This window comes from Lactiplantibacillus nangangensis (assembly GCF_005405065.1).
GTDB lineage: Bacteria > Bacillota > Bacilli > Lactobacillales > Lactobacillaceae > Lactiplantibacillus > Lactiplantibacillus nangangensis.
In genome coordinates this window covers 57672-115342 of the sequence record NZ_BJDI01000006.1, presented here as the reverse complement: position 1 = coordinate 115342, position 57671 = coordinate 57672, and the positions used below count along the sequence as shown (strand labels likewise).

Here is a 57671-nt window from a genome sequence, read left to right as displayed (position 1 = left end):
AACTGACTTCACGGCAGTTGGTTTGACAGTATCTGTGGTTAACCACCAGCTTACTGGATGAACCCAAGTAGCCACCTGACTATTGTCAACATATTTATTCAAGCCCGCCATATAAAAATGATCCGTATATTGCCACATGGCATACGGAATCTGTGGCGTTCTTGCCGTGTAATCAGCGATCCACTGCGCGTTGAATAGCTGCCGTGACGTATTTGCATAAGTCGTCGCAAACGACTGATAAGAGTAAAAGACTAATTTTTTAGTGGTCAGCGCCCGCATTTGTTGCTCCCAAGCAGCCACGGCGGCGTTGGTCGAACCAGATTTCACCGTATTGACTTCAAAATCCAAAACGTAGAAACGCGCAGCCTTATTCGACCGCGCATAAAAATCCCGCGCTTCCTGACGCGCACTCGCGACACTGGTAAATTGTGAAAAGTCATATTCACCAAATGGCACCCCATATTTTACATACAACGCCGTATTATTGGCCGCATCTTTATCCACATAATTTGCACCATACTGTCGCCGATTGATGACAAATGAAACATGTGGTTTCATTTGTTGCACCTGAGTTGCCGTTAAACGCCCCTGCCATTCCGAAATATCCGGAATCGCCAACGTTGCTGCTTGACCTTTCAGCGGCATCAATAATCCCAGTGCCGCAACCAGCCCAGCTAAGCCGATTAATCCCCAATTTGACTGTTTCATGTGAAGGCCCTCTCCCATACCGTACGCCATCAAACATCCGTCACAACGACTTAACAATCAATTCAATTTTTTTTAAACAACCTGCCTTAAATAGTCAACCGACATGAGTTATTTTACCATTTTTATATTGGAAAATAATAATGTTTTTCAACTGACCTCATCATAAGCGTTCTATCTTTAAAACCGGCGTCATTTTCGTTTCAATTCCGTTACAGATTATTAACGGTTACGGCTAATGCCCTAAAACAATGGAAACTTTTCAAATCACCGTTTCTGAACCACACACCAGATTGTTAAGTCACTTATCAATATGCCAAAAAAAGCTCACGATCAACAATCGCGAACTCCCATTACTATCCCTGCCGATAATTCCAAACGATGCTGTAAGTGACAACAGTTCCCCAGCCGCTGCTGTGATTTACTTAATCATGAAAAAAGTATTGTGTCGGGACACCAAAGTCATCGTGTAATTTTTGAACTTCCACGATGCTCCAACTAGAACGCCCATGTAGCTTATTCCAAACAGTATTTACGCTACGATCAATTGAATCTGCCAAATTCTTTTGGGTGATATGATTCTGCTTAAAATACGCCAGTAATAAGACATCATTATCAGGCTTCATGATAATTCCTCCTTTTCCCCATAAGGGAATATTACACCAGTTTATCGCTTTCATCAATAACTAACTGTGGCTTTTCACAAAAATATGGGTAAAATAGTTACCGAGGTGGAACTGGATGCTAGCAGAAAAGTTAAAGTGTGCACGCGCTCAGAAACACCTGACTCTGTCAGCGGTTTCTCGACAAATTGCGGCAACCTATCACGTTCGGATCTCAACTTCCATGTTGTCGCGCTATGAAAATGGCTACTCAATCTCAATCAACCATTTATTCGCCTTAGCTAGTTTTTTTGACCTGAGTTTAGATTCGCTCGTTAAAGAATTTGCCCAAACCGGTCAACGTTATAAGACTCGGTAACCTAAAAAAGCACCGTCAAGTTTTCATTAACTTGACGGTGCTTTTAAACTTAATTGGTTCTTTTAATGTTTCAGGGTTAAAACAACCGCTTGTTTGCCCATTTGATTATACGCAGCCTTGAAATCTGACCAATCCACAGCTTGTTGCTTATGCCCATAAGGATTGTTTAGATAGATGACTTTTTTAGCTCGGTTGAAGCCAACAATCACCACACTGTGCATATCATAAGTAATCTTAATTGTGCCTTGTGGCGTTTGCCAATCTTGCATGCTGCTGACCGGCGCAAAAGAAGCGGTCGTGATGGTCCAAACAGGGCGACCAGCTTCCAGTTGCGCAATCACTTGATCAAAAGACGATCCAGTCAAATCTTTAACATGACTGGTCTGCGTTTTGGCCAATGTCGTAATTGGACCGTGATAAACGCCCAACCCAGGATTCGCTCCGGTTACGTCACCGACGAAACCCACATTAGGATTACCGTGTTCCCCATTGTCATAAGTCAGTGGCACACTCGTGAGTTTGGCGGCCAGTGCATTTTTATCAATATTAATATGATAATAGTTAAGTAACATGGTTAATGAAGTGACCTCACAGCCATTATATAACCGTGGTTCGGCCATCTGTTCGACCAGTGGCACGTTCAATTTAACCTGATTAACCGTTTTCTTTTTTGACTTAGCCTTTTTGGCCTTCGCAGCTTGTTGCGTCGTTGTCGTAAATGACGCTTCAATCCAATCAGACACTTGGGTGGCTGAAAAAACGACAACTCCTAAAATAGCAGCAACAACAATTACTGTCGGCCATAAACGACGTCGCCGATAATGTCTTGGCATACTCCTACTCCTTATCTCCAACAAAATATGTATGATTTCCATCAATAACTATCTGGACCTGTGTAAACTGTTACAGTTCATCGCCAGTAATCATAACATTAAATAATTAATAAGGATACCGAAAATGTGGCCCTTCAGAAACTTCGCTTTAAGCTGCAACAACCGGCGTAAAATCAATTGCCAAATAATCATTTAAGCCCAATTGCCGCCGCGCTGGCACAGCGGTAATCCAGCTTTGACTAAGGGCACGATTATAGATCATCGTATCGGCCGCAGTTTGGCCTGCAATCAAAGTGAATTCCAATTTGCTCGTTTGTAGCAATTGTTCAACCGTCCGAATGGCTGCTAATTTTGTTCGTTGTTGACGCTGACGATACCACTTAACTGGTACCTGAGTCAGTGACAAAACACTGTCAGTCATCGTTACCACGAGCATTGTCGTCTTAGTCGCCGTCATCGCAACGCGCAATGATTGAGTTTGGGCAATCAAGGCATTAGAATCTAGTTGTGCCAAAACTAAATCTTGATCTAAAAGTGCTGCAGTGAGTCCAGCTTGATCGGTTAACTCACCCGCAATAAAGGTAATGGTCTCAGGCCAAAGTTGTCGCTCACTTGCTGGTGCATAGACCGTTAAGCGACTCGCAGGCGTCTGTTTGACGGCCGCTAGTACTGTTTTCAATTGGTTCACTGATAAGTGACCCGCCACTAAAATGTTTTGCATCTTTAATCCTCACCTTTTTGTTGATCTCAATAAGAAGAGGTTATCAGCTTCGAGTTACTAGAAGGCAAGCCTAAAACTGATTATTTTGTGTTTTTTGCAAAATTAATGGTAGCATCGGTTACAAAGTGTTTTATGATAATAAGGTGAACTAACTAACTAAAAAGTGTTTTAAAATCCAATTAATGAGGTGTTTAAATGGAAGCCTTGCTATACGCGCTCTCACTGCTTTCTGGGGGCTATGAAATGTTAATTATGATGATTGCCTTTCGTGAGTTTCTAACTTGGCGACTCTCAGCCGTTTGGGTAGCCCTCGTCATTTTCTTTGGCGTTTTCGGCCAAATTGCGACCGCCCAATGGCCACAAGTGCCACTAGTCTTTTTCTGGATCGTCCCAATTACGGTGGTCAATACCATCATGAGCGCCCGCTTGCTCTATACCAAGTGGATTCTAACGCTGCCTATTGCTATTTTTTTAAATGCTATTAAACGGCTCGTTGGTGGGATGGCCGGTAGCTTTTTAAAATGGATCATGTCCTCAAGCGCCCCGATGCAACTCCGCCAAGCCATCGATTTACATAATCTATCGGCTAATATTAACTTATTCGGCGCCGTAATTATTTGCTTACCCATCATGATTATCATCGGTTTGATTGCCCATAGTTTTATGGTCAAATCATCGGCCGCTGACTTTTTCCAACATGCCAAAATCGATCGCAGCGACTATCTCCTAGTCCTGCTCTGTTATGCACTTTACTTAGGCGCATATGCCTACGTTTTGGAGCTTTCCGTCATTTCACAAACCTACGTGGCCAGTGCCTCAAGCATTATTTTTGGCATTATCGTCTTCTACGTCGTGAATAATAAAAATAGTCGTTTAACTGACGCCCAGCTTTTGAGCGAAATGTCGAACTATAACGAACTACTCGGACACCGCAATCAACAACTACACCTATTTAAACATGACTATCAAAACATTCTTTTAAGCTTGTCCCAGTATATCCAGACCAAAGATATGGGTGGCTTAAAGGATTATTTTGAAACCGAAGTTATGGCGAGTGGTGAAAATCTGACGACTGACATTGGTCCCGAACAGCTTCGTCATCTACACGTACCAGCGCTGAGTGGGTTGATTTATTCCAAATACGAAGCTGCGGCCTCTCGCAACGTCCAATTGAAATTAACAGTGTTGCAACCAATCGACTTACCAGAAGCGGCCCATGTCAACATCGTCCGTATTCTGGGAAACTTGCTGGATAATGCCATCGATGCCGCCGCTCAAGTTGACCATCAAGTTTACTTGACCGTGACTCAGACACAGCAAGGCGACGTCACTTTCAACGTCAAAAACCAAGTTCCTGCTGGTGAGACCATTAATTTAGCCCGCATTAAGAAAAGTCGCTTTACAACTAAACCGGGCCATTTAGGCTATGGACTCAGTAGCATCTCACAATTGGCCAGCAAACACGTTCAAGTCGGCTACCAGATTCAAGATGGGACTTTCTTAGCCACCTTAACCATTCATAAGGCAAAATAGCCTTTAGAAAATCTTAATTTGCTAAAATTTATTTCTCTACTACAATTAAAGGTATACTTCGAGTGGTAGCGGTTACCCACTCTTTGGAAAGGACCTGAATCCATGTCACAATCCGAAGACGAAATGGACAAACATTTACAATCAGCCATGTTCGGGACACCAGTTTTACATCCAGATGAACAACACCGAAATCTTGGCACTTTTCATGAACGTATCGATCTCGGCATTACTTTTACACAAGCGCTCTTACGTGATTACTCTGCGGAGTTACAAACGGAGATTACTGCCCATCCAAACTACCAGTTGCTTCTACATGGCTTACTGGATCAAGATATTTTGGACCGATACATCAAACTTGCTAATCAAGCTAACCTAAAATTTGCAATTCGTAACGACTTGCTCTACCAACACGAACCAGATAGTTTAGCGATTGCGTTGGCTGCACCAATGGCCATCTCACCAGCCACCATCAACATTGATGACCGGTTCCCGTTGGCACCTTTGCCGACCACGTCCGCGTTACCGAAACAATTACTATTGGATCGGATTCATCAGCACCTTGAACGCAATCGGCGTGAATTCCGCCAACGCCATCATCTCAACTAAAAATAAAGCTGACCACCTTTTTGCGGGTAGTCAGCTTTTTTATGTTGTCTTTTTCGCCTACGGTCGCCACTGATTACATGCGGTCCTGGGACCGGGTCAAGCCTGAGAAACGTCTTGACCCTCGCCCGGAACCCTTGCCAAAACCGCAAGTGTCCCGGCCGGTCCGTGGCGTAAGGCCGGCAGCACACCGACCAAACGCCACCTTCACGACCGATGCAATCAGTGGCAACTTCCGGCTAGACAGCAGCGTCTAAATAAATAAGTAATTTTTCTTAAAGTCCATCCAAACAATCCAAAATATGATTACATTGTTCATCAAAATATAAACTGACTAGTTATCGCCAAGCTCAGAATTGACGATTTAATCGCTCTCAAAGTTTAGTGGAATAGCTGTAAAATGCTAATAACGATTGGTGGCACAATTAATGCTGGTAATAAATTCAGCGTGTTGATTTTCTTGATGTTTAATAGCCCTAGACCAGAGCCAAGAATCAAAATTCCCCCAACAATCGTAATTTCCGTCAAAATCGTCGTACTCAGCGCGCCTTTTAAAACTAATGCCAAAACATAGAGTGAGCCTTGCCACGCAAATAGCACCCCGGCCGCAATCGCAATCCCGAAGCCAAACGTCGAGGCTAACACAATTGACGTAATCCCATCCAACATGCCATTCGTGAACAAGAACGTGTAATCGTGCTTTAAGGCCGCCTCAATTGGTCCCAAAATCGACAACGACCCAATACAATAGAGCAAAATGGCCGTGGCGAGCCCTTCCGCCAAATTACCACCTGAGAATTTACCAACCAACTTATCGAAATGCCCTTGCAGATCCAAGGCTTGGCCAATCAGCCCACCGAGCGCAAGACTCACAATAAATAGCACCGGATATTTACTTTGAGGCATCCGCTGCACGACTGCATTAATCCCAATCAACATCGCCGCGAGTCCCAATGCTTGCATCAAAATATCGTGATAAGCAGGCTTAATGCCCTTTTTAAATAAACTGCCAATCGTACAACCGACTAAAATCATCCCAACGTTAAAAAATGTGCCAATCATCACTTACCTCCAACCCATTAAAAAAGGACTGATTTAGTCAGTCCTTTTTAATGAAACTTAGTTTTTTACTTTGAAATTGCTGCAGCATGATGTCCAGCCTTGATTTCAGCTAAATAATCATCCGCCATTTTTGGATCAAATTCGTGTTCAGATTTACCGATAATGACTGCGGCTAGTGAATTACCAACCACATTGACTACGGTTCGACCCATATCAACTAATCGGTCAATTCCGGCAATGAAGGCCAAGCCTTGCACTGGAACACCAATGGACGAAATCGTCGCCAGTAAAACTACGAACGACGCGCCGGGGACGCCGGCAATCCCTTTGGACGTAATCATCAACACAATTAGTAACGTGATTTGCTGGCTCAGCGACAAATGAATCCCATACGCTTGCGCCAAAAACAGTGCCGCTAATGATTGATAAATGGCCGAACCATCAAGATTAAACGTGTAGCCCGTCGGCACAACGAAGGAAACAATCCCTTGGCTGACACCATATTTCCCCATTTTATCAATAATTTTTGGCAAGGCCGCTTCGGAACTCGCGGTCGAGAAACCGAGAATCATTTCATCGCGGATCACCCGTAGCAAGTGCCAAATATTAAGGCCAAACAGCCGCGCGACCACGCCCATGACGACGACAATAAAAATTGCCATCGTGGCATACGCCAGCACGATAAAATACCCCAGTGGTGCTAACGCCTTGAGTCCCATCTCTGCCACGGTCACGCCAATCAGTGCACAGACCCCGATTGGCGCGGTATGCATGACCCAATTCGTCACTTTAAACATGGCTTCGGCGACCGCATTCATGAAGTCCAAGATAATCTTACCCTGCTCACCAATGGCAGCCGTTCCTAACCCAAAGAAAACGGCAAAGAAAATCACGGGAATCATGTCCCCCGCTGAGAGGGACTTGAAGACGTTGGTTGGAATAATGCCCATCACAGTTGACCAAATGCCATTATGCGAGACCGTTTTCGCGGTCGCCACGTACTGACTGATATTCGATGAATGCAACTGATGGATATTGATGTAATCACCAGGATGAAACACATTTCCGACCAATAACCCAAGACCAATCGCAATCGTCGTCATGATTTCGAAATAAATAATTGTCTTACCACCAATTCGGCCAAGCTTTTTCAAGTCGCCCATATTGGCAATCCCAGTAATCAGACAAGCAACCACGATTGGGAGGACGATCATTTGAATTAAGCTAATGAACATCGTCCCAATATTTTGCATTGCCGTAATCGCGGTCTTGTTACCATAAAAAACCACACCTAAAATAATGCCTAAAACCAACCCAATCAAAATCTGCCAGCCTAAACTCAGGCGTAAGTGATGATAAGTTTTCATTTGCGTTTCTTGCTTCAAAATCAATCTCTCCGTTCCCATTTATGGCTAATTTCGCCAAAATTGCCACACAATATTAACATTTTAGCACAAATTATTCGTAAATGAGAAAAGAATTAGAAATTACTCAGAGAATTAGTTCGTTCCCACTCTGGTTGGCCCAGAATTGGCTGGAACGTGGTGGCCACGGTTGTGAGCCAAAGGGCGGTCTCACAAGCCGGGCTTTATCTAAGACGGAAAAACCATCCGCCTAAGATAAACTTCACCACTGAGCCAATTCTGGACCGCCCGGCGTTAAATAACTAATCAGCCATTCAATCAACCTACGAAAAAAATCATTTTAGCCGATAGATTGCGACCTAAAATTTCAGTTTTTAAGACTGCCCTTTGGCTTCAAAATAGCTCAAGGCGTTCTAGTATTTTACCGCCAACCTCTCAGCTAGATAGCCTATAAGGCCCTATTTTCTGCTAATTGTAAACGACCAGTCATATAACGTCAGGCGGCCCCCAAATGGCTCAGTGGTGAAATTTTACTTAGGCGAGTGGGCTGCTCGACTTAGTAAAAGCCCAGCTTTCGAGACCGCTTTTTGGCTCGAAAATGTGGCCACCACGTTCCAGCCATTTGGGGGCCAACCAGAGTGGCAACAAAACGTACAGCTACTTAGCTGACTTTTTGCTGGCTGTTAGCCGTTGATAAACCGTCGCACTTACCCAATCAGCTGTCCACATCCATAACACATGCCCGATGGCTTCTGAAATGTGTTCTTCTGCTGGTTGGTCTTTGGCGCGAGGAATTGTGCCTAATGCTGGCAGAATCATATGATGGAAAGCTCCGAAAATCCCCAGCCCAAACAAAGCACTGCTTCCAGCTTTAGCCTTTGGATGCTTGCGAGCCCATAAACTGTACGCCACGGCAAACGTGGTCGAAAAACCAAAATGCATCATATAACTCATGGCTGGCAATTCGTGCCCAGAATACGTATACGTCGCATGGGTCACACTGGCGGGAATCCCAACTTGTTGCAATAACTGCTGTGGTGGATTCGTTTGATCCCGTGCCGCTGTCCGTGGGGGTAAGATATTTTCCCAACCTAATTTGACTAAACCAGAAATCACGCCACCCGTAATTCCAGCAACCATAGCTGCCTGATGGTTAAAACTTTTTTTTGCCATTTTTTAAAAACCTGCCTCTCTTGAATAAGCTAATCATACCAGCCTTTTCCTTAGAATCGAAATGATTTCATCTCGATCAAATCATAAATTTCATAATATTATGACTTGCCAGCCGCCACATTTGATGCTATGCTTTCGTTATTCGTTTATCAATCGATAAGTGAAATTAAAAAGGAGGCACCGATTATGTATTTAGGACTCAAAGAAATGCGCCACGAAAAGCTGCGTTATAGCTTACTCAGTGGGGTCTTATTATTAATTTCCCTGGTGGTCTTCATGTTAGCTGGACTAGCTAACGGCCTCTCCAACGGGAATCGCGAAGCCATTGACAACTGGCAAGCGAGCGATGTGTATTTAAATCAAAATGCGAACGAAACGTTATCAGCTTCCCAAGTCAAATTAGCCGACCAGAAATATATTAAGGGGAATCAAGTTGCACCTTTAGCCACGCTTTCCGGTACTTTGCGCACCACTAAAAATGCGCACAAGACTAACGTGAGTGCGCTGGCCACTAGCCGCAAGGGCTTTATCATGCCTAAAATCACTAGCGGACATCGTATCAACGGTAAAAACCAACTAATCATTTCAGCCAGTTTAAAAGCTGACGGTTATAAACTTGGTCAACGGGTACGCTTAGGCACAACCAAAAAGACGGCTAAGATCGTGGGAATCTACGCCAGCAGCACTTATATGATTGCGCCCACCGTTTACACCGACGTGGCAACCTTAAATCGGTTGAAAGACATGCCCGTCACTAGTGGCGATCAACAAACAATCAATGGCTTCGTCGCAAAAAATGGGGCCTTTAAACAGTCAAACCACGGCGGTCTTCAGCATTTAACGATGGCCACCTTTATCAATAAGTTACCCGGCTACAGCGCCGAACAATTAACGTTGAACACGATGATCTACTTCTTATTTGCCATCGCATTGGCCATCATCGGGATCTTTATGTTCGTGCTAACCTTACAAAAGCAAGCCCTCTTTGGCGTCTTGAAAGTTCAAGGCATTGGCACAAAACATATTCTAGCGGCCTTGCTCACTCAAAGTATCGCCATGGCCGTGATTGGCATCGTCATTGGCTTAGGAATTACAGTCAGTCTCGCGCAAATTATGCCAGCTGGCCTACCGTTCGTCATCAACTGGCCCCAATTCGGCGGCTATAGTTTGGCCCTACTCGCCGCGGCAGTCATCGGTGCCCTACTTTCATGGCGGACCGTTGCCAACATTGACCCCGCCATCGCTATCGGTTAAAAGGAGGAATTTCTATGACAGCAGTTTTAGCTTTAAAACAAATCAATAAAGAATTCGGCCACGGCCATACCGCCGTGACCGCGCTAAAAGACGCAAACTTTGAGGTTGCCGCCGGTCAATTCGTTGCCATTATTGGGCCATCTGGCTCTGGTAAAAGTACCTTTCTAACCATTGCGGCCGGGTTACAGACACCCACAAGTGGTCAAGTGTTACTGAACGGCACTGAATTAGCTACCCAAACTGAAAAAGCGCGCCTCGATTATCGCTTTAACGAGATTGGCTTTATTTTACAAAGTTCAAACTTGATTCCCTTTTTGAACGTCACCGAACAATTGAAACTCGTCGATAAAATGGCAAAGCGGCCATTTCAAAAGGAACGTGCCCAAAAACTATTAGCTGAACTAGCTTTGAGCGAAGAAGCCACCGCCTATCCCAACGAGTTATCTGGCGGTGAGCGCCAACGGGTCGCAATCGTCCGGGCGCTCTACAATGATCCAAGCGTTATTCTGGCCGACGAACCGACCGCTAGCTTAGACACGCCGCGATCAATCGATGTCGTCGAACGCCTAGCGAAAGAAGCCCATCAACACAATAAGGCCATCGTAATGGTCACGCATGACCAACGCTTAATTAGCCATTGTGACGTGGTTTATCGCATCGAAGACGGCGTTATGACGCGCCAAGCCTAATGCTTCAACCTAAAAGATGGCGCCAAGTTAGCAGTTTTTTGCTAGCTTGGCGCCATCTTTTGGTATCTCAATCAGTCCTGGGCATAACGGTCAATAATTTGGCAAAGCAACGCCGCCGCCCCCTGCCCCGCACGATCATCATAATAACTTTGAAACCGCTCATCTGCTTGATACATGGCGGCTAGATTGCGGTGCATCTCAGCGGAATAGTTTGACCAGCTATAACGCAACCACCGTTTATGCGCGTCATAAATACGTTGAGCCAGCGGACTATCCAGAGCCGGCCGGGTCTTCAGGTCCGCCAGCAGCTGAGCTTCGATTGCTTGCATCGCAGTGTAATCGGCCTGCGACAGCTTCGAAAAACGCTCATTTGCGGCCGCCAATGTTGGCCCATCGTACTTGTGCCTAAGTTCTGCACCGTAATTGTGCTCGTTTTCGTTAAGTTTTTGTTGTTTAAAAGCGGCAAATTTTTCTGCATCGGTCATTTGCGTTCCTCCTGCTTGCGTCTTAATCGTAGTCTGAATCAGGGTGAGTAAGTTGTCTAGTTGTTGGCGCTGAGCCAATAACTGTTGGTATTGATGCTTTAACGCGGTCACGGTCTGCGCGGGTGACTGGGTTAGTAGTGGCTTGATTTCAGCTAACGGCACTTGCATCGCCCGATACAACCGAATCTGTTGGAGTTGATCCACCTGGGCCGTTTCATAATAGCGATATCCATTCTCACCAACATAGGCTGGTGGTAATAAGCCAATTTCATCGTAATAGCGTAAAGTGCGGACACTGACTCCGGCTAGTTCAGCTAACTGCTTGATTTGATAAGCCATCAAAAAATCTCCTTTCAACACTTTTGAGTTTAAGGGCTGACGTGGCGTGAGGGTCAAGGAAAAATTTTCAAAAAAAGACGCCCAAAAATGAGCGTCAAACAACCTCAATTAGCTTGTGGTAATTTATAGCGAATTGCACGATAAACTAGCGCAACGACGTAAACCGTTAAGAAACGATCCACATAATCTGTCCCGATTTGAATCAAGAACACGGCTAGCGGCTTACTCATCCCCGTGCCCAGCAACACTTGGACGAGCATACTGGACCCCGATGAGGTAATCCCGTGAAATAAGATCACCGTAATGATGGTACTGACGATCGTTCCTGGCAAGGAAATCGCCAACGCCAACCACCAATTGTTCTTAAACGTGGCTGGTTTAAACCGCCGGTACAACAGACCAGCGACTAGCCCAGTCAACAATTGCACGGGCATAAAGAACAGCGAGTACAGGTCAGTCGTCGCCATCAGTAGACCGGTCATCCCACCAGCAAGCATCCCACCAAGCGGTCCAAATACCGCCGCCGCCAAAACTGTCCCAATCGAATCTAAGTAAACGGGCAACTTCAACATCAACGCAATGTTGCCACCAACGACATTTAGCGCAATACAGAGCGCAAGTAACGTGACCGTCCGCGTGCTAATCTTTTTCATGCGCCCACCGCCAATAATTGGTGCAAAGTCGTCGTCAAGTCAGGTTCAGTCGCCCCCAAAACTTGCGTTAAGAACAAGCGCCAAAAGGCTTCAACGTTAACATCGGTACTGACAAAACTGTTCGGCGAACGATGCCAAAAATGATGATCATCGACCATTGATTCACCCCGGGCCACATCATCCGTCGCCACGACAGTCGTGTAGGCCTCAAAGCCAGTCAAAATTGTTGGATCAATCAAGTAAGCGACAGCCAAAGGATCATTGATCACACAACCAATCACGCGCTCATATTGCCAGTGAAAATCAAAATAGAATCGCGTGATTTTTTCAATAAAGCTCCCCATTTCAGGGTTAATATCTTTCATATATTCTAATAAACTAGGCGTTAGCACGATTTGACGCGTGACGTCCAGCCCAACCATGTGAATCGGCACCGGCATCAGGTCAAATACCATTTTAGCCGCATCCGGATCACACCAAAAATTATATTCGGCGACTGGTGAACAGTTACCATGGCTCTTATAGTTGCCACCCATCAGCACAAATTGGTCAACGGCGGCAAATGCGGCCGTGTCACGTTGCAAGGCTTCCGCAATATTCGTCAGCGGTCCCAACGCCAAAATCGAAGTAGTGGGATCTTCATCGAGCGTATCGAGAATAAAGCTCACGGCATCTTGCCCGGCATGGACCGTGGTCACGGCAGGCAGATGGCTATTACCGAGCCCATCTTCGCCATGCGTGTCTTGCGCGCTGACATAGTCCACTTTTAACGGTCGATTGGCGCCTAAATAGACCGGAACATCCAATCGATCTGCCAAAGCTAACACCTTTAACGCGTTTTCAGCGCCAATATGGGTGGGCACATTCCCACAAACGGTCGTAATCCCGACCACATTTAATTCTGGGGCATTCAGCGCTAGTAACAGCGCCAAACTATCATCGATACCCGGATCACAATCGATGATGACGTTTCTTGTTGCATCCATTTTCCTACCTCCGATTAATCGTGAAGTTCTTGGTTTTTTATCCTGGGAAGTTTACGAACCAGGCCAGCGGCACACCGCCGATTGCATAAATGCAAGTTTAATTATAACGAACCCCGGCCGGAATTAACATCACTCACAAAAATTTCTCGTCGAATGTTTGAAAAAACGCTATAATAGGACGCATTACGATTTGAACGCGGTTAGTGTGTGGTTCGTTGCCGCTACGGTCGGGCGAGATGAGGATGGAACGTGGTGGCCACATTTTCGAGCCAAAATGCGGTCTCGAAAGCTGGGCTTTTACTAGGTCGAGTAACCCACTCGGCCAAGTAAAATTTCACCACTGAGCCTCATCTCGCCCAACCTGCGCTAGTAAACTGTCAAGGCTTGATTCAGCATTGTAAACCACTACTGTATAACGGATGCGGCCACTTTCAGACATAATGGCTGGTAAGCTGACTTGCGAAATCTGATTGATTAAGCCTTAATTTATTTAAAACATTAAAGGCTGAAGGTGTCAAAATACCCGTTAATCCAGTAATGCTAGTGTTAGTTACGCCTAAACAATTTCATACGAATCACCAGTCAGACAGAATCCAATCTTGCCGAAACGGTACACCAATTCTGATTGACTTCTCAAAATTTAAACAATTGACGAATCAGTCAAAGCAGTTGACCAGCTATCCGTTTTTGTTGATGGCATCGGCCATGTGGGTGGCATTTGACCGGCGATTTTCCGGTCTTACACCACGGACCAGATTTGCGGGTTGTGCAAGGCTTCCGGTCCCTCGGCCGCATGTCATCAACAACAACCGGAAGCGGCAATGATCAACTATCTTTCATAGCCGGATTAGGAATAACTGCGGGATGATCCAGTGCTTTTTCAGTTATATTTATGCACAATTCCAATACAATTTTAACAATGCGATTACAAACTCATTCAGGAGGACTGCAAAATGACATCAAAAACCAAAGAAAAATTAGCCGCCGCCCTCGTGACTGAATTACAACAAACCCCAGTCGATAAAATTACGATTCAAGCTATCGTAACTGACTGTGACCTCACCCGCCAAACTTTTTATAATCATTTTGCGGACATTTACGAGCTTGTAGAATGGACCGCCAAGGAAGCGACTGCCCGCGCACTCGCCAACGTGGCCGACTATGATAACTGGCAACAAGGATTCTTAAATGTCATGGCCGATATTCAAGCCAATCAATACTTAGTTATGAACACCTACCAGTCGGCTTATCGCGACTTACTGGAAAAATATATTTACACGGTCCTCTATGAATACATCATCAAAGTCGTCAATCGCCAAGCGTTGGGCATGCGCGTTGCCGACAAACATAAACACTTCATCGCCCATTTTTATACCTTGGCTTTCATTGCCTTAATTTTTGAATGGGTCAAGGATGGCTTCAAAGACGATCCCCACGACATGGTCGAACAAACTGGGGTACTCGTTCAAGGTGATTTTCAAAAAGCTCTTAGCACTTATGCCGAATAATTTACAATTTTTGCGAACTGTCAAAATTTTGACAGTCCGCTTTTTTTGTCAATTGTTTCAGCCGCGTAACCGCTTTATTGTAATAACAAGCAATAAATCTATTTCATGAAGAAGGCTATTATTATGAACATTTATAAAACAATGTATCGTCCACTCAAACCGGCTGGCATCGACGACCGCCGCGCCAATATCGTTGGTGGTGGGATTGCTGGCTTAGCCACCGCCGTTTTCTTAATTGACGACGCTCAAATGCCTGCTCGCAACGTGACAATTTATGAAAAGAAACCCGTCATGGGCGGTTCGATGGATGGCACGAAGCGCGCTGCCGGTTACCTTTGCCGGGCTGAACGCGAATTGGAACCTTACATGGAATGTCTCTGGTATCTCTGCAGTAAAATTCCATCACTCGAAAATCCTGGCCGCAGTGTCTTAGACGATGTCGTGGATTTCAACCGTGACGAACCCATTCATAGTGAAGCACGGGTCATCATCAACCAAGGCGAAATCGACAGCCACTACCACGACTACAAATTAGCGCCACAATACGCCGAAGCAATGCGTCAAATCATTGCTTCCAGTGAAGAAGAGCTGGCCGACAAGAGCTTGGATGACTTTTTCGACGCCGACTTCTTCAGAACTAACTTCTGGACTTGTTTCCACAGTCAATTAGCTTTCAAAGACTATCACAGTGTGATTGAATGCCGGCGTTACTGGCAACGGTTCACTTTCATCACTCGTCACGAATATTTGGAAGGCTTTATTCATACTAAATATAACGAATATGATGCGATCATCTTACCAATCGAACGCTGGTTGATCGATCAAGGCGTCAGCTTCGTGAACGATTTTGCCGTGACTGATCTGCAACTTGACGATGCCAACGACACGGTCACCGGAATCATTGCTAAACAACATGGCGAACCAACCACGGTCGGCGTCAACAGCCAGGACTTAGTCTTCGTCACCACGGGCTCAATTAGTGAAAACAGTACCTTTGGCGACAACCACACCGTTGCTGAAACGAACCGGGATACTAAGGATATGGGGACTTTCACCATTTGGCAGAATCTCGCTAAAAAGGATGGAAAATTCGGTCATCCTGAGAAATTCTTGGGTCAAATCGATAAGACTAAGTGGATCTCCTTCTTCCCAACAGTTAAAGGTTATCCAGAATTCTTCAAACGCATCGAACGGCTCTCTGGTAGTCCTGCTGGGACTGGTGGCTTGATGACTTTCAAAGATTCCAGCTGGGATATGTCCTTCGAAATTCATCACAAGCCATTCTTCCCTTACCAAGCTGACGATGAAGAAGTTGGCTGGGGCTATGGGCTTTACGGTGAAAATATTGGGAACTACATCAAGAAACGGATGTGGGGTTGTACCGGTGATGAAATCATGACCGAGTTACTCTATCACTTAGGCATGCTTGACATTAAGGATGAAGTCTTGGCGCACACCTACATGTCGACCGCCATGATGCCATACTGTACCGCCCAATTCATGCCACGGAAACTCGGCGATCGGCCAAAAGTCATTCCAGCTGGCTGCACCAACTTAGCGTTGCTTGGCCAATTTGTTGAAATCGATGATGACGTAGTTTTCACCGTTGAAACTTCCGTTCGGACTGGGATGGAAGCCGTCTATGGCCTCCTACATTTAGAAAAAGATGTCATTGAAGTCAACACGTCACGTTATGACATTCGCTACTTGTTAGAACGCGTTAAGCGCTTTGCTGGGATTCACGGCGACATTCAAGCGAGTGACTTGCCTGCCCTTGACCCAGCCAAGCTGCCAGAACTCGAGGCCGGCTTGCTCAAGCTTATCAACGACGTCCCACCGTTCTATCAAATGTACCTCGGTCGTGATCAAACCATTCCGACTAAAGCGGCGGTTTTACACCCAGCAGCACCCCGTAGTAAATAATTGTTACTCGACGTCTAATGATCATTAGTAACTCCCCAAACGTGGGCTAACTTAACGGTTGGCTCACGTTTTTTGAGCCCTTTTTTAGACGTCCAGCCAGAACTATTTTTACAAATAAGATAGTATTTTGGCATTAATGAGACTATTCTATGAGTTGTAATTAGAAGTATCGACTAGCCGACTCAACCCAAAATGTAAGCCCAATCATCATCTGCCCACATTGGCACTAAGCCAGCTCATTCGGTTCATAGGAGTGAAAAAATGATGGGAAAATCTGGAAAGACCACCGATGATTTTGCAAAATTATCGGTTGACCAATTTTACCAAGCACTCAAGACCCAAGCGACCGGTCTGAGTGATACGGATGCCGCTAAACGCCTACAAGACGTTGGCCCAAACACGATTCAACAAACGCAATCGCGGTCGCAGTTTAAAGCGTTCATCAAGAACTTCACCAGTTTGATGGCCCTCCTTTTGTGGGTCAGCGGATTGATTGCGATGTTCGTCGGTATGTTGGAATTAGGGATTGCCATCTGGGCGGTCAACATTATCAACGGTTGCTTTAGTTTTTGGCAGGAACATGCCGCGCAAAAAGCAACGGACTCTTTAAAAGAAATGTTACCGACCTACACGCACGTTTGGCGTGATGGTAAAACGAAACAAATCAACGCGACTGATTTAGTCCCCGGCGATGTCTTTACAATCCAAGCTGGGAATAGTATTTCAGCGGACGCCCGCATTATTGCCGGCAATGCCTTACAAGTTGACGAATCGGCCTTAACTGGCGAATCAGTTGCGGTCGATAAGCAACCGACTTATCACAAAGGTGACGGCAAGTTTGCTGAAGCCAACATCGTCTATGCCGGAACCGTGGCCGTTAATGGGACTGCGACTGCCGTGGCCGTTCAAACCGGGATGCAAACCGAATTTGGTCAAATTGCCAGCTTAACGCAAAATCAGCAAGGCACTGTCTCACCTTTAACGGCCGAGCTTAACCGATTGACTCGCCAAATTTCAATGATTGCCATTTTAATTGGTCTCATTTTCTTTGTCGCGGCCATTTTCTTCGTTCACTACCCCGTAGCAAAATCCTTTATTTTTGCGTTAGGGATGATCGTGGCCTTTATTCCTGAAGGATTGTTGCCAACCGTCACCTTATCCTTGGCACAAGGGGTCACGCGAATGTCCAAGAAGCACGCCCTAGTCAAAGAACTCAGCAGTGTGGAAACACTCGGTGAGACTACCGTGATCTGTTCCGATAAAACCGGGACGCTCACACAAAACCAAATGACGATCAATCACGTTTGGCTCCCTAAGCAACGCTATCAAGTCAGCGGCCAAGGGTACCTCAACAACGGCCAAGTCTTGGCGGCTAAAACGCCAGTTGACTTAGCGCAAGCACCTGATTTAGCCTTACTCTTACGAATTTCTGGCCTAGATAATGATACCGAAATCCAACCTGGCAAGACGGCTCAAGCCAAGCCCAAGATTCTTGGGACGCCGACTGAAGCAGCCCATTTGATCTTGACAGAAAAATCAGGACTCAATCTAGACGAACTCAAACAGCAGTATCCTCGCCTCGAAGAATTGCCATTTGATTCCGACCGCAAACGGATGACCACGATCCATCGCCAACCCGATGGCCAGCAAGTCGTTTACGTTAAAGGGGCCCTAGATGGCATTCTCGCAATCTGTGACACGATCTTAGAAAATGGTCAGGTGCGCCCAATTACCGCTACCGATACAGCCAACATTGATGCGGCCAACAAGCACTATGCTGCCGAAGGATTACGTTCAATGGCAATGGCTTATCGAGCTTACAACGGCCTGCCAAGTGATCCCGCCGACTGTACAATTGAAGCGACTGAACAACACTTAACTTTCGTGGGCTTGACTGTCATGGCCGACCCACCCCGTCCTGAAATTTACGACGCGGTTGAAAAATGTCACCGTGCGAATATTCGGATTATCATGGTCACCGGTGACAGTCCTTTAACAGCTAAGAGTGTGGCCGTTAAAATTGGGATTGATAGCGACCAAGTTCGTGTCATCACTGGCGATGAATTAGCAGCGATGAGCGATTCTGAACTGCAAGCTGCCGTTAAAGGCGAAGTTATTTTTGCCCGGGTAGCGCCCGAACAAAAGTATCGCATCGTCAAAGCCAATCAGCACAACGGTGAAATTGTGGCCGCAACTGGTGACGGTGTCAACGATGCCCCAGCCTTGAAACAAGCTGACATTGGGATTGCTATGGGGGTCACGGGGACTGATGTCGCCAAAGATGCCGCCGATATGATCTTGACGGATGACAACTTTGCCTCCATCGTTTCGGCGATTGAAGAAGGCCGTACCGTTTACAGTAACTTGCAAAAGTTCCTGCTCTACATTTTGAACAGTAACGTGCCTGAAGCCATTCCATCTGTCCTATTCTTATTTTCACGCGGCTTGATTCCCCTACCCTTGACCGTTATGCAAATTTTGACGGTCGACCTTGGGACAGATATGTTGCCAGCGCTAGGCTTAGGTGCTGAAAAAAGTGAACCCGGCATCATGGACCAGCCGCCACGTGCCCGGAATGCGCATTTGTTAAATAAAACCATTGTTTGGAAGGCCTTTGGTTGGTATGGCATGATTGCGTCCGTGCTTTCAACGGTCGCCTACTTCTTCGTCAACTACTTGCATGGTTGGCCGAACGTCGCCTTAGCTGCGAGTGGTGACACTTATGTCATGGCGACCACGATGACGTTGGCTGCCATCGTCTTCTGCCAAATTGCAGCGGCCATCAATTGTCGGACCCAAGTGACCTCAGTCTTCACGATTGGGTTGTTCAGTAACCGGCGAATCTGGTGGGGCATTGGCTTTGAAATTGTCTTGATTGCGGTCTTAATGTACGTACCTGTTCTACAGGGGCTCTTTAACACAGCGGCTATCAACGGCCGGGACTGGCTGTTATTATTTAGCATTCCAATCCCATTGGTTCTCATCGAAGAAGCACGCAAAGCGCTTGTGCGTCGACATTTAGCCTAAAAAACAAGCTTGAACTCTCAACAGATAGTTGCTGAGTTCAGGCTTGTTTTTGGCCTAAATAGACTTAGTTTAAACAGATTCGGACAATAACCAATCCACAATATTGATAATTGGAATCCCATTGATGTCATGGACATCACGATAATTTCGCTGAGTAATTAGTATTTTTTTGTAGTTATCATTAATGTTTAGCAAGTTATCTGTTTCATGTGAGTTTTTAGGTAACTCATAGGTCACTTGCACGTACAATATCTCATCTACTCGTCGGGCAACGAAATCAACTTCAACCGTATCCATCTTACCGACATCAATCGTGTAACCTCGACGCAATAACTCCAGATAAACGATATTTTCTAACTGCCCGCCGTAGTTTCCTGGACGACGCCCAACCGCATTTCGACGTAATCCAGCATCAACCATGAAGTATTTACCTGCCGTACGTAAGTAACCTCGTCCCCGTAAATCATACTGACGAGCCCGATAGAATAAGAAAGCGTCCGATAGTAGGCTCAAATAGCGTTCAATCGTGTGGTTACTTGTCGAAATACCCTCGCTATTTAACGTATTCGCAAGCTTCGCTGGTCGTACTAGCTGTCCAGTATCATCAGCTAAGAAACCAACTAACGCTTTCAATGATTCACTATCTCTGACTTTGGCCCGCATAGAAATATCGTTCAAAATAATTGTGTCAAAAATACCAGACAAAATCGTGTCTTTAATTTTTTCATCTGCAAGAATGACGGAAGGAAAACCACCGTATTGCTCGTACTCTTCAAATACATGATCGACCTGTCTATCCGTTACTGAGATATCCTTCGCCATCAAAAATTCCCGAAAAGAAAATGGATAAATGGGAATTTCAACGTAACGACCACTCAATAGTGTTGCAAGTTCACCTGACAACATCTTGGCATTGGAACCTGTAATAACAATGTCACAGTCATAACTAGCATGAATGCCGTTGACAACCTTTTCCCATCCCTGCACCATTTGAATTTCATCCAACATCAGATAAGTATGCTGTTTTTTATTCAGTAAAGGTTTTAATAATTCAACCAGCTGATCTGCGGTTCGAATCGTCAATAACTCAAATTCTTCAAAGTTGAAATAAATAATCTGCTGTTCGTTAACACCATGATCCAATAAATAATCACGATACAATTTTAATAATACTGACTTACCCGCACGACGGACACCGGTAATAATCTTGATGAAGTCTGTATCTTTTAATTGAATTAATTGTTTTAAATATGCCGGTCGCTGAATCATTTTGATCACCTAAATTCATTTCTATTTATCTTAAAATCCTATCATAACTTAAGTCGAGCTCGTTATAAAATGGAAGTATAGTTCCATTTTATACCAATCAGGGTAAAAATGGAACTATACTTCCATTTTTTGCGTTTTAATAGATTTTTGGAAGTATACTTCCATTTCTGTCCATTTACTCTTTCTTTGGAAGTATGTTTCCATTTTAACCCAATCAAAAAAGCGCTCAACCGTGACCCCATCCCGCTGATTTCAGGATTTGCTGCGATAAAGCGCTTAAACATGCTACAATGTGCTTATGACTAAACTAAAAGCAGGTGTTTAATGATGCGCAAGGTTCAATTTTATGGTGCCGTTTCCATCGATGGTTATTTAGCCACTAAGGATGAACGGCTCGATTGGCTATTTAAAACTGAGGGTGCCGAAGAAGCCCCCACTGCTGACTTTATGCAACAAGTTGATACTGCTATCATGGGGCGACACACTTATGAATACACCATGGCGCAAACGACGGATCAACTCATTAATCCATATAATCCTAGCACGCAAAACATTGTCATGACAACGAAGCCACACGTCGGCGATGAGCATACGATTTTCACCAATGCGGAATTACCTGCACTAGTCGAAAAACTCCGCCAAGCAAATGGCAAAAATATTTGGATTGTCGGTGGTGCTGGCGTTTTAATGCCCCTCATGACCGCCGACCTCGTCGATGAATTATATATCCAAATTGCCCCAGTTTTCTTAGGCAGCGGCATTTCACTCTTTAGTGAAGTAGACTATCAGCATCGTTTTACACTTGTGGAAACCAATCAGTATGGGCAACTAGCTGAAGTTCACTATACGCGTTAATTGATTTCAAAAGCTGCGTCATAGTGCAGCTTGCCATGATAGTGCGTTAACGCATGCGGTTCCAACTCATGACACATGAAGTTCTCCGCTAGCACTTCAAACGGTGCCGTAATATTGAAATCCGCGGCAGCCTGATAGCCAAAACGGCCATAGTAAGCGGGATCACCCAAGATACTGATGGCTGGATACCCAGCTCGATGCGCACGATGTTCGAGTTCGCGGACCAATGCACTGCCCACGCCTTGACCTTGAAACGCCGGTAACACAGCCAACGGGGCTAAAACCAGCAACGGTCTCCCAGTTGCTGGTTGCTGATCGACCGTCGCAACTGACAACATTGAAAAACCAATAATCTCACCCGCCGTAGTACTGGCCAACACATCAAAAGTTGGTTGGTAGTGCGGCGATTTTCGTAAGCGGCCAATTAAGTGATGCTCCTCATGATCCGTGTATTCAATGCCGGTAAAGGCCGTTTCAACAACAGCGGCCGTTGCCGCGTATTGTGAAGGCAAAACAGTTTGCAATTTAATGGTCATGATTAGTAACCTCCAGCTTTTCTTGATGATGAATCGACTGTCGTAGCAACAATGGCGCAATCAGCGTCGTCAAAATAATCGCCGTGATAACCGCGGAATAGCGATCCGCCGACAGGAGCTTTCCTTGATAACCAATCTGCGCAATAATGAGGGCCATCTCACCCCGTGAGACCATGCCCGCACCAATTTCGTAACCACTAGTCCAACTGAAGCCCGCAATTTTGGCACCAATCCCAGCGCCTAATAACTTAGTCGCAATGGCGGCCACTGTGATCACCACAATGAACCAGAAATCATTCAGGAACCCTTTAAACGACATGTTTAAACCGATGCTCACAAAGAACACAGGAATAAAGACCGCATTCCCAATCGGTTGAATATGCCGATCAATGACATCGTGATAATCCGTTTGACCAACCGCGATACCGGCAAAGAACGCCCCGATTACGGCACTGAGCCCAATAAAGTCCGCCAAATAAGCCAACCCAAAACAGATGACTAATGACATCAACGTCACCGAGGTCGGCACGAGCAACGCGTCCCCAATTCGCATCAACAGCGGCACGAGCCACTTGACCACGACAAAGAGACTCACGAAAAAGACGGCTTGAATGGCCAAAGTCAGACCTAGGTTCGTCGATTGCCCCGAACTCGCGCCAACTTCGCTGCCAAACAAGCTGACCATCAAACTCAAAATCAAGACAGCCAACACATCATCAACGACAGCCGCGCCCAAAATCGTCGTTCCTTCTTTGCCGTCGAGGGCATTCAATTCCTTTAAAACCGCGACAGAAATCGAGACCGAAGTGGCCGCAAAAGTGACCCCTAAAAATAGACTTTCAACATTGCCTAAATGGAAAAGTTGGCTACACCAATCGATCACACCAACTGGCAAAATAACCCCCAGTACAGCCACTAACAAACTGGGTTTCCAATACTTTTTCAATAATTGCAAATCACTTTCCAAACCGGCCATGAACATCAAAATAATCACGCCGAGTTCTGCAAAGTCCTTGATAAACGCTGTGGCCGAAACCCAGCCAAGTAACGCTGGTCCCAAGATAACCCCACTAAGTAATTGACCGATCACTGCGGGCAATCCCATCCGAACACTGAGATGCCCCGCCAGCGCGGTCACAATCAAAATCAAGCTTAAAGTGCCAATATAGCCCATATGTCCTCCTAAAAAAAGGGCACATCAAGAAATCAACTGCCCAACCCAAAAGCAGTCCGAATTCTTGAAGTGTCCTTCAACCGAATGTATTTAACTGTGAAACAAGTATAGCATATTTTCATAGCACTCGACAGTAAGCGATACCACAACTTTCAACGGTCATTTAAAATTGACCCTATGACACAAACATCGACCATAAAAACCGGTATAATGACCTTATTGAGTTTTCATCTGAAAGGACGATTGTTTGTGACGCACATTGCTGATTTTCACCAACGTTTCTGGTTTCTTATTTTCTCGATCTTTTTGAATTCCGCGGCCAACGCGCTGACCATTTCAACGAATCTTGGCAGTGCCGTTTGGACGGGGTCCAGTGTCAATTTAGCTAACTGGATTCACATTCCACTTGGCACGACACTACTACTCTATGGCATTGCCGTCACGATTTTAAATCAGCTCATGCTGGGCCATTTTGACCGGCGCCGTTTCATCTCTAACCTGCTCTACATCTTGCCATTCAGTTACTTAGTTCAATTTATCGGCGTCTTTTGGCAGTGGGTCGGCGTACCAACATTGCCCCTCGCCATCCGTCTCATCGTCAACTTACTCGGATTATTAGGTGTTGCGGCGGCCGTTTCCATCTATCAACGCTGCAATCTGATTCAGCATCCGAACGATGATTTGTCTTATATTTTACGTTTTCGCTTTTTGCATGGCTCCGCAATTATCGCTCAATGGACGAGCTACTTGCCACCACTGACGATCACGGTCGTGGCATTTCTCATCACCGGACAACTGCGTGCTATCGGGATTGGCACCGTCTTTGCATTAGTCGCACAGGGCGCTATTATGGGTTGGTCCGACACCCACGTCTTCCCACAGCTTAAACATCATGTCGATGTGCCAACCGCCAATCATCATCCGGCTTAAAGCCCATCATCATTAAAACGATTACATTTTGAAAACGCGTTGACATTGTTTCAGTTCTAACCTAATAATAGCTGTAGCACCGATTAATTCTAATGATGGGACTGATGATATGAATCTAACGCAATTGACCAGTCAAATCATCTTAATGTTTATTTTGATGTTGGTCGGCTTAATGATCAACAAGCTGGGATTCATGCATGCCCAGACCTCAACTGATCTAACTAATATTTTGTTGTACGTCGTCTCACCTTGCCTGATTATCAAAGCCTTTGAACAAACTTTTTCAGCTAACCGGTTGCAAATGCTCGGCCGTGTCATCATGGCAATCGTCGTAATTTATGCGGTCATGATTCTCATCACGCAGCTGGCTTTTAAGCACGTGTCAGATGTTAACCTCCGTCGCATTATGCGGTACGGCTCAGTCTATTCGAATGCTGGGTTTATGGGGATCCCATTGACGAGTTCCCTATTTGGCGCTACCGGAGTCTTCTACGCGGTCGCTTCCTTAGCGGCTTTCAATATTTTCAGCTGGACGCATGGGATTACCTTATTTACGGGTAAACAAGGCAGTCGTCGTGATAATTTCAAACAAATCGTCTTGAATCCGAATATTATTGCCATCATTGCTGGTTTGATTTTATTTATCACGTCGTTCAAGCTGCCGACAATCGCCAACAGCGCCGTTACATACGTGAGTGCCATCAACACGCCACTGTCCATGATCGTGATTGGAAATAGTTTGGCTGATGTAAAACTCAACCGGGAAACTTTAGACAAACGACTGTGGTGGGTGCTCTTATTACGGAATCTTATTTTTCCCTACCTCGCCATTGTGGTTTTGCAATTGATGGGTATCACGGGAATACCACTGTATACCACCGTGTTAATGGCCGCTTGCCCGGTCGCCGGTATCGTCGTTCTTTTCACGCTAAAGGTACACGGCAATCCCGGACCAGCCGTAGCGTTAATGAGTATTTCAACCATTTTAAGTGTCGTGACCATTCCATTGGTCTTCGCACTCGCTAGCTTGCATTAAGAACGTGAATGACAAGGGTATTGAAACAGACTAAAATTAGCTCCGTAAGACCGTTTGATCTTACGGAGCTAATTTTAGTCTGTTTCAACTTTTCTAGGCGAGTGGCAAACGATAGCGTCGTTTGCTGGGACATGAAACGTTGTTAGCTCAACTCATGATTTGTTTGCAAAATAGATTGATTATCAACAACGGATACTTTAGGCCTGAATGTTTCAATGCCAATCTAAGACACTATTCTCCTAATTTTACGAAAATTGAAAATTGATTTTTTTATCAGTCTTCTCAGCAATATCAGATAGCTCTTTGACTGTCAGTTCTTTGCTACCATCTTCCATGGCGGTAACATCCTGTTCTGATTGACCAATTACGGTAGCAAAATCCTTAACCGATAGCTGCATATCGGTGCGTAATTGCCAAACTGCATATCCTAATTGCTGATTGAGTTTGGCTTGTGTATATTCACTGTCAAATGCAGAATCTTCTTGACTGCGTGTATGCAAGTATTTTTCAACATCGTCCATTACTATCTCTCCTTCTCTGATATACTGCGCGAATTTGTTTTGCGTGCTTAATTTCCTTTTGAGGCGTTTTTTGTTGTTTTTTGGTGAAGCCATGAGTGATGACATAATGAGATCCTTCGACCCGGAAATAGATTGCTCGTTGAATATTGTTGGAAAACTTAGAGCGAATTTCATATAAATTAGCTTCTAATTTTTTTACTAATTGGCGTTTTTCGGCAGACAATAGTCCTCGAACTTTAACTTCATCAAGAACTGCTAAGAGCTTCGCAGCATCTTTAATCGGCAGGCTATCTAAGAATGCTGTGAATTCAGCTTTATCAAAAAAATCAAATTGTATTGGTTCCATTTAAAGTATGGTAACGCACACGCTACCATCTGTCACCTCTTTTTACTCAATTATGTTTTGCCTTTTGAAAATGGTAAATTAGCCAGCAAAGCCAACGTTAACGATGATTAGGATAGCTATGCTGAGAGAAAAATGTGTGACTAGCATACTACTGGAATAGGCCAAAAAGGCAATGCTGTTTAGGACGACACTATTGAAAAAATGCTGATGAAGGCCGAAGTAGCATGTGATAGCTGGTGCTAATGTGATGCCCACGAGGAAACAACGTAGCCAAATTCTGTTCTGTTAGGTCATCATAATCCAATTCGTCTCTAGATCCTTTTCCCTTATTATCAGGGGAATTGGTGTCGGAAACAACCTTTTTGCTGATATAGATTAAATTGGTAGGCAACTATAGTCGTAGGGTAATGGGGTTGATGAATATAGTTATAAAGACAATAGCGAGGCGCAGTTACTCTCTGCCACTAAATTTGAACAATTGACTAATCATTCAATGCAGTTGATTAGCTGTAGGTTGTTGTTGATGGCATCGGCCGTGTGGGTGGCGTTTGACCGGTGTTTTTCCGGTCTTACACCACGGACCGGCTGGGAGACTTGCGGTTTAAGCAAGGCTTCCGGGCGAGGAGCAAGACGTTTCTCAGGCTTGACCCGGTCCCTCGGCCGCATGTACTCAACAACAACCGGAAGCGAAAACTATCAACTATCCTTCATAGGCTGACTAGGAAGGATTGCGGAATAGTCCAGTACTTTTTAACTTTAAACTTTGATCTGCCTTTTAATTTTAGCGCAGTGCTTTGCCACGCTTGATTGGCCATTAGCGGGCTACAATTACTCTGAACCAAGAACGAGTTATTAGAATTGGTCTAGGTGGAGTGCTATACTTGTTAGTTATGTGATTTAATAAATCTTGTAAACTAAACACGACTCAGAAAGGACTGTTTCAAGCATGCCAACCCAAACTTCGGCTTTACCACTCGATGCCGATGGCAAACCATATCACCGTACTTGGCTAGTCCTGACCTTACTGGTTGGGACTTTTAGTACGTTTGTCACCCAGACACTTCTTACCACAGCGTTTCCAACGTTGATGGCTTACTTTCATATTTCAGCGAATGCCGTTCAGTGGTTGACCACTGGCTTCATGCTGATCATGGGAATCATGATTCCCGTTAGTGCTTGGATGCTAACTCGGATTAACTCTAAGATTTTGTATTTAGCGGCCATGGTCATTTTTGGCCTTGGCACGATTCTCGCCTACTTCGCCGTCAACTTTCAAATGTTACTCGTTGCGCGAATGATTCAGGCGATGGGGGTCGGGATTTCAGCGCCCGTCTTCCAAACGATTATGTCTTCTGTCTATCCCCCAGAAAAACGGGGATCTGCTATGGGGACCGCGGGGATCGTCATTGGACTCGCCCCCGCCATTGGGCCAACGTTATCTGGTTGGATCATTGACAATTACAATTGGCGTGCGTTGTTCCTCTTTATCATGCCAATCAACTGGCTAGTGATTATTATTTCGTTATTTACGTTACGCAAGGTGCTCCCAACTTCTAAACAACCGATCGACTGGTGGTCCGTCTTAATCTCCACCATTGGTTTTGGGAGTATGTTATACGGTTTCTCATCCGTCGGCGATGCCGGTTGGGGTGACCCCGTGGTCTTAGCGACTTTAATCGTCGGTGTAATTTTCATTGGGTTATTTGTCCACCGTCAACTTCACATGGATCAGCCTTTATTGGAATTACGGGTCTTCAAAATTCCCGCCTTTACGTTATCTGCTATTTTAACGGCCCTCGCTTATATGGCGATGATGGGGGTCGAAATGATTTTACCAATGTACATTCAAACGGTCCTCGGACGCTCTGCCATGGATTCGGGACTAATTCTTTTGCCCGGTGCCATCATGATGGGAATTATGAGTCCGATTACTGGTCGAATTTTTGACCACATCGGTGCACGTCGCCTAGCGATGACTGGGATGTTACTTTTGACGCTCGGAACAGCCTTCTTCCTATCCATTAGCGCCACGACGCCGATCTTGTGGATTATTGTTGTTTATGCGATTCGAATGTTTGGCCTCACAATGGTCACGATGCCCGTTACCACGACTGGGATCAACGCCTTGCCATTCAATCTCATTTCACATGGGACAGCGGCTAACAACACCTTACGTCAAGTTGCTGCCTCAATGGGAACAGCCGTCCTAATCAGTGTGTACTCGAGTGTCGCCAAGTGGCAGATGCCTGGTCACAGTTTATTGACGCATTCCCCTTTGAAATATCAAACGGCAGCGACCAATGCAACGCTGAGTGGTTACCACATGGCTTTCGTCGTTTCTTTAATTTTCTGTGCCTTTGGTTTCGGTTTGACGTTCTTCTTGAAGTCACACCACTCCGTAACCGCAGCTAAGGAGGCGGCCAAATGATCATCGGTTTATTAATTTTAGCGACTTTTGTCTACGCGGGCTTTATGATTTTTAGTCCCGCCAGTTTTAAACGAACCCTGTGGATTGCCGCCAGTTTTATCGTGATTGCTGGCAGTTTGATTGCGCTCATTTTAAACGACAATTACCACTGGGGAATGCGCCAAGTCAGTGCCACGCGCGTGCAAAAATTAGCCCCACTCCAGTCTAAACAGCGCGCCTTAGGAATTAAGCGCCTCGGCACTGGTAGCGAACGGGTTATTGTGTATCGGACGGCCGATCAACCTGAGAAGATCCAAAAGACATCGACTCAATCAACAACGACTACCCTGAAAACGAGTCAGTCCGCACAGGTCAAAATCACCACGACCCATTGGGCTTATCGCAATCATCTGGCCAAAGTCTGTTTTAACTTAGGTAAAGACAACCATCAGTTTGCCAGTCGGCACTATACGTTCCAATACCCGACTACTTGGCACACGATTACAAAATAGGACCAAAAAACGGCAGCCCATTATGCAGGTTGCCGTTTTTTGATCTTATTTCAACAATAAATTAATCAGAATCAAAGCCGTCACGATTTGAAGTGTCCCGACCCCTAAACCATACAAGGCTAACCGTTTACCAGCCTTCAAGAAGTTAACCAAGTTCAACCGCAAGCCAATGGCGGCTAATGCGATGATTTCAAACCAGCTGCTAATCGTATGTGCGGTCGCACCGATAATCACGGGCAAGTTAAAGATACTGTTCAAGGCGCACAGAATCAGAAAACCAGCGACATACCAAGGTAACCAATGACCACTGCCATTGCCACTCACAACGGCATCTTCAGCGAGCTCATTTTCTAAAGTCCGTTGATGCAGCCGACCGAAAATAAGTACGACCACGACTAACATCATGATCCGCATAATTTTAAAAATCGTTGCGAACTGTACGGTGGCTTGGTTCACCATACTAGCAGCCGCCACCACTTGACCGACTGATTGTAACGTCCCACCAATCAGGGCCCCTTTTAAAATCGTCTGACTGCCAAACAAGCTCATCCCGAGCCAAGGCAGCGTCAACATTAAAACAGTCCCCATTAAGTTGACCAAGGTGATGACCGTCCCCTTATCATCTTCATCAGCTTCAATCACGGGCGCAATCGACGCAATCGCGGAAGACCCACAGACGGCATTGCCCCCGGCCATTAGTAGCCGCATTGATTGACTAAAGCCTAACCGTTGACCAATCCACATGGCCCCAACGATTGTGACCGTCATTTGAATCAAAATAAACCCAACACCCCAGACCCCAATTTGACCAATCGTTTGAACCGTCATCGTTGCCCCGAGCAACATGACGGAATATTCCAATAATTTACTTTCCGCAAACTTGGTTCCTTTAGCTAATTGCGGTTGTCGTAGGAGCGTATTTCCTAACAAAATCCCCAACAAAATCGCAATCGTCGCGGCCCCAAGTGCTGGCACCCGTTGAGCCAACAACTGACTGATAACGGCAATGCCGATGCTCGTTAACAAGCCAGGTAAAATCATCTTTATTTTCAAATCTCTCAAACTCCCTCGCCTTTTCGATAAAATTTATTATACCGGGCTAGTAATCATTTGAGAAATAAATTATGATGATAGTTACTATTAAGATTATTAATCGAAAGGCGACCACATGTTAAAACAACTTAAAACTTTTAAAACCGTCTATGAGACCCGCAACTTCTCACAAGCCGCTGAACAGTTATTTATTTCTCAGCCGACTGTTTCAACGCAAATCAAGCAGCTCGAAACTGACTTGGAAACGACCTTGTTTACACGCAATGGTCGCCAAGAAATTCAGCCAACTGTGAGTGGCACGCTCCTCTATGAGCAAGCTCAAAAGTTGCTAGAGACTTGGGCGGCCACGCAAGCTGCCGTGCATGCGACCAACACGATCACCCCGACAATTTGTCGTTTAGGGGCTTCCCACACAACCGCCAGCTTAATCTTACCCCCTTTACTGGCCCAATTAGCGCCGCTGAGTGACCAATTTAAGTTTGAGATTACGCTTGCCAATTCCGCTGACATCCTGACACAAATGACCCAGCATCATCTTGACTTTGGCCTCGTTGAAAAACCATTAGTGACCGATCATCTAGACCGGCTAGCCTTCGGACAAGATGAGCTTGTGCATGCTGGTCAGTTAACGAGTCCGCTCTGGCTCTTGCGCGAACCAAATTCTGGTGTTCGTCACTATACCAACGCCTATCTCAAAGCGCAGAACATCCGCCCAGCACAAACGATGATTATTCACAGCAACCAGCTCATCGCTGATTTGCTCGCGCAAGGTATCGGCCAAACAATCATTTCGAAACACGTGTTAGCCCCTGAAGTCCCCGTTGAAAAATTGAGCGCCAACTATCAACGCCAATTTTTCATGTTAACGCCAACTTCAATCAAACCTGCCTTAAAACCGATTCAAGCCAAGCTCACTGCCTACTTGCAAACTTGGCATTAACTCTTCAAGACATTAAAAAAGCTGCTGAATTTTTTCAGCAGCTTCTTTGTGTCGTTTATTCAAGCTTAATAACTAAGGGGTGAAAGCTAGTTGCGCATTGTCGCTTTCGGTTGTCACTGATAACATGCTGGCGAGGAACCGCATACCATCGGCGACCACCGAAAGCGACAACTGAAAGCAAAAGTTAACTTCAACCAATAATTTGTTGCCATTGTTGCCAAACCGCAGCATCACTGTAAGCTTGACTGCTCTGATAAGCGCCGTCAATCAGCCGTTGCTGCTTCTTAGGATTTTCAATCGTCCGTAATAATCCAGCCGCTAATTGGTCAATGGCACCGTCCTTGATCAAGTACCCATTTTTGCCATCTTTAATCACATCGCGGGGGCCATAATTCACATCATAAGCCACCACTGGCACACCATGACCAAGCGCTTCAATCAGCGAAAGTGGTTGCGCATCACTTTCACCAGCATAGACATATGCTCCAGCTTGATCATAGACCGTTGTTAAATCAGGTTGATAGCCCGCAAAAGTCACGCTGGCCGTTAATTTTAGCTTAGCGACTTGCGCCTTTAAGCGATCAATAGCTGATCCATAACCGTGAATGACTAAAGTGGCATCCGTAATAGAACGCTTAACCCGTTCAAATGCAGTGATAATTTGATCCACGCGGCGACCTTCATCAACGCGCCCAGTATAAATAATTTGATGGGCGTGGCGTTCGGCTAATGGTACCTTCGGCCGTGCTGCTTGATCAGCTGACACGACCCCCGCCGAAATCGTATAAATTGGCCGCGGTGACTGACCGCCCAGCCACTGTGACAAGTCACGTTGCTGTTGAGCCGTACTTGTGATCAAGCCATCTAAAGCAGTCAAATGTTGATGAATCCCATAGACATAGGCATTATTTAGGTTGGAATAAACTTGATCACGCGGATCAACGGCATGCGGTGTCGGTAGCCATAAATATTTACGCGCCGGCGTTTGCATTTCAATGACTGGCTGTTGAGCAGCTAAGGGACGATCCGCGATAAACGTATTCTCCCCACCATTGAGTCGATTCAATTCATCTAAGAAGAACCGATACCAGTCTTCTTCACCATTAAAGTAATAATCTTGACCATGATAATTAATCAGTTTGCAGAGGGTCACCACGTTCACACCAGCTGAGTTATGACCATAGTAGGCTTCCGCAAAACGAGACCCATCTGGCCGATAATAAAGATCAGTAATTGGTTCAGCCGTTGGCGAATAAAATTCATCGCGCGCCTTAAAACCACGTTCATCGTAGTCGGTCCGCTGTACCACGTTGCCAAACTGATCAAAAATTTCAATAAAGTAAACATGTCCAACCGTACTTGGCACAAAATGAACCTTGGCAACTAGTCGATCCCCTTCCATCACTTCACTGACATTCGGATTTGGCTTAATATTGTAAGCACGCGGAAAATCCAGTGCATCGATTTTGACAACTTTAGCCGGATAAGTCAACGTTCCCCGGAAGAAATCGAATAAATTAGCCATTTGATCATCCGCCAGCTTAAAGCGACGCATATTCTGATGTAACAACCCGTCAAATTGGCGCGTCACAAGTTGCGCCGGCACTTGATGCTGCTTGAATAGCTGTAATCGTTTGAACTCAGCATGCTCAACGCCCGAATTTAGCGCCATTAAATACTGATTGACAAAGAAAATCATTTCAACGCCTCACTCTCTGGGTGATAAAACTTGTCAGCGGCCGCCATCAACGGTTGCCATTTTTGCCAGACGGCAGTGGTACTGTAGCGTTCCGCATCCTGATACGCTTGCTTACTGTACGCTTGCAACCGGTCTGGGTCCTGCAATAGCTTAATCATCGCCGTAGCTAAAGCGTCGATATCATTGACAGGCACCAATTCACCATCTTGGCCCGCACGGATAATATCACGAGGACCATATTTCACATCATAGGCAATCTGTGGCACCCCATGTGATTGTCCTTCTAATAAAGCTAGCGCGAAGCCTTCTGCCCGCGACGTTAACATTGCCAACTGCGCGTGATTATAAACGGGGGCTAAATCTTGCGTGTAATCATTAAATTTAACCGCGTCAGTAAGGGACAGCTCCCGAACCAACTTTTTCAATTCTTTACCAGTATCACCATTCGCATAACCCCAAAAATCTAAGGTCGTCGCTGGAATAGCAGCGTGCACTTTTTTAAAGGCACGCAACACATGACTTTGCTGCTTTTCTTCCGATAAACGGGCAACAAAAATAATCTTACCCGGCGTTCGACTTGACCAGCGCGGATGCTGGGCCTTCAATGTCGCATCTGGCACGATTCCAACCGGAATAGTGAAGACTGGCGGCTGATTACCATACCGATCCACAAAGTCAGCCGTCTGTTGGGCGGTGGCTGCAATGACCCCGTTCCAATCTGCCAAATTATTCAAAGCATAAGCATAATTATAATTAAGGGTGGCCGTCTTAGGATGATCAGGATCATTCACGTGATTACTGTGTAAATGCATCACCTTGAAGGCTTTAGTCCGCATTTGTAACGCAGAGTAGGCCAATTCATAGGTCCGATCAATAATAAAGACCGACTGTGGCGTCTCACGATTCAATTCATCTAAGAAGAACGTCGTCATCTGTTGTTCACCAGTAAACGACCAGTCTTGACCATGATAATTAATAAAACGATACAACGAATTTTGCGTCACGTTTTGCCGACTTGGCATATGAAAGGTTTGATAAACCACTTCACCAGCCGGATTGAAGACTTGTTCACTGGCAACCTGACCGTCAAACGTATAAAACTGTTCTAACCCTTTGAAACCACGGGTATCATACCAATCAGTTTTAACTAATTTGCCTTGCTGGTCATAAGTCTGCACATTATTAACTTGTTGATAATCGGGCGCAAACGTATTGACGCGCATCAGGAGTTGATTTTGCTGATAAACGACAAAATTATGCCCATCAGGCTGGACGCGCAAGCTTTTCGCCAAGTGCAAGTCGTCGATCGTGAACTTTTGGGTTTTAAGCGTTGTCGAGTGTTGAATAAAATCAAAAAGATTAACTTGATTGTTGGCGCTAATGCCTGCTGCTTTTAAAGTTTGATGCAATGACAACGAAAAGAACCGTGTCACCATTTTGGCCGGCACTTGATGTTGATTAAATAGTGCGAGCCGTTTCATTTCCGCATGTTCAATGCCGGATTTTTTCGGATTAATGCTAGTATTCACAAAGTAATACATACTCTCGCCTCTCTCAGATGTCATAGTGGTTCGTGTTGTCGATTATAGCAAACTTCCTTGTTTTTTTAAGGATTCACGGGTCTATCTTAAATCTTTTATCAGCGATTTTAGAACTGATTTGGTAAAGCCAACACCCAAAATAACAGTTTTGATGTGGTCAATTGACGAATTTATTAATAATTTGTGATGAATTTGTTAAATCGTTACAACAAGTTACAATAATCGCTTTTTATTACAAAAAGCCTGCAAACTGTAACTTGCCGTTTATTGTCCTGCAACACTGGGCGTCTATACTTGGCACCGTTGTTTAGTTAATCAACGACAACGTTGGTCACTAAACTATGAAGTAAAGCGAGTTAATTAGACAATCACACAAATACAGGAGTGAATTAATTTTTATGAAGATTAAAAGTGTACTATTATCATCCGTAGCTGCCACTGGTTTATTTGCCATCGGAACCACGATTGCAAATGCCGATACCGTTACCGTTAAGGCCGGCGATACCGTTAGTGCCATTGCAGAAACGCACAAGACAACGGTGGCTGCAATCCAAAAAGCAAACAAATTAAAGAACGTTAATTTAATTTTTGTTGGCGACAAATTAGAAGTTAATGGCTCCGATGCTAAAACAACGACTGTCACCGCCACGGTACCAACTAGCACTGCTAGTCAAAGTACCCACACGGCCACTAGTGCCAGCACAACGTCAACGACGAGCGCGGCTAGTCAAAGCAGCGTGCAATCCGTAGCGTCATCGTCATCAAAGACCAGTGTCGCTAGCCAAAGCAGACCCAAGTCTGCTTCGTCAACTGCCCCAACGAGTGCTGCTAGTCAAAGTAGTACGACCAGCGCCAGCTCAACGTCGTCCGCAGCTTCATCAAGTGCAACTAGCCAAAGTAGCGCTAGTTCAAGTGTCGCTTCATCCGCAGCTAGTCAATCATCATCTTCGACGGCCTCATCCGCTTCAACGACGAACTTAAGTTACTCGACTAATGCTAGCTCAAGCAGTTCAACTAGTGCGAATACTAGTTCAACCACTTCAACCAGCAGTTCAACGACAACGAGCTCAAGTTCAGATGCCGCTGCTAAAGCTTGGATTGCCAGCAAGGAATCTGGTGGCTCATACACTGCTTCCAACGGTAATTACTATGGTAAATATCAATTAACAAAATCTTTGTTAAACGGTGATACCTCCGCTGCGAACCAAGAGGCCGTAGCTACTGCTTACGTGACCTCACGTTACGGTTCATGGACAGCTGCTAAGACTTTCTGGGAAGCTAACGGTTACTACTAAAATTTAAAACTGATTTAAACGAACAGTCGCGCTTTTTAAGTGTGGCTGTTTTTTTGCCGATACTGGCGTGGTGTCAGTTGAGTTGCTTGCTTGAAGACCGTACTAAAATAAGCGGCCGATTGGAAACCACAAGTTAGCGCAACCTCACTCACCGGTATCTGCGTCGTCACTAACAGTTTCTGGGCCTGCGTCAACCGAACGTGCTTCAAATGAGCCATTGGCGTCTGTCCCGTTTGTTGTTGATAAACATGATGCAAATAGTATGGCGCACCATGCGCTAACATTGCCAGCGTGTTCAAATCTAGTTTCGTTTGATAGTGGGTCATGATGATCTGATTGATTTCGGTGACCCATTCCGCCGTTGAAACGACTTGACCAGCTGGTCGACAACGTTTGCAAGGTCGAAAGCCTGCCGCCAGCGCCGCTTCAACTGTCTCAAATAAGACTAAATGATCGCGTTGGGGCAACCGTGAATGACAACTCGGTCGACAAAAAATGCCGGTGCTCGTCACACCGTAATAAAAAGCGCCATCTTGCGTGGCATCGTTTTGTTCAATTGCTTGAAAACGTTGGTCCGTCAAGGTCAGCATCAGGTAGTCCTCCTTTAATCAAATTATACGGCAATATTAGGACCAATCCATCACGTCACAAATTAAAAAGCAAGATATTAAAACTTTCGCCGGTCAATTTCTGCTATACTGACGCTAAATTAATCCTGGAGGTCCTACCTAATGCAACTTACTCTAACCCAATTAACCATAACTGAACAAACTTTTTGGCTTGGTTCAACGTCGCGTGGACTAGCCTTTGTGGGCAGCGCAAATGGTCCTACCGACGAGTGGCAACAATTTTATCCAACCGCAACCACCCACGTTGATCCAAACGCTAACCAGACTGCTGACCGCGAGTTGACTGCCTATTTAGCTGGTCAGAAAACTGAATTCAGTCTACCACTCGACCTTTCATATGGCACGGCTTTCCAACAACAAGTTTGGCAAACGCTGCAAACAGTCCCCTATGGCACCACTTGGACTTACTCGGACTTAGCAGCAAAACTGCAACGGCCAGAAGCGGTGCGAGCGATTGCTTCAGCGGTCGGACGTAACCCATTATTGATGATTATTCCCTGCCATCGCATTGTCCGCAAAGACGGCCAATTAGGTGGCTATCGTGGTGGCCTACCGATGAAACGCCAATTATTACGTTTGGAACGCGTCTAACCAACGTAATCCAGTTGCAACCCTTACCAATCTACGCCATAATTAACTTATTCTAATTTATTGGGGGCGGTAACATGCTAACGGTAGCACATATCAGTAAAAATTTCGGGACGTTGCACGCACTAAACGACGTTTCCTTTGACGTCCATGACGGGGAAATCATGGGCCTCATTGGTCAAAATGGTGCTGGCAAGTCAACGACCTTTCACAGTATCTTAAACTTTTTGAAATTTAACGGCGCCATTACTTGGAATGGACAACCACTGACCGCCGATGACTACAATCAGATCGGTTATTTGCCCGAAGAACGTAGCCTCATGCCAAAATTAACGATCACGCAACAAATCGTCTATTTGGCACGGTTGAAAAATCAACCGGCTAAAGTGATCAAACCGAAGATCAATGATTGGATGCAGCGCTTTGCCGTCAAAGGACAACCCACTGACAAAATCAGCAAACTCTCTAAAGGTAATCAGCAAAAAGTCCAATTGATCTGTACCTTGATCCATGACCCCCAACTCATCATTCTTGATGAACCTTTCAGTGGCTTGGATCCCGTCAACTCAGATCTCCTAAAACAGGCCATTTTAGCCGCAAAGCAACGCGGCGCAGCCATCATTTTTTCAAGTCACGACATGAGTAACGTCGAAGAAGTTTGCGACTCACTCGTGATGTTGCGCAATGGCAAAGTTGTTTTGCAAGGTAAAATCAACGATGTTCGTAATCAGTTTGGCCGGACGCGCCTATTTTTGACGACCGACTGGACTGCTGACCAGCTGGCAGATTTACCACAAGTTTCAGCGGTCAAAGCCCTCGGCGACCAGCGTTATCGCCTCCAACTGGCTGACGAAACGGCTGGTCCGGCAATCTTTGACGCCGTCACCAACGGCCAATACATTCAAGAATTCAGCCAACAGCCCCCGACCCTTGATGAGATTTTCAGAACTAAAGCGGGAGGAAGTAACCATGAATAAGACTTGGATCGTCACCAGTGAAACTTATTTACGACAGACGAAATCTTGGAGTTTCCTGTTGCTCGTCTTAATGCCGTTTCTATTTATTGGCATGACCTTTGGCATTTCCTACGTTGCCACGCCCAACAAGAGTAAAAGTGATCTCGCCGTAGTTAGCACCGATGTGGGGTTACGGACCAGCTTTATCAAGCAAAGTGGCGTCGCAACAACTAAAAAGTATGCCAGTGTCAAGGCAGCCCAGAAAGCGACTAATCGTAGTGATATCAACGGTTACGTGGTCTTAAAGGCAACTAATCAACAAGTTTCGGCAACATTCAATGGCCCGAATGAGATCGATAGTGGTGATCAGGCTAAGATCCAACGTTTTCTGGCTACCGCGCAGACTCAATTGAATGTGCAGCGTGCGAAGTTATCGACCACGCAGCAGCAAGCTTTGGCTGTGCAACCAAAATTCAAACAACAGCTTCAAAAAAAGACGGCCTCAGATAAGGCCGCCAAAACAATTTCATTTTATATTCTCGTGTTCTTCGTCTACTTGATTTTGACGACCTATTCTTCAATCACCGCCCAAGAAATCGCCGCGGAAAAAGGAACCAAGATCATGGAAGTCGTCTTCTCGAGTACCACACCACGGAAGTATTTTAATGGGAAAGTCTACGGCGTCTTGCTCATGATTGTCACCCAACTGTTAGTCTACTTGCTCGGTGGCGCATTGGTGGTTCAATTTGCCCAACACAGCCGCATCACGGCCGGACTATGGCAACAATACGCCAGCGTCATCGGCAAAGTCCTCCACAACTTATTATCAATTAATTTATTGTTCGCCTTGGCAGCTGTCTTGCTCTACACCGTTGTTTCGGCGTTCTGCGGTGCCTTAGTCACTCGCGTGGAAGATGCTGGCAAAGCGTCACAGCCCGTCATTTATTTGAATTTATTGACCTTCGTCATGGCGATGGCCTTTCAAGGAAGCCCAAGTAGTGGTGTCGTAACGGTCTTTTCTTACATTCCGTTCTTCTCCTCATACTTGATGCCGCTACGGTTGATCAACGCGACCGCCACCATGCCCGAGGCCATCATTTCAATGGTCATCTTACTGGCAACAGTCATCGGCAGCATGTGGTACATCGGCAAGATTTATGGTGGCTTGATGCTACAAACGGATGAACTTGGCTTCTGGGGTAACTTGAAACGTGGCCTTAGTTTGAAATAAGTTCCCAAAATTGTGCTCACTTGCCGCCTACCGGTTGGGCGTGTTAGGGCTGGAACGTGGTGGACACGTTTTCGAGCCACAGTGCGGTCTCGAAAGCCGGTCTTTTACTAACCTGCCGGCAAATCACCGCCAGCTAAGTAAAATTTCACCATTGAGCCCTAACACCCCCAACCTCTCGGCTAATGAGTGGTTATACCTGAATGAAACCTTTAGTATGGCAACTGCTATCATCATCGATTTAACCATCTGATGATAGCAGTTGCCATTTGTTTTTAGACAAATTAGGTCAAAAAAGCTTAGTTGATTTTGATTACCTACCGGCTGACTAGTAGCCATTTTATTGAGTGAGTTAACCTGCTTTTTACATTGATTTACATGAAGCAAACGATACTTTTTCAATAATTGGAACAAGAAATGGTGTGCTTATTTTCGTAGTGGTCCTTGCCGTAAATTTTGCTAATAAAAAATAAAATCAGATCACACCAAAAATAGCACCGAAACCAATTAAAGCTCAATTAGTTTCGGCGCTATTAATCATTCAGAAGATAATCCTGCAAACATTCAAATTTTTGCAATTCAGTTGCATCATTCTTATTCATTGAAAGCACAATATGAGTGCCGCTGGAGCTGACCAGTAGGAACGCCGTGTCGAGTCCCTTAGCTGTCGATGAATTACCGGCAGTTTAGGGACTGACCGTCTTTTTAGACGTAGGCTATCGGCTGAAAAGCGCCCTGAAGACCGCTTTTCAGGCTTCAGGTCTGCCCCACGGCGTTCCTGCTGGTCAGCGGAAGCCGCACGCGAATGAGACTGTTTCTACCTAGACAGCCGAAACGTGTTCGCTCGGGCAGCGTCTTCCGCTTGCTACGCCAGCCGTTCCTACTTTGATAGCCGAAACGTGTTCGGCAAGCCTGCTTCCTCCGCTTAGCTACGCCACCAGCACAATGCAAAATACGCATTATGCTGGTGGCTAGGCTATGCTCAGAAGCAACCCGGCTTACCTCACACTCTTGCAGCTAGGCTTGTTTCGTTGGATAAATCGTAAACTCATTAACATTCACATCTTCAGGTTGATCGACCGCAAAATTAACCACGTTAGCAACCGCTTCAGGACTAATCCCGACTTGCTTGTAGAATGCATCCATCCCTTGCTTCGTCTCTTTATCCGTAATCGTGTGTAACAATTCCGTGTTAATGGCAGCTGGATAAAGGCTGGCCGTCCGAATATTGGTCCCCTCTTGAGCACTTTCCATCCGAATCACTTCCATTAAGTTGCGTACCGCAAACTTTGTCGCGCCATAGACCCCAGCACCAGCAAAGCTCTTAATCCCAGCAACCGAAGAAGTCGTGATAATCTGGCCGTGTTTTTGCGTGGTAAAAATTGGCATAACTGCCGCAACGCCATGTAAAACACCCTTCAAATTAATATCGACCATCGCATCCCATTCATCCGTATGCAAAGCACTGATCGGTGAACTCGGCATGATCCCAGCATTGTTAAAGATCACATCCAAGCCGCCAAATTTCGTTTGTGCGAGCTTGACTAAGCCATCAACATCCGCTTGTTTAGTCACGTCGGTCACTTGATAAGCAGCGGTGCCACCAGCGGCTTCAATGTCCTTAACAATCGCTTGTAGCCGGGCTTCACGCCGCGCACCCAAGACCACTTTAGCGCCATGTTGGGCTAATAATTTTGCTGAAGCTTCGCCAATCCCAGATGAGGCTCCCGTAATCACGATTACTTTATTTTTAACAGTCATGCAATTCTCCTATTCTTCACCGAAAACTTCTTTAGCCACGCCCATGGCTGACCAAGCTTTGGCCCAACCGGCGTAAAAAGCTAAGTGCGTAATTTCTTCGACAACTTCGTCTTTGGTCAAACCATTTTGCTTACCCATTTGTAAATGGGCCTTTAATTGTGGAAAAGCGCCACTAGTCATCAAACTAGCAATCGTAATCATACTGCGATCACGTAAACTCAGTTCCGATTCACGGGACCAAACTTCACCAAATAATACATCATCATTGAGGACGGCGAACTTAGGGGCGAAATCGCCCAAATTATCGCGACCCGCGGTTTGTTTTTTAGCCATGATTAATTCCTCCTAGCCTAATTTTGCGTATGCAGCGTCATCAACGGGTTCGAGCCATTCGCTCGTGCCCTTCGTGATGGCAACGTGTGAGAACCAACTGTCTTTGGTCGCACCATGCCAATGTTTAACGCCTTCATGAATCGTGACGCTGTCGCCTGCATGTAACAATTGGGCTGGTTTGCCAGCTTCTTGGTACCAACCTTCGCCACCAGTCACTAATAAGATTTGGAACCCATTATGATGGATATGCCAATTGTTCCGGCAACCAGGTTCAAAGGTTACGTTCGCTACGTTAACATCAATTTCATCACTGGGTTCGGATAACCCTTGTAAATAACTTTGACCAATAAAATACTTGGCATACGCCGTGTTCTTTTCGCCTAAACCAAAAACGCCACTTTTACTTTCTGACATTACTAATTCCTCCTAAATTTGCTTGATTAACTTTATCGATGAATTCATCATATTACTTAAAGTACACTTTAAGTCAACAGCAAAGTCTAAACTTGTTAAAATGATTTTTCGTGGTATCATCAATCTTAAAGTTACTTGAAGAAAGGGAGTCATTGTATGCCGACAGAAACCACAACTGAACGTCAATATTCGATTGGCGACTTTGCCAAGGCCGTTGGGCTCACCGCCCCGACCTTACGTTACTATGAAACTGAAGGTCTGATTGAACCACATCGTTTAGCAAATGGCCGGCGCTATTATGAGGAAGCCGACATTAATTGGGTGAAATTCCTGTTACATTTAAAAGGTACTGGCATGAGCATCAGCGAACTCAAACAATACGTCGTCTGGCGAGCAGCCGGTGATGATACCATTCCAGAACGCCTGGAACTCTTGAAAAAAGTTAAAGCTGACTTTCTTGTTCAATTCAATGAAGTGCAACATCATTTACAAATCTTGAACGATAAAATCAATTGGTACGAAGAAAAAGAATCAGGAATTACCGACGACCCTGAAAGTTTTCGCGCTTACTTGGATCGGTTCGGGCATCATGAGTAACTAAAGTTGCCATCTTTTTGAACAATTAAACCCCAAAGTAGACTAGCTCAAGCCGGTAATGGCAAGCCAAATCGTCTGCCATTATCCTGATTATGAAATAAACCCCTGATGTTGGACGAGAAGCCAACATCAGGGGTTTTGTTAGTACTAAATTTAATTTCTATCTCTAATAGGCGTCTACTTATTTATCTGCCCGCTTCTGTCGGCGTCTAGCAATTGCTGTGTTGATTCGTTCAACTTGCAAGTAGCGCCGCACCCGAATAATTATCCAACAGATCACGTACAAGGCAACAAAAATCACCCAAAACGACGGTACGATTGGCCAATGATTGAAGACCATCATGCCAGCAACCAATAAAAACGTTCCGACAAAATGGATGCCAAACTCTGCCAGCCATGGTAGCGAGTCGCTTTCAAAAATCAGCGACACCATCCCAATACCGACACTCATCACCAAGACGCTGATAATGTTCGCAGTCGTCGGCATGATTGGTTGGACCTTGAATAGCAGAATCAGGATGTAGGAAAATGAACCAAAACCGATACCGCTCATGGCATTCCGTGCAATTTTCTTCAACATAGCTACACCTCCAATCGTTGCAGTAGTTCTTTGACGTACTTTCGGCTGACTTCTGTTTTCGTTTCATTAGTCAGTCGCGCTGACATGCTGCCGGAAAAGCTATCCGACAATGAAAGTAGGTGGTCAAGATTGAGCGCTGCATGCTTGGAAACCTGCACAAAACTTGGGTTAGCCACACGTCCCAGAAAATGACTGAGTGCTTCGTTGCTGACAACGATTCCGTCAATTGTTGTCAATAACAGTTTCCCCTCGACTAGGTCTGCCAGAATGATTGTCCCCGGACGAATCATCAAAATTTTGTCTTCACTTTTTACTGGTACGATTGTGGGATTGGCTGCCTGATAGCGGTCAATATAGCTCATCAGCGCCTGAATCTGCGAGTCTTGCGTGGCAGCCTGTACGATCACGATTGGATTGTCTGGTGCGATATGTGAATTTTCTTCAAAACGACTATTAACCATGGCTGGCCCCTTTCCGTGCCTAGGCCATCAACTTGCGGCGTTGCCGTCCAGAAATTAATTGTGGCACGATGGCCAGCACGGTCGCAACGACTAAGGCTACAACCACTATATTCAAAGTCTCTTGGCGTGTCAATAAGCCATCCCAGTCGATGCGAACGCCTAGCAGCTTCTCGAAATGATGTTGCATCGATAGGTGACCATCAAAGGTATCAGCTAACTTGTCGTTCATCAGCACTTGTCGATTCAAGGAAGCAATGTAGCTACCAGGCGTCATTTTGATCAACTTTTGTGCAAAGTCAGGCAATGTGCCGATTGGAATCAGACCACCGACCAAGAAGCCAGCTCCAGTGCCAACAACGGCCGACAAACTACTCAAGCTGCTCATATGCTTAACAAAGTTAATCACAATGGCGTTGATTGCCGTGGACAGCGCCGCGTTGAGTAACATGATTGCCGTCAACAGACCGACCTGTTCGCCAGTGACGTTCAACCCATCTTCTACATGAAAGTAGCCGAACATGATTACAAACATGATAGCTTGCATCAACAACCCAATCAGGCTAGCACCGGCCAAATAGCTCACAGTAAGCTTAGTGTTACCAATATCCGTTTGTAACAAGTCTTGGCGCACTTGTGATTCACGGTCGGCCACGATCTGGGTCAAGCCGGCTAACGTTGTCGTGATACCGGTGATTGCCAGCGTCCCACCAATCAACCATTGGTCCAGTAAGATTCCGCTGCCAGGCACGGCTTTCCAGTTGGCCTGAATACTGTTCTTCAAGAACACCAAGTACAAAACGAACGAAATCATTGCTCCCATCAGCGAAAAAATCACGCCGGAGTAGTTACGAAAATATAAAAGTAAATCACGTAGTATCAATGCTAACATTAGCGGACCTCCTCACCGGTCAATGCGATAAATGCGTCATCCATAGTTCCTGGGTGAAACTGGAAATTCTGAATCAAGTCTTGGTTGTCTGTCAAAATCTTGAGGGCAGCTTGTGCCGTCCTTAACTCGAAAATGAAGTCGCCGTTATCGACTTTAAAGGTTCCTGACCGTAGTCGGGAAGACAACTGTTCAGTATTAGCCGGCGTGATTCGCAACTGGTCGGGGGCATACGCTGCTTTGATTGAAGCGGCGTTGCCATGAGCAATCACATGGCCGTGATCAATGACGAACACACTGTCAGCTGAATCAGCTTCATCCAAATAGTGCGTCGTCAGCACAATTGTCAGCTGATGTTGTGTCTGTAAGTTGTGGAGCAGTGCCCAAATTGCGTGACGTGTTTGAATATCCAATCCGGTAGTGGGTTCGTCAAGATACAAGATATCTGGCGCGTTGAGCAAAGCGCGGGCGATATCCACGCGCCGCTTCTGCCCTCCAGATAACGTTTGATAACGTTGCGTGGTGAAAGCGGTCAAGCCAAGTTGTTCAATCAGCTGATCAATCTTGTCTGGTTCGACATGCTTATATTGTTTGGCGCGGATAACCAAGTTTTCGCGGACAGACAAGTTTCCATCGAGGACACTAGCTTGAAAGACGATTCCAATTTTTGTGCCAGATGCGTAGGTGATCGTCCCGGAACTCGGCCTCAAATTGCCTGTCAGCATGCTCATGGTAGTCGATTTGCCAGCGCCGTTCGGGCCAAGGATGGCGGTGAAACTTCCTCGTTCAACATCAAGGTCCAATCCGTTCACAACTACATGACTACCATATGCTTTCGTGAGTTTTTTCGTTGTTAGTAACATGCTTTCACCCCTCTGTAATTAATGTCACTAGTTTATCAGCCGATCGTAAAACTGTACGCAAAAAACCGGTTAGTGGTCGGATACGACCCCTAACCGGCAAAATATCGGTTATGAAATACAATAAGTTGCTCACGAAGAACTAGTGTTATAGATGAAGCATTGCCCTGACGCGAACATTAATAACCGGTAAGTGACAATCAAACACTAGTCTTTCTTGAAAACTAACCATTTGGACAAGAAATAGTTTGCCACTAATGCGATGCCGTGACCAATCACCTTGGTCATCGTCCCGTTCACTGATAAGACCGAAATGCCTAACCATAAAATGACGGCTTCAATCAAGTAAGTGGCGACTCGAGTCCCATAAAAAGTTGAGACTTCTTTGACTAGGCTCTTCGTTTCATGCTGGAACACGAACATCTTGTTGACGATAAATGAGAATAACACACTCAAAAACCAGTCGATCAAGTTCGCAATTTGATATTCAATGCCAAACGTATGATATAACAAATAGAATAACGCCACGTTGAAAACAACTGTGATTACACCCCATAACGCATACAGTTGTAATTCATTATTGGCTTTTTCTTCCACGGCTTCTAACTCTTCTTCAAACTCCGCCTCAGTATGTGGTACTGGACGTTCCTTATCTTTATCCATCAATCGGTTCCCCACTTATGCTAATAATTTTGTAAATAATTGTTCATATAACTTAATAAAACGTTGGTACATATCCAAATCGACATATTCATTCACTTGATGTGCCGTAATATTTCCTGGACCAAAGACGATGATCTCCATGTCCGGATTCTTCACGATGTAAGAGGACGCATCCGTCCCACCCGGTGCCCCAAAGTATGGTAAGGCTTGGGTCAAGATTTGTTCGCCAACTTGCTTAGCTAACTGGACTAGATTTGCTTCTGCTGGCGTATGCACTGGATAAAAGCTATCCTGCACGTCCAACGTTAAATCAGCGCCCGCGGCATTGCAATCTGCAATAATTTTTTCAATAGCGGCAATAATCTTGTCATTGCGTAATTCAGGAATAGTCCGAACTTTGACTGACATTTCAGCGCTGGCTGGCACGGTGTTAATCTGTTCGCCACCCTTAATCAAAGTAACGACTGGAACGGTCGCGCCCAAAACAGGATTAGTCACGGCCTTGAAACTGTCAAAATAGGCATTTTGTTGTTGATAAAAGGTCATCAACATGTCAATCGCATTTTTACCAATGGTTGGCATTGAACTATGGGCCGCCACCCCTTTGGCCCGCACAGTATAGGTCAAGGACCCTTTATGTGCTAATTCGATAAAATGTTGTTCTGTTGTCGGATTAGCTGCCATCATTTTTTCAGCCGTTTCCGCATCAACGCCGAGCATGGCTTGAATTGGCTTTTGCGTCAATAACTGTTTGTCAGCACCACTTGGTTCACCGACAATTAAGGCATCGAGATCATCCGCGTAACCTAAATCAACTAATTGTTCTGCGCCTAAATGACCATCTTCCTCACCAACCGTTGCCATTAACCGCAATGTTCCGTGTAAGGGCACATCGGCTTCTTTCAAGTTGATCAACGCAAAGACACCAGCCATTAGCCCAGCTTTCATGTCGGTCGCGCCACGGCCAAAGAGCCGATTATCTTTGATTGCAGCAGATAGTGCTGGCACGGCCCATTTGCTCTCATCACCGAGGGCAACGGTATCTTCGTGGCCATCAAAACCAACAACTGGCCCATTGCCGTCCCCAATTTCTGCCACTAAACTTGTCCGATTAGGCGCGTAGTCGATCAATTTAGCTGCGATACCATGTTGTTCAAGTAGTTTGGCCAAATAATCAGCAACTGACTTTTCGTTGTCGTTAACGGTGTTCATTTTGACAATATCACTTAATGCTTGGATTGTTTCATCCATTTTTGTCACCCCAGAATAGTTTTAAACTGATATACACAATTTATGTTTCAATTCGATTACATCACTTTTCAAGCCTTGGTGCAAGTCCTCGAAGCTAATCCACCGACTTTAACGCATCTAACATGTTAACGTGCTTCAATTTGCGATGCATCATCACCATCACGATCAAGCTGAATGCCACGGTCAACAAAGCTGAATAAACATAGCTTAGTGGGTGAATACCCGGCGAGAACATCAAGGCGTTTGTCTCGGCGGTCTGGAGAATATAGTGATGAAGCCAATCGCCCAAGAAACAGCCGACAATAATGCCTAATCCCGTTAAGATCAAGTTTTCCCGGAAAATATACATGGTGACTTCACCGTCATAAAAGCCGAGTACTTTAATCGTCGACAGCTCGCGAATCCGTTCAGAAACATTAATATTTGTCAGATTGTATAACACGACTAATGCCAATGCACCGGCAGAGATCACGAAGATCAACACGACGAGGTTCATGCTATCAAACATCTTGAACGTCGTCTTCTTCTCCGTCGCCATTAGCGTCACGTTCATCATGCCAGCTTGTTTTAGCAAGGTATCCGCATAGGCGTTGGCCTGATGTTCACTGGCAGAATTAAATTGCACGTAATTACTATTATAGACGGCTTTTTTACCAAAAACAGTCTGATAATAGCTCGAACTAATATAAACAAAATGATTAACATAGTTTTCGGCAATTGCGGCGATCTTAACGTGCTTGGCCGTTTGACCGGCTAACTTGAGTGGTAACGTGTCCCCAACTTTAACGTGGTACAGCTTGGCTAACTTTTCATCAATGATGGCGCCTTGATTGCCAAGCTGGTAACGTTTATGATTCTGTCGTTGCCGTAATGTCACAAACGTGTTCAAGCGTTGTGGTTGAGCTGGTACGCCTAACGTCACAGTCTGTTCGGCGACGCCAGCCGTCTTGATCGTTGCTTGCGCAGATTTCAAAGCGAGACTCGCGTGGTAAATTTTTGGTCGACTGATGGTCCGCTTTTGAGCAGCCGTCTCACGCCCAGTCCGAGTCACAATGGCATCATAATGCCACAACTCATTGAACTGCTTCGCGCCAATATCCCCGATAGAATCTTTGAGACCAAAACCTGTAATCATCATGGCCATACAGCCAGCAATCCCAAGCACGGTCATCAGTAGTCGTTGTTTATATCGAAATAGATTCCGTAACGTGATTTTATGATTGAAACTCAGGCGACGCCAAAATCCCGTCCAACGTTCCAACCAGAGGGTCTTGCCGGCTTTAGGCGCTTTCGGTTGCAGCAACTGAGCTGGTAGACTCCGTAGATCGACCCGCAACACAACCAATGCTGTTCCTAACGTACATAACAGCGCAATCACTAACGCAATCAGAATATCTGACCAGATGTATTGGACACTAATAGCTGGCAAATTATACATGCTACCATAGGCCTGCGCGATAAATTGGGGGAAGAAATTCACCCCAAAAATCACGCCCAGTCCCGTCCCAATCAACGCGGCCAAGCCACCATAGATCATGAACTCGCTACCCACGGCGGTATTCGAGTAACCTAACGCCTTCAAGGTCCCCATTTGTAATCGGAGTTCTTCGACCATCCGCGTCATCGTGGTCAAACAGATCAAGGCTGCAATGGCAATAAAGAACAATGGGAAGACGGTCGACAAGGCCACGACCCGTTGCGTATTCTCATGATATTCGGTATAGCCCGGATTATCAGATCGATTCGTATAGATATACGTTGGGGCTTTGATTGCCGCCACCTTAGCTTCAGCTTGTTTGAGTTGCTGAGTTAGACTAACTAACTGTGGCGTGGTTGCTGGCACTTGCGTCTTTAAAGTAGCCACAGTTTTCGCCAAGGGGGCAATCTTTTGCCGCGCCTGACGTTGTAAACTTTGTTGGCGTTGCTTCGCCTGAGGCCGCAACCAACGCTTTAACTTGGTCGTATTTTCACGATTCCGCCGGTTGTATTTCGCCGTATATGGCGTCACGCCAATTAAGTTCTTAAATTGCACATCGAGCCGCGTCGTCACACCAGTCTTCAGCGTGTGCGGCCGCACATACGCAAAATAATCAAGCGTCCCTTTGCCGACGGTCGTCACGCCACGACTCGTATTTTCCACATAACGTGGCGAGTTCACAAAACCGACCACCGTAAACGTCCGACGCTTAAATTGCTGATTAAGCGCTTTGCTGCTAACGATGCGATAGGTCGAGCCAATTTTCAAACTAGGCTGTAACGTCTGGGCCTGTGAATCAAGCACGATTTCATTAGCACGCTGTGGCAAACGACCACTCACCACGCGCAACCGATTTAGACGCTGCGTCGTCGGTAATTCTGCCACGCGGACCACCCGATTATTATTAAGCTGATTCACATCGAGCGTCTTGACTGCTTGATAGTTCAGCACATCGCGATGTTTTGCTAAGACCTGCGTATCAGCCTTTGTCAGTCCCAATGTGGATTGCACACTATTGGTCGCTAACTGTTGCTTGGCGAAATAGTCATCCGCCGCCTGTAACATATCCGGCCCCGTCGCCCGAATTCCCGTATAGAAAGCCACACCCAGAAAAATAATTAATAGAATGGAAAAGAAGCGGGCTTTCGACCGCCAAATTTCACGCAGTATCGCTTTAAAATAAGCCTTCGTCATTAATTACTCACCTACCAGTCAATGTCTGCTAATGGCGTTGGGTGGTCATTATGAACGACCGATTGAACTTGCGCGTCGTTAATCCGAATGACTTGGTCGCCCATCTGCGCGATGGCGCTATTGTGCGTCACAATAATGACCGTCGTTTGTGTCTGTTGCGCCGCATCCTGAATAACCTGTAGCACTTGTTTCCCAGTCCGATAATCCAGTGCCCCAGTCGGTTCGTCACACAACAATAGCTTCGGATTCTTAGCTACCGCCCGCGCAATCGCGACTCGTTGCTGTTCCCCACCGGATAATTGTGCTGGAAAGTTACCGGCACGCTCAGTTAATCCAACCAACTTCAGCGTCTCATCCACATCACGCGCGTCCTTGGTAATTTGTGACGCCAATTCCACATTCTCACGAGCCGTCAAATTAGGGACTAAATTATAAAACTGGAACACAAAGCCCACTGCTTGGCGGCGATAAGTCGTCAGCTGCTTCGCCGAAAATTGCGCAATATCTTCGCCATCAACCAAAACTTGCCCACTAGTCGGCGTGTCCATACCACCTAAAATATTTAATAACGTTGATTTGCCCGCACCACTCGGCCCTAAAATCGTCACGACTGACCCTTGTGCGACTTCAAACGACAACTCGCGATTAGCCACCGTTCGTTGACTCCCATTACGAAATTCGCGGGTCTCTTTGATTACTTCGATATACGCCATATTGAGCGCCTCCTATGTATTCGGTTACATTTATATCATACCTTAAATTTAGTTAACCCGCGGCTTTTCACCCGAATCTGACCGACTTTTTGATAATCGCTAAACGATCATGAAAAATGTGGTGGCTCAGTTATCGGATTATGACTGATTCTAAATCAGGTGAGCATATTTTCACCCATCACGATTGGCGACACAAAAAGAGCCTGGAAATTATTCCAGACTCATCGGTCGTACTAGTAAATGTCTCACTGCCAGTGACATTACAGCTCACCGAAGCCAGCCATTTTCAATTACTCATCATCACGGTCAGCGAAATAGGCGGCCTTTTGTTTAGCCCAATAGTCGCGATCTTTGTCAGTAATTTTCCGCAACACGTGGCAAGGATTGCCCACCGCCACGACGCCATCCGGAATATCCTTAGTGACCACTGAACCAGAACCAATGACGACATTGGACCCAATTGTCACGCCGGGGTTCACGACCACATTGCCCCCAAACCAAACATCGTTGCCAATCGTGATGGGCTGACCATATTCAAGTTGTTCGGCGCGAATTTCAGCATCGATCGGATGGCCTGCCGTATATAAGCCGACCCGTGGCCCCATGAAGACGTTGTCGCCAATTGTAATTCGGGCAACATCAATAAAAATGGCATCATAATTCGCATAAAAATTGGCCCCAATTGTCGTATTACTACCATAGTCCGTGTGGAAAGGTGGTTCCACATAGCCATTCGACCCGATTTTGTTAAATAACTGACTTAACAATTCGGTCCGATAGTCGCCGTCATTTTCAGTCGTTTGGCTGTAAATTCGGGCAAGTCGCTTACCACGACGACTTTCACGACCCAATTCAGCATCATCCGCAATATAGAGTTCGCCCGCTAACATTCGTTCTTTTTGTGTTTTCATAATTAAAATAATCCTCCGCTAACTTTTAAAATCACCACTGCTAAAGTTAACCACATCGTGATACCGATTTCAACGCCAGTCTGACCCATTTTTAAAAGTCAATTGTCCCATTTTATCAAGCTTGCCGACCGCGTAAACTTGACTAAGTAAATCTTTTAAGTTTTTTTAGCACTCCTCGACGAGCGGTTCGTATATAATAAGAGTTATACACACATTTAAGGGGAGTCGAAAACAGTGAAAACATTTAAAAATATCATGAGTTGGGTGCTGCCTATCCTGATTGGACTCGGATTAGCCCTCCTCATCCGCCAGTTCTGGTTCACGATGGTCCGCGTTGATGGGACTTCCATGCAACCGAACCTCCAAAATAACGAGCGGGTCGTCGCCTTTAAGACTAGTAAGATCAAGGCAGGCTCCGTCGTCGTCTTTGATGCTTACGGCCTAGATCCTGACCAAACATCGAAAAAAGCCGTTTACGTCAAGCGGGTCATTGGGATGCCCGGGGATACCGTTCGCTACACTAACGCTGGTAAACTTTACGTGAACAACAAACTCATCAAACAAACGTATTTGAAGAATAGTTATCAACAGACCACTGGTTCCTTCATGGCCAATAGTCACAGCAAATTCACCGGCTGGACGTTGAACAGTTTGAGCCATGATCAAGATGGTTGGCAGACAAAAGTGACTAATAACAAAGTGCCAAAGGGGCATTACTTCGTGATGGGTGATCATCGTAGCGTCTCTAACGATGGCCGCTATTGGGGGTTCGTGCCGAAGAGCAAGATGATTGGTGTCGTCAAAGCTTGGCCTTGGCAAAATCGTAAACAATATATTAACAGTTTCCAACCAGCTTATTAAGCGGAAAAAGGGCTCTCGCAACCAACTTGAATTTCCAAGTTGATTACGAGAGCTCTTTTGTTTTTATCCACAGTGGATAACTTATTTAAAAATCCATTTAGTCACAAGGTGATTAAGTAACCGCCCTGGCCGCGCTTGATCAACTAAAATCAAACCGACCAGTAAGATCCAGAATTGCCCCCACTGATTGTGGCGTGCCCAGGCCATTAGCCCAATGACCACGACCGCCATCGCCGGAACTAAAACCAAACTTACTCGCCGCTGTTGCTTAATCATGCGACTTCGCCCGGTAATCCTTAACCCAAAAATAACCACAAATGAATGGACTGATTAACACGAAGATAACCGCCATCAAAATATTTTTAAAGAAGTTAATAAACTCATCCATAAAATTACTTTTAGCTTCAACTTGCGGTGTCAACACGGTTGGCACAGGCTTAGGCTTCGTACGTTTCACTGGAGCCGACCAAGTGTGTCCAGAATCTTGAATAATCTGCTCGTCATCTGGCCGAGTTGACGGCGTTTCTTTAGGCTGACGACGCCAGACCTGAAAGATTTTCGGCCAACGATATTTAATGATTGGTAACAGGATCAACGCACAAATAATACTATAAATAACTAGCGGATTGAACTCCAAAATAATGCGATTCACGGTTTGGCGCGCGGTAAAAAACATGATGATAAACACCGCAATTGCGCCATAAAACCAACTACTAATTAAATTGCCTGCTCGCCACATTTATCTAACCTGCCTTTACGTTTAGCGCTAAACGAACCATACTTTTACACTGTAAGCCATTCTCATAAATTGGTTCAGGATAGTTATCCACAAAATAATTCACCCAAACACTCACCATTTCAAAACCAGCGTGTTGATACAAGGCTAATTGCCGCAATGATGAATTACCAGTGCCAATCTGCAGTTGTTCACAGGTAGTATCCTGTTGACAACTTTTGATTACCATTTGTAATAATGCCTTGGCAATCCCCCGGTGTTGATAACTCGGAGAAACTGCCACGATCGTAATTTCTTTGACTGTTGCCGTTTGCGGCTGCAACACTAAAACACCAACGATTTTGCCAGCTAATTGATAGCCATAAATCGTGGCCTGTTCTAACGCTTGCTGGACTTTTGACCAATCAGGATCAGCTAATAACAACAATTCTTTCGGTACCTGACTGACCTGAATCGGCGTAATCATCGTACTCGCCGTTTAGCAGCATGATGTTGAAACCCGTTGCCCCAACAGACATACGGGGCAATGACTGCAATGATAACAAGCACATAGTCTGGTAGAGTCAGATTAGCCGCTTGCGTCACAACCAAGTAGGCTAAAAAGGCCGTCCAAAGTACCGGCACAATCCCGCCAACCCAAAAGTAACGACTGGCAGAGAACACGAACTCCTCTAACACAAAAATGATAATCGCAATAATTCCAAGTGTGATTAACGTCATACGATAACCCCCTACCTGTGCATAACTATTTTTTGAGCTGCTTTAACATATCCACAAAGCGGCCAATTTGTAAGTTGTCCACATCTTCCGCTGAATAGTAGATAATCATTTGTTGCTGTTGCGCGGCAGATAAATTCGCTTGTGAGCCAAAATAAACTAAATAAACGGCATCGTCTTTTTTAGTCAACGTTTTACCGTAATCCGTGTCCAAAGTAAACGTGTAATCTGCGCCTAATTGGTCACTTAACGCATCGATAAAACCCTGAATTGCCTTAGTTGTCACTGTTTCTTGACCAGCAACGACACTCGTAACGACATAAACTTGCATGTTAAAACCTCGCTATAATTAATTTTTTAATGATGACTCAATTCCTTATCCACATTATCGCAGATTAGTGCAGGACGCAAGCAACTCCTGACCATCGATATTTAGCGTAGCGTCAACTTATCCCCAGCTTTATCCACGATAGTGACCGTGCTTGCAGCGACTTGTTCATCGGTTGCTAACTGCCCCGTCAAATCAAACCGCAGTTTGCGTAAAACTGCTGGGTCGACGACGATCAGTGCCCGACCTTGATCAGGTGTTGCCGCCACGATTTTAGCCAAACCGGCTTGATATCGTTGCCAGAATTCAGCCCCACTCTCAGCTAAACTGTCAACATCGTGATCATGAATCAAGTTTTGGATTTCAGTCGGGGTCTGATCAGCCTCAAAAGCCGCAACCGTTGGATAACCAAGTTTCGTTGCGAAACCTGACCAAACGGCTGAGCGTTCCAAGCCTTCAAAACCACCGTAAAATGGCGCCCGTAACGCCGCCTTTGTTTGCAATTTTAATGGGCCAGCCTGTGCCGCTAAAATCGCACGACCAGTTTGCACGCCACGACTCGTATCGCTCGCGAAGGCTGTATCAAATTTGACTGTTGCCAACTGTTGACCGAGCGTCTGACTGGCTTGTTGACCAGCTGGGGTTAATGGGGTCCCACTCCAGCCCTGAAAGCGATCAAGTTGATCAAAATAAGTTGTTCCGGTCACAGCTAAGTACAAGGTGATAGTTTTCATGTTGTGGTCCTACTTCCGTTTAAGTTATTCCCCAATCATAGCATAAAAGCGAGGCGCCCACCGGCTTCCTCGCTTTTATACCCAAATTTTAAGTAATCTCTAAAACTGACTGGTGCTTGGCGTCTCCGGTCGCTGCTGATAACATGCGGTCTTGGGACCAGGTCGAGCTTAATCACGTGCACAAGCGTTGAAAAAAGTACTGGCCAGCTTAAAAGGTAGCTGACACAACTACTTGAAGTAGCTTTAACAAACCATTTGATCACATCAACACTTTGCAGCCACAACTGGTTAGACCACACAACAAACTGCAATCGTTTAAACAACTTATCAACAAATCACCAACCTACTCTGATTGCTTTCCATCAGCAGACCAGTTAAGCTTTGGTTGACTTGATAGCCTCCTGATCATCATTAAAATAATCATTTTTAACAGCTAGCATTGCCGCAGCAACCGCCCCATCTTGAAGTTGATAAGGTTTTACAGAAACTGGCTGCACCTCAACCCCATTAATTAAGAATTGATTCTGTGCTAAAAAGCGATTCAAAATTTTTACTAATGGTACCAACTCGAATAATTGCCCATGTAAAATAATCCGTTTAGACGCAATCATCACCGATAAATTATTCAAGGCAATCGCTAAATATTTCATCGCATTCGTCAAAATCGTAATAATCCCATCATCGCCCATTGTAAAAGCCTGCATAATGGCTTTAATCGTAATATGTTCGGCATCCGCTACTAACTGATGTAAATAAGTTGAGGCTGTATTTTGATATAAAATCTGTGCTTTTTTAATAATCCAAGCCTCACTGGCATAAGTTTGGAGACAGCCCCGACGACCACACTCACAGAACTCACCGTCTGGATTCACGATCATATGCCCGACTTCACCAACGAGAAAATTATCCGCACCATAAACTTTACCTTGATAAACGTATGACGCAAACATGCCCCGACTAACATGGAAAAAGATATACCCATCAGCCACCGTTTCGTGCGGTAGTAATCGTTCCGCCGCCGCCATACAATGCACATTATTTTCTAAAAAGGTTGGTAACGACACCTCAGCCAATGCAGTGTCGATATTAAACTGCTGCCAAGTCTGATTGTTGCTGGCAATCACGTGACTCGTCCGATTAAAATGACCCGGAACTGAGATTCCGATTGCTTGTGGCTGATAAGCTTGCGTTTTTTCAATAAACGCCGCTAACTGTTCATGATACTTTTCCGCAGAAATTTGTTTCGCCTGCAATGTCTCAGTCACTGGATAAGTCGCTTGTTCAACGACACTCCCAAGATTATCAGTCAAACAAAACGTGAAATTCTTTTCTGAAAGTTCACTGCCAATATAATACGCTTGCTGTGGCTTAGCCGCTAATAAGATGCGGCGCCGCCCAGAGCCTGCCGTACTTGGTCCGGTTTCACCGACTTCAATCACTTTTCCTGTTGCAATTAACTCTCCAACAATATCACTGGTAATGGCAGCAGTAATTCCCGTCAGATGGGCAATATCGACCCGAGAAATCTGATGCTGAGCATAAATCAAGTCTAAAATTTGACTCCGTTGTTCATTACGACGTTTGCTAACTTTCATAAGCCACTTCCTCATCTAACTCAAACAGCTGTTAATTACTTTCATAAAATAAATTAAACAGCAAGAATATCCAAAAATCAAGCTTGACAAATTACTTTTTAGATTATATTATCAATTTGTTAACGTAAATAAATAATTAATTATGTCAGAAAAGTCTTTTCTACAAGTTTTTAAATTATTTTTAGCTATTAATCATGCTCCTCAAAAAAATTCAAAAGGGGTTTCCATTATGCACAAATTTATGGATGGTTTAGAAAAGTATCTCCTACCAATAGCAAATAAGATTGGTAATCAAAAATTCTTAGTTGCGCTACGTGATTCCTTCATTGGGACGATGCCAGCTGTCATGACTGGGTCATTAGCACTATTATTCAACGCCTTTTTAGTTGATATTCCGGGTCAATTTGGTTGGACCGGTTTTATCAATTCCATGACTTGGTTAGCGGATCTCAATAGTTTGATTTTCCGCGGGACTGTTTCAGTCGTTTCATTAATTTTTATTTTCTCTTTGGGTGTAAACGTTGCCAAAATCTACAAAACCGACCGTTTATCCAGTGGAATCGTAGCTTTCTCAGCATTCATCATTGCCATTGGAAATTCAGTTAGTTCAACTTTTGACCTCACTCAAGCTAAAGGTGACCTCAGCGCCATGTTTAAAGGCGTCGAGGGTCTCTCTGTTCATGGTCACAAACTTTCAGTTACTGTCACTGGGTTGATTCCGGGTGCCCAAGTTAATTCAAATGGTTACTTTACCGCAATCTTAATCGGCTTCTTAGCTGCTATTATTTTCTCCAAGATCATGAATAAAAATTGGACGATTAAATTGCCAGACTCAGTACCACCGGCAATTGCCACACCGTTTCTTTCAATTGTACCCGCTTTCATTTCACTCTACGTCGTCGGCATTTTCATCACTATCTTCAACCATATTACTGGTGAATTGTTGATCGATTGGATTTACAAAGTGCTGCAAACACCACTTTTGGGGATGTCGCAAAACTTCTTCGCCGTCATCGCAATTGCCGTGTTGACACAACTATTCTGGTTCTTCGGGATTCACGGTGGGAACGTTATGGCCCCAATCATGGAAGGTGTTTTCGGGGTAGCGCTGTTAGCTAACTTGGACGCTTACCAACATCATCAAGCGATTCCTTACTTGTGGACCAGCGTGTCATACAGTGCCTTCGTTTGGTACGCCACCTTGGGACTGTTAATCGCGATTTTCTGGCAATCACATAACAGCCA

General features: G+C 45.3%; 59 protein-coding genes and 1 riboswitch (2 of these 60 cut by a window edge). Of the genes, 21 read left to right on the top strand and 38 right to left on the bottom strand.

Annotation, left to right across the window (positions count from 1 at the left end; all coding sequences use genetic code 11):
- Positions 1-708 carry the 5' end (the start) of a GH25 family lysozyme gene (locus FFM70_RS06785; RefSeq protein ID WP_223877452.1) on the bottom strand. It extends 852 nt beyond the left edge of the window, so only the first 708 of its 1560 coding nucleotides appear in the window; it begins with the start codon at positions 706-708; the stop codon falls past the left edge of the window.
- Between the two features lie 422 nt (positions 709-1130).
- Positions 1131-1331: a helix-turn-helix domain-containing protein gene (locus FFM70_RS06780; RefSeq protein WP_137616088.1), complete on the bottom strand. Its 201-nt coding sequence runs from the start codon at positions 1329-1331 to the stop codon at positions 1131-1133.
- A 115-nt stretch (positions 1332-1446) separates the two neighbouring features.
- Here FFM70_RS06780 and FFM70_RS06775 point away from each other — a divergent pair, with 115 nt between their 5' ends.
- Positions 1447-1686: a helix-turn-helix domain-containing protein gene (locus tag FFM70_RS06775; RefSeq protein ID WP_137616087.1), complete on the top strand. Its 240-nt coding sequence runs from the start codon at positions 1447-1449 to the stop codon at positions 1684-1686.
- A 62-nt stretch (positions 1687-1748) separates the two neighbouring features.
- Here the strand turns inward: FFM70_RS06775 and FFM70_RS06770 are convergent, their stop codons facing one another.
- Together FFM70_RS06770 and FFM70_RS06765 are read right to left on the bottom strand one after the other, a co-directional pair.
- On the bottom strand, positions 1749-2519 hold the full coding sequence (locus FFM70_RS06770; RefSeq protein WP_137616086.1) for a C39 family peptidase: 771 nt from the start codon (positions 2517-2519) through the stop codon (positions 1749-1751).
- Between the two features lie 148 nt (positions 2520-2667).
- A complete protein-coding gene (locus FFM70_RS06765) occupies positions 2668-3240 on the bottom strand; it encodes an NAD(P)H-binding protein (protein WP_137616085.1) in 573 nt (190 codons plus the stop codon).
- A 195-nt stretch (positions 3241-3435) separates the two neighbouring features.
- Between FFM70_RS06765 and FFM70_RS06760 the strand changes: the two genes are divergently transcribed.
- Together FFM70_RS06760 and FFM70_RS06755 are read left to right on the top strand one after the other, a co-directional pair.
- Positions 3436-4773 (top strand): sensor histidine kinase, encoded by a 1338-nt coding sequence (locus FFM70_RS06760; RefSeq protein WP_171002319.1) that lies wholly within the window; start codon positions 3436-3438, stop codon positions 4771-4773.
- 102 nt (positions 4774-4875) lie between these two features.
- Complete coding sequence (locus tag FFM70_RS06755; protein ID WP_137616084.1) at positions 4876-5379, top strand: YueI family protein; 504 nt, start codon at positions 4876-4878, stop codon at positions 5377-5379.
- A 378-nt stretch (positions 5380-5757) separates the two neighbouring features.
- Here FFM70_RS06755 and FFM70_RS06750 read toward each other — a convergent pair whose 3' ends face one another.
- The 3 genes from FFM70_RS06750 to FFM70_RS06740 form a co-directional block, all read right to left on the bottom strand.
- The gene (locus tag FFM70_RS06750; RefSeq protein WP_137616083.1) at positions 5758-6438 is read right to left on the bottom strand and encodes a DUF554 domain-containing protein; all 681 of its coding nucleotides are present in this window, start codon (positions 6436-6438) and stop codon (positions 5758-5760) included.
- A 65-nt stretch (positions 6439-6503) separates the two neighbouring features.
- Positions 6504-7805 carry a cation:dicarboxylate symporter family transporter gene (locus FFM70_RS06745; protein WP_137616098.1) on the bottom strand — a complete coding sequence of 434 codons (1302 nt, stop codon included), beginning with the start codon at positions 7803-7805 and terminating at the stop codon, positions 6504-6506.
- A gap of 654 nt (positions 7806-8459) precedes the next feature.
- Positions 8460-8975, bottom strand: a complete 516-nt coding sequence (locus FFM70_RS06740; protein ID WP_137616082.1) for a YagU family protein — start codon at positions 8973-8975, stop codon at positions 8460-8462.
- A gap of 186 nt (positions 8976-9161) precedes the next feature.
- Between FFM70_RS06740 and FFM70_RS06735 the strand changes: the two genes are divergently transcribed.
- Together FFM70_RS06735 and FFM70_RS06730 are read left to right on the top strand one after the other, a co-directional pair.
- A complete protein-coding gene (locus tag FFM70_RS06735; protein WP_137616081.1) occupies positions 9162-10229 on the top strand; it encodes an ABC transporter permease in 1068 nt (355 codons plus the stop codon).
- A 14-nt stretch (positions 10230-10243) separates the two neighbouring features.
- Positions 10244-10918, top strand: a complete 675-nt coding sequence (locus FFM70_RS06730; RefSeq protein WP_137616080.1) for an ABC transporter ATP-binding protein — start codon at positions 10244-10246, stop codon at positions 10916-10918.
- A 71-nt stretch (positions 10919-10989) separates the two neighbouring features.
- On the opposite strand, the gene FFM70_RS06725 is transcribed toward FFM70_RS06730, so the two are convergent.
- The 3 genes from FFM70_RS06725 to FFM70_RS06715 all read right to left on the bottom strand — a co-directional run bounded on the left by FFM70_RS06725 (position 10990) and on the right by FFM70_RS06715 (position 13381).
- Positions 10990-11742, bottom strand: coding sequence for a MerR family transcriptional regulator (locus FFM70_RS06725; RefSeq protein WP_137616079.1), 753 nt, complete (start codon positions 11740-11742; stop codon positions 10990-10992).
- Between the two features lie 104 nt (positions 11743-11846).
- Positions 11847-12395: an ECF transporter S component gene (locus tag FFM70_RS06720; protein ID WP_137616078.1), complete on the bottom strand. Its 549-nt coding sequence runs from the start codon at positions 12393-12395 to the stop codon at positions 11847-11849.
- On the bottom strand, positions 12392-13381 hold the full coding sequence (locus tag FFM70_RS06715; RefSeq protein WP_137616077.1) for a nucleoside hydrolase: 990 nt from the start codon (positions 13379-13381) through the stop codon (positions 12392-12394). The genes FFM70_RS06720 and FFM70_RS06715 overlap by 4 nt, the downstream gene beginning before the upstream one ends.
- A gap of 23 nt (positions 13382-13404) precedes the next feature.
- Positions 13405-13449, bottom strand: a riboswitch (PreQ1 riboswitch).
- A gap of 885 nt (positions 13450-14334) precedes the next feature.
- Between FFM70_RS06715 and FFM70_RS06710 the strand changes: the two genes are divergently transcribed.
- The 3 genes from FFM70_RS06710 to FFM70_RS06700 all read left to right on the top strand — a co-directional run bounded on the left by FFM70_RS06710 (position 14335) and on the right by FFM70_RS06700 (position 19839).
- The gene (locus FFM70_RS06710; protein ID WP_137616076.1) at positions 14335-14889 is read left to right on the top strand and encodes a TetR/AcrR family transcriptional regulator; all 555 of its coding nucleotides are present in this window, start codon (positions 14335-14337) and stop codon (positions 14887-14889) included.
- Positions 14890-15012: 123 nt separating this feature from the next.
- Entirely contained in the window at positions 15013-16812 is a 1800-nt protein-coding gene (locus tag FFM70_RS06705) for an oleate hydratase (RefSeq protein WP_137616075.1), read from the top strand.
- A 264-nt stretch (positions 16813-17076) separates the two neighbouring features.
- Positions 17077-19839 (top strand): cation-translocating P-type ATPase, encoded by a 2763-nt coding sequence (locus FFM70_RS06700; protein ID WP_137616074.1) that lies wholly within the window; start codon positions 17077-17079, stop codon positions 19837-19839.
- 69 nt (positions 19840-19908) lie between these two features.
- Here FFM70_RS06700 and FFM70_RS06695 read toward each other — a convergent pair whose 3' ends face one another.
- A complete protein-coding gene (locus FFM70_RS06695; RefSeq protein ID WP_137616097.1) occupies positions 19909-21108 on the bottom strand; it encodes an ATP-binding protein in 1200 nt (399 codons plus the stop codon).
- Positions 21109-21432: 324 nt separating this feature from the next.
- Between FFM70_RS06695 and FFM70_RS06690 the strand changes: the two genes are divergently transcribed.
- The gene (locus tag FFM70_RS06690) at positions 21433-21963 is read left to right on the top strand and encodes a dihydrofolate reductase family protein (RefSeq protein WP_223877451.1); all 531 of its coding nucleotides are present in this window, start codon (positions 21433-21435) and stop codon (positions 21961-21963) included.
- On the opposite strand, the gene FFM70_RS06685 is transcribed toward FFM70_RS06690, so the two are convergent.
- Both FFM70_RS06685 and FFM70_RS06680 read right to left on the bottom strand, forming a co-directional pair.
- Complete coding sequence (locus FFM70_RS06685; protein ID WP_137616073.1) at positions 21960-22499, bottom strand: GNAT family N-acetyltransferase; 540 nt, start codon at positions 22497-22499, stop codon at positions 21960-21962. The two genes, FFM70_RS06690 and FFM70_RS06685, sit on opposite strands and share 4 nt — an antisense overlap.
- Positions 22489-23673, bottom strand: a complete 1185-nt coding sequence (locus tag FFM70_RS06680) for a cation:proton antiporter (RefSeq protein WP_137616072.1) — start codon at positions 23671-23673, stop codon at positions 22489-22491. Before FFM70_RS06680 ends, FFM70_RS06685 begins: the two co-directional genes overlap by 11 nt.
- Before the next feature lie 249 nt (positions 23674-23922).
- Here FFM70_RS06680 and FFM70_RS06675 point away from each other — a divergent pair, with 249 nt between their 5' ends.
- Both FFM70_RS06675 and FFM70_RS06670 read left to right on the top strand, forming a co-directional pair.
- Positions 23923-24603 carry a YczE/YyaS/YitT family protein gene (locus FFM70_RS06675; RefSeq protein WP_137616071.1) on the top strand — a complete coding sequence of 227 codons (681 nt, stop codon included), beginning with the start codon at positions 23923-23925 and terminating at the stop codon, positions 24601-24603.
- Between the two features lie 109 nt (positions 24604-24712).
- On the top strand, positions 24713-25639 hold the full coding sequence (locus FFM70_RS06670; RefSeq protein ID WP_137616070.1) for an AEC family transporter: 927 nt from the start codon (positions 24713-24715) through the stop codon (positions 25637-25639).
- Between the two features lie 245 nt (positions 25640-25884).
- On the opposite strand, the gene FFM70_RS06665 is transcribed toward FFM70_RS06670, so the two are convergent.
- Together FFM70_RS06665 and FFM70_RS06660 are read right to left on the bottom strand one after the other, a co-directional pair.
- The gene (locus tag FFM70_RS06665; protein WP_137616069.1) at positions 25885-26160 is read right to left on the bottom strand and encodes a helix-turn-helix domain-containing protein; all 276 of its coding nucleotides are present in this window, start codon (positions 26158-26160) and stop codon (positions 25885-25887) included.
- The gene (locus FFM70_RS06660; protein WP_137616068.1) at positions 26147-26506 is read right to left on the bottom strand and encodes a type II toxin-antitoxin system RelE/ParE family toxin; all 360 of its coding nucleotides are present in this window, start codon (positions 26504-26506) and stop codon (positions 26147-26149) included. Before FFM70_RS06660 ends, FFM70_RS06665 begins: the two co-directional genes overlap by 14 nt.
- Before the next feature lie 946 nt (positions 26507-27452).
- On the opposite strand from FFM70_RS06660, the gene FFM70_RS06655 reads away from it, so the two are divergent.
- Both FFM70_RS06655 and FFM70_RS06650 read left to right on the top strand, forming a co-directional pair.
- Positions 27453-28934: an MDR family MFS transporter gene (locus FFM70_RS06655; RefSeq protein WP_137616067.1), complete on the top strand. Its 1482-nt coding sequence runs from the start codon at positions 27453-27455 to the stop codon at positions 28932-28934.
- Entirely contained in the window at positions 28931-29425 is a 495-nt protein-coding gene (locus FFM70_RS06650; protein ID WP_137616066.1) for a DUF4811 domain-containing protein, read from the top strand. Before FFM70_RS06655 ends, FFM70_RS06650 begins: the two co-directional genes overlap by 4 nt.
- Positions 29426-29470: 45 nt before the next feature.
- Here the strand turns inward: FFM70_RS06650 and FFM70_RS06645 are convergent, their stop codons facing one another.
- Positions 29471-30478 (bottom strand): YeiH family protein, encoded by a 1008-nt coding sequence (locus FFM70_RS06645; RefSeq protein WP_137616065.1) that lies wholly within the window; start codon positions 30476-30478, stop codon positions 29471-29473.
- A gap of 115 nt (positions 30479-30593) precedes the next feature.
- On the opposite strand from FFM70_RS06645, the gene FFM70_RS06640 reads away from it, so the two are divergent.
- Complete coding sequence (locus FFM70_RS06640; protein ID WP_137616064.1) at positions 30594-31418, top strand: LysR family transcriptional regulator; 825 nt, start codon at positions 30594-30596, stop codon at positions 31416-31418.
- Between the two features lie 190 nt (positions 31419-31608).
- Here FFM70_RS06640 and FFM70_RS06635 read toward each other — a convergent pair whose 3' ends face one another.
- Together FFM70_RS06635 and FFM70_RS06630 are read right to left on the bottom strand one after the other, a co-directional pair.
- Positions 31609-33117, bottom strand: coding sequence for a glycosyltransferase (locus FFM70_RS06635; RefSeq protein ID WP_137616063.1), 1509 nt, complete (start codon positions 33115-33117; stop codon positions 31609-31611).
- Positions 33114-34658 carry a glycosyltransferase gene (locus FFM70_RS06630; RefSeq protein ID WP_137616062.1) on the bottom strand — a complete coding sequence of 515 codons (1545 nt, stop codon included), beginning with the start codon at positions 34656-34658 and terminating at the stop codon, positions 33114-33116. Before FFM70_RS06630 ends, FFM70_RS06635 begins: the two co-directional genes overlap by 4 nt.
- Positions 34659-35056: 398 nt before the next feature.
- On the opposite strand from FFM70_RS06630, the gene apf reads away from it, so the two are divergent.
- Positions 35057-35953: an aggregation-promoting factor gene (gene apf / locus FFM70_RS06625; protein WP_137616061.1), complete on the top strand. Its 897-nt coding sequence runs from the start codon at positions 35057-35059 to the stop codon at positions 35951-35953.
- A gap of 35 nt (positions 35954-35988) precedes the next feature.
- On the opposite strand, the gene FFM70_RS06620 is transcribed toward apf, so the two are convergent.
- Positions 35989-36543 carry a bifunctional transcriptional activator/DNA repair enzyme AdaA gene (locus tag FFM70_RS06620; protein ID WP_137616060.1) on the bottom strand — a complete coding sequence of 185 codons (555 nt, stop codon included), beginning with the start codon at positions 36541-36543 and terminating at the stop codon, positions 35989-35991.
- A 141-nt stretch (positions 36544-36684) separates the two neighbouring features.
- Here FFM70_RS06620 and FFM70_RS06615 point away from each other — a divergent pair, with 141 nt between their 5' ends.
- The 3 genes from FFM70_RS06615 (at position 36685) to FFM70_RS06605 (ending at position 39357) form a co-directional block, all read left to right on the top strand.
- Entirely contained in the window at positions 36685-37173 is a 489-nt protein-coding gene (locus tag FFM70_RS06615) for a methylated-DNA--[protein]-cysteine S-methyltransferase (RefSeq protein WP_137616059.1), read from the top strand.
- Positions 37174-37247: 74 nt separating this feature from the next.
- On the top strand, positions 37248-38147 hold the full coding sequence (locus FFM70_RS06610) for an ABC transporter ATP-binding protein (protein ID WP_137616058.1): 900 nt from the start codon (positions 37248-37250) through the stop codon (positions 38145-38147).
- Entirely contained in the window at positions 38140-39357 is a 1218-nt protein-coding gene (locus FFM70_RS06605) for an ABC transporter permease (protein WP_137616057.1), read from the top strand. The genes FFM70_RS06610 and FFM70_RS06605 overlap by 8 nt, the downstream gene beginning before the upstream one ends.
- A 1014-nt stretch (positions 39358-40371) precedes the next feature.
- Here FFM70_RS06605 and FFM70_RS06600 read toward each other — a convergent pair.
- The 3 genes from FFM70_RS06600 to FFM70_RS06590 are packed head-to-tail and all read right to left on the bottom strand — an operon-like array spanning position 40372 to position 41862.
- Entirely contained in the window at positions 40372-41115 is a 744-nt protein-coding gene (locus tag FFM70_RS06600; protein ID WP_137616056.1) for an SDR family oxidoreductase, read from the bottom strand.
- Positions 41116-41124: 9 nt separating this feature from the next.
- Positions 41125-41448, bottom strand: a complete 324-nt coding sequence (locus FFM70_RS06595; RefSeq protein WP_137616055.1) for a carboxymuconolactone decarboxylase family protein — start codon at positions 41446-41448, stop codon at positions 41125-41127.
- 12 nt (positions 41449-41460) lie between these two features.
- The gene (locus FFM70_RS06590; RefSeq protein ID WP_137616054.1) at positions 41461-41862 is read right to left on the bottom strand and encodes a cupin domain-containing protein; all 402 of its coding nucleotides are present in this window, start codon (positions 41860-41862) and stop codon (positions 41461-41463) included.
- Between the two features lie 156 nt (positions 41863-42018).
- Between FFM70_RS06590 and FFM70_RS06585 the strand changes: the two genes are divergently transcribed.
- The gene (locus FFM70_RS06585; RefSeq protein ID WP_137616053.1) at positions 42019-42459 is read left to right on the top strand and encodes a MerR family transcriptional regulator; all 441 of its coding nucleotides are present in this window, start codon (positions 42019-42021) and stop codon (positions 42457-42459) included.
- Between the two features lie 181 nt (positions 42460-42640).
- Here FFM70_RS06585 and FFM70_RS06580 read toward each other — a convergent pair whose 3' ends face one another.
- From FFM70_RS06580 to FFM70_RS06540, 9 genes are all read right to left on the bottom strand, one after another.
- A complete protein-coding gene (locus tag FFM70_RS06580) occupies positions 42641-43039 on the bottom strand; it encodes a DUF3021 domain-containing protein (RefSeq protein WP_137616052.1) in 399 nt (132 codons plus the stop codon).
- Between the two features lie 2 nt (positions 43040-43041).
- The gene (locus FFM70_RS06575; RefSeq protein ID WP_137616051.1) at positions 43042-43500 is read right to left on the bottom strand and encodes a LytTR family DNA-binding domain-containing protein; all 459 of its coding nucleotides are present in this window, start codon (positions 43498-43500) and stop codon (positions 43042-43044) included.
- Between the two features lie 19 nt (positions 43501-43519).
- The gene (locus tag FFM70_RS06570; RefSeq protein WP_137616050.1) at positions 43520-44389 is read right to left on the bottom strand and encodes an ABC transporter permease; all 870 of its coding nucleotides are present in this window, start codon (positions 44387-44389) and stop codon (positions 43520-43522) included.
- Positions 44389-45249, bottom strand: a complete 861-nt coding sequence (locus FFM70_RS06565) for an ABC transporter ATP-binding protein (protein WP_137616049.1) — start codon at positions 45247-45249, stop codon at positions 44389-44391. The genes FFM70_RS06570 and FFM70_RS06565 overlap by 1 nt, the downstream gene beginning before the upstream one ends.
- Before the next feature lie 204 nt (positions 45250-45453).
- The gene (locus FFM70_RS06560) at positions 45454-45909 is read right to left on the bottom strand and encodes a GtrA family protein (RefSeq protein ID WP_137616048.1); all 456 of its coding nucleotides are present in this window, start codon (positions 45907-45909) and stop codon (positions 45454-45456) included.
- A gap of 15 nt (positions 45910-45924) precedes the next feature.
- A complete protein-coding gene (locus tag FFM70_RS06555; protein ID WP_137616047.1) occupies positions 45925-47160 on the bottom strand; it encodes an ArgE/DapE family deacylase in 1236 nt (411 codons plus the stop codon).
- A 94-nt stretch (positions 47161-47254) separates the two neighbouring features.
- Positions 47255-49831: an ABC transporter permease gene (locus tag FFM70_RS06550; RefSeq protein ID WP_137616046.1), complete on the bottom strand. Its 2577-nt coding sequence runs from the start codon at positions 49829-49831 to the stop codon at positions 47255-47257.
- Positions 49832-49842: 11 nt separating this feature from the next.
- Positions 49843-50544 (bottom strand): ABC transporter ATP-binding protein, encoded by a 702-nt coding sequence (locus tag FFM70_RS06545; protein ID WP_137616045.1) that lies wholly within the window; start codon positions 50542-50544, stop codon positions 49843-49845.
- 290 nt (positions 50545-50834) lie between these two features.
- Positions 50835-51455: a sugar O-acetyltransferase gene (locus tag FFM70_RS06540; RefSeq protein WP_137616044.1), complete on the bottom strand. Its 621-nt coding sequence runs from the start codon at positions 51453-51455 to the stop codon at positions 50835-50837.
- Between the two features lie 234 nt (positions 51456-51689).
- On the opposite strand from FFM70_RS06540, the gene lepB reads away from it, so the two are divergent.
- On the top strand, positions 51690-52316 hold the full coding sequence (gene lepB, locus FFM70_RS06535; RefSeq protein ID WP_137616043.1) for a signal peptidase I: 627 nt from the start codon (positions 51690-51692) through the stop codon (positions 52314-52316).
- Positions 52317-52397: 81 nt separating this feature from the next.
- Here the strand turns inward: lepB and FFM70_RS06530 are convergent, their stop codons facing one another.
- The 7 genes from FFM70_RS06530 to FFM70_RS06500 all read right to left on the bottom strand — a co-directional run bounded on the left by FFM70_RS06530 (position 52398) and on the right by FFM70_RS06500 (position 56426).
- Positions 52398-52592 carry a hypothetical protein gene (locus FFM70_RS06530; RefSeq protein WP_137616042.1) on the bottom strand — a complete coding sequence of 65 codons (195 nt, stop codon included), beginning with the start codon at positions 52590-52592 and terminating at the stop codon, positions 52398-52400.
- The gene (locus tag FFM70_RS06525; RefSeq protein WP_137616041.1) at positions 52585-53055 is read right to left on the bottom strand and encodes a hypothetical protein; all 471 of its coding nucleotides are present in this window, start codon (positions 53053-53055) and stop codon (positions 52585-52587) included. The genes FFM70_RS06530 and FFM70_RS06525 overlap by 8 nt, the downstream gene beginning before the upstream one ends.
- Positions 53056-53059: 4 nt before the next feature.
- Positions 53060-53518 carry a GNAT family N-acetyltransferase gene (locus tag FFM70_RS06520; RefSeq protein ID WP_137616040.1) on the bottom strand — a complete coding sequence of 153 codons (459 nt, stop codon included), beginning with the start codon at positions 53516-53518 and terminating at the stop codon, positions 53060-53062.
- Positions 53515-53772, bottom strand: a complete 258-nt coding sequence (locus FFM70_RS06515; protein ID WP_137616039.1) for a hypothetical protein — start codon at positions 53770-53772, stop codon at positions 53515-53517. Before FFM70_RS06515 ends, FFM70_RS06520 begins: the two co-directional genes overlap by 4 nt.
- A gap of 25 nt (positions 53773-53797) precedes the next feature.
- Positions 53798-54100, bottom strand: coding sequence for a hypothetical protein (locus FFM70_RS06510; protein WP_137616038.1), 303 nt, complete (start codon positions 54098-54100; stop codon positions 53798-53800).
- 101 nt (positions 54101-54201) lie between these two features.
- Positions 54202-54831, bottom strand: a complete 630-nt coding sequence (locus tag FFM70_RS06505) for a histidine phosphatase family protein (protein ID WP_137616037.1) — start codon at positions 54829-54831, stop codon at positions 54202-54204.
- A gap of 374 nt (positions 54832-55205) precedes the next feature.
- A complete protein-coding gene (locus FFM70_RS06500; protein ID WP_171002318.1) occupies positions 55206-56426 on the bottom strand; it encodes an ROK family protein in 1221 nt (406 codons plus the stop codon).
- Positions 56427-56655: 229 nt separating this feature from the next.
- Here FFM70_RS06500 and FFM70_RS06495 point away from each other — a divergent pair, with 229 nt between their 5' ends.
- Positions 56656-57671, top strand: partial view of a PTS sugar transporter subunit IIC gene (locus FFM70_RS06495; protein ID WP_137616035.1) — the 5' portion only. Its footprint extends 340 nt past the window's final position; 1016 of the gene's 1356 nt are visible here — the first part of the coding sequence; the start codon lies at positions 56656-56658; its stop codon lies off the right edge, out of view.

Coding starts and splice junctions, on each gene's coding strand:
- FFM70_RS06780 (WP_137616088.1), bottom strand. CDS start 1,331: ATGAAGCCTGATAATGATGTCTTATTACTGGCGTATTTTAAGCAGAAT.
- FFM70_RS06775 (WP_137616087.1), top strand. CDS start 1,447: ATGCTAGCAGAAAAGTTAAAGTGTGCACGCGCTCAGAAACACCTGACT.
- FFM70_RS06770 (WP_137616086.1), bottom strand. CDS start 2,519: ATGCCAAGACATTATCGGCGACGTCGTTTATGGCCGACAGTAATTGTT.
- FFM70_RS06765 (WP_137616085.1), bottom strand. CDS start 3,240: ATGCAAAACATTTTAGTGGCGGGTCACTTATCAGTGAACCAATTGAAA.
- FFM70_RS06760 (WP_171002319.1), top strand. CDS start 3,436: ATGGAAGCCTTGCTATACGCGCTCTCACTGCTTTCTGGGGGCTATGAA.
- FFM70_RS06755 (WP_137616084.1), top strand. CDS start 4,876: ATGTCACAATCCGAAGACGAAATGGACAAACATTTACAATCAGCCATG.
- FFM70_RS06750 (WP_137616083.1), bottom strand. CDS start 6,438: ATGATTGGCACATTTTTTAACGTTGGGATGATTTTAGTCGGTTGTACG.
- FFM70_RS06745 (WP_137616098.1), bottom strand. CDS start 7,805: ATGAAAACTTATCATCACTTACGCCTGAGTTTAGGCTGGCAGATTTTG.
- FFM70_RS06740 (WP_137616082.1), bottom strand. CDS start 8,975: ATGGCAAAAAAAAGTTTTAACCATCAGGCAGCTATGGTTGCTGGAATT.
- FFM70_RS06735 (WP_137616081.1), top strand. CDS start 9,162: ATGTATTTAGGACTCAAAGAAATGCGCCACGAAAAGCTGCGTTATAGC.
- FFM70_RS06730 (WP_137616080.1), top strand. CDS start 10,244: ATGACAGCAGTTTTAGCTTTAAAACAAATCAATAAAGAATTCGGCCAC.
- FFM70_RS06725 (WP_137616079.1), bottom strand. CDS start 11,742: ATGGCTTATCAAATCAAGCAGTTAGCTGAACTAGCCGGAGTCAGTGTC.
- FFM70_RS06720 (WP_137616078.1), bottom strand. CDS start 12,395: ATGAAAAAGATTAGCACGCGGACGGTCACGTTACTTGCGCTCTGTATT.
- FFM70_RS06715 (WP_137616077.1), bottom strand. CDS start 13,381: ATGGATGCAACAAGAAACGTCATCATCGATTGTGATCCGGGTATCGAT.
- FFM70_RS06710 (WP_137616076.1), top strand. CDS start 14,335: ATGACATCAAAAACCAAAGAAAAATTAGCCGCCGCCCTCGTGACTGAA.
- FFM70_RS06705 (WP_137616075.1), top strand. CDS start 15,013: ATGAACATTTATAAAACAATGTATCGTCCACTCAAACCGGCTGGCATC.
- FFM70_RS06700 (WP_137616074.1), top strand. CDS start 17,077: ATGGGAAAATCTGGAAAGACCACCGATGATTTTGCAAAATTATCGGTT.
- FFM70_RS06695 (WP_137616097.1), bottom strand. CDS start 21,108: ATGATTCAGCGACCGGCATATTTAAAACAATTAATTCAATTAAAAGAT.
- FFM70_RS06690 (WP_223877451.1), top strand. CDS start 21,433: ATGATGCGCAAGGTTCAATTTTATGGTGCCGTTTCCATCGATGGTTAT.
- FFM70_RS06685 (WP_137616073.1), bottom strand. CDS start 22,499: ATGACCATTAAATTGCAAACTGTTTTGCCTTCACAATACGCGGCAACG.
- FFM70_RS06680 (WP_137616072.1), bottom strand. CDS start 23,673: ATGGGCTATATTGGCACTTTAAGCTTGATTTTGATTGTGACCGCGCTG.
- FFM70_RS06670 (WP_137616070.1), top strand. CDS start 24,713: ATGAATCTAACGCAATTGACCAGTCAAATCATCTTAATGTTTATTTTG.
- FFM70_RS06665 (WP_137616069.1), bottom strand. CDS start 26,160: ATGGACGATGTTGAAAAATACTTGCATACACGCAGTCAAGAAGATTCT.
- FFM70_RS06660 (WP_137616068.1), bottom strand. CDS start 26,506: ATGGAACCAATACAATTTGATTTTTTTGATAAAGCTGAATTCACAGCA.
- FFM70_RS06655 (WP_137616067.1), top strand. CDS start 27,453: ATGCCAACCCAAACTTCGGCTTTACCACTCGATGCCGATGGCAAACCA.
- FFM70_RS06650 (WP_137616066.1), top strand. CDS start 28,931: ATGATCATCGGTTTATTAATTTTAGCGACTTTTGTCTACGCGGGCTTT.
- FFM70_RS06640 (WP_137616064.1), top strand. CDS start 30,594: ATGTTAAAACAACTTAAAACTTTTAAAACCGTCTATGAGACCCGCAAC.
- FFM70_RS06635 (WP_137616063.1), bottom strand. CDS start 33,117: ATGATTTTCTTTGTCAATCAGTATTTAATGGCGCTAAATTCGGGCGTT.
- FFM70_RS06630 (WP_137616062.1), bottom strand. CDS start 34,658: ATGTATTACTTTGTGAATACTAGCATTAATCCGAAAAAATCCGGCATT.
- apf (WP_137616061.1), top strand. CDS start 35,057: ATGAAGATTAAAAGTGTACTATTATCATCCGTAGCTGCCACTGGTTTA.
- FFM70_RS06620 (WP_137616060.1), bottom strand. CDS start 36,543: ATGCTGACCTTGACGGACCAACGTTTTCAAGCAATTGAACAAAACGAT.
- FFM70_RS06615 (WP_137616059.1), top strand. CDS start 36,685: ATGCAACTTACTCTAACCCAATTAACCATAACTGAACAAACTTTTTGG.
- FFM70_RS06610 (WP_137616058.1), top strand. CDS start 37,248: ATGCTAACGGTAGCACATATCAGTAAAAATTTCGGGACGTTGCACGCA.
- FFM70_RS06605 (WP_137616057.1), top strand. CDS start 38,140: ATGAATAAGACTTGGATCGTCACCAGTGAAACTTATTTACGACAGACG.
- FFM70_RS06600 (WP_137616056.1), bottom strand. CDS start 41,115: ATGACTGTTAAAAATAAAGTAATCGTGATTACGGGAGCCTCATCTGGG.
- FFM70_RS06595 (WP_137616055.1), bottom strand. CDS start 41,448: ATGGCTAAAAAACAAACCGCGGGTCGCGATAATTTGGGCGATTTCGCC.
- FFM70_RS06590 (WP_137616054.1), bottom strand. CDS start 41,862: ATGTCAGAAAGTAAAAGTGGCGTTTTTGGTTTAGGCGAAAAGAACACG.
- FFM70_RS06585 (WP_137616053.1), top strand. CDS start 42,019: ATGCCGACAGAAACCACAACTGAACGTCAATATTCGATTGGCGACTTT.
- FFM70_RS06580 (WP_137616052.1), bottom strand. CDS start 43,039: ATGTTGAAGAAAATTGCACGGAATGCCATGAGCGGTATCGGTTTTGGT.
- FFM70_RS06575 (WP_137616051.1), bottom strand. CDS start 43,500: ATGGTTAATAGTCGTTTTGAAGAAAATTCACATATCGCACCAGACAAT.
- FFM70_RS06570 (WP_137616050.1), bottom strand. CDS start 44,389: ATGTTAGCATTGATACTACGTGATTTACTTTTATATTTTCGTAACTAC.
- FFM70_RS06565 (WP_137616049.1), bottom strand. CDS start 45,249: ATGTTACTAACAACGAAAAAACTCACGAAAGCATATGGTAGTCATGTA.
- FFM70_RS06560 (WP_137616048.1), bottom strand. CDS start 45,909: ATGGATAAAGATAAGGAACGTCCAGTACCACATACTGAGGCGGAGTTT.
- FFM70_RS06555 (WP_137616047.1), bottom strand. CDS start 47,160: ATGGATGAAACAATCCAAGCATTAAGTGATATTGTCAAAATGAACACC.
- FFM70_RS06550 (WP_137616046.1), bottom strand. CDS start 49,831: ATGACGAAGGCTTATTTTAAAGCGATACTGCGTGAAATTTGGCGGTCG.
- FFM70_RS06545 (WP_137616045.1), bottom strand. CDS start 50,544: ATGGCGTATATCGAAGTAATCAAAGAGACCCGCGAATTTCGTAATGGG.
- FFM70_RS06540 (WP_137616044.1), bottom strand. CDS start 51,455: ATGAAAACACAAAAAGAACGAATGTTAGCGGGCGAACTCTATATTGCG.
- FFM70_RS06530 (WP_137616042.1), bottom strand. CDS start 52,592: ATGATTAAGCAACAGCGGCGAGTAAGTTTGGTTTTAGTTCCGGCGATG.
- FFM70_RS06525 (WP_137616041.1), bottom strand. CDS start 53,055: ATGTGGCGAGCAGGCAATTTAATTAGTAGTTGGTTTTATGGCGCAATT.
- FFM70_RS06520 (WP_137616040.1), bottom strand. CDS start 53,518: ATGATTACGCCGATTCAGGTCAGTCAGGTACCGAAAGAATTGTTGTTA.
- FFM70_RS06515 (WP_137616039.1), bottom strand. CDS start 53,772: ATGACGTTAATCACACTTGGAATTATTGCGATTATCATTTTTGTGTTA.
- FFM70_RS06510 (WP_137616038.1), bottom strand. CDS start 54,100: ATGCAAGTTTATGTCGTTACGAGTGTCGTTGCTGGTCAAGAAACAGTG.
- FFM70_RS06505 (WP_137616037.1), bottom strand. CDS start 54,831: ATGAAAACTATCACCTTGTACTTAGCTGTGACCGGAACAACTTATTTT.
- FFM70_RS06500 (WP_171002318.1), bottom strand. CDS start 56,426: ATGAAAGTTAGCAAACGTCGTAATGAACAACGGAGTCAAATTTTAGAC.